A 56,022-nucleotide genomic window follows, 5' to 3' on the forward strand; every position below is an offset into this window, starting at 1 on the left:
CGACCTCACGATCATCCCGGTGCTCAACAAGATCGACCTGCCGGCCGCCCAGCCCGAGCGGTACGCCGAGGAGATCGCGCACATCATCGGCTGCGAGCCCGACGACGTCCTGCGGGTCAGCGGCAAGACCGGCGTCGGCGTCCCCGAGCTGCTCGACCGCATCGTCACCGAGATCCCCGCGCCCACCGGCGTCGACGCCGGCCCGGCCCGCGCGATGATCTTCGACTCGGTCTACGACATCTACCGGGGCGTCATCACCTACGTCCGCGTCGTCGACGGCCGGATCTCCGCCCGCGACAAGATCAAGATGATGTCGACCGGCGCCACGCACGAGCTGCTGGAGATCGGCGTCATCTCCCCGGAGCCCAAGCCGGTGGAGAGCCTCGGCGTCGGCGAGGTCGGCTACTTCATCACCGGGGTGAAGGACGTCCGCCAGTCCCGCGTCGGCGACACCGTGACCCTGCAGCACAAGCCGGCGAGCGAGTCCATCGGCGGCTACCGGGACCCCAAGCCGATGGTCTACTCCGGCCTCTATCCCATCGACGGCAGCGACTACCCGCTGCTGCGCGAGGCGCTGGACAAGCTGCTGCTCAACGACGCCGCGCTGACCTACGAGCCCGAGACCTCGGCGGCGCTCGGCTTCGGCTTCCGGGTCGGCTTCCTCGGCCTGCTGCACCTGGAGATCGTCCGCGAGCGGCTGGAGCGCGAGGCCGGCATCAGCCTCATCTCCACCGCGCCGAACGTCGTCTACCGGGTGGTCATGGAGGACCGCTCGGAGATCACCGTGACCAACCCGAGCGACTGGCCCGAGGGCAAGATCGACACGGTCTACGAGCCGATCGTCAACGCCACGATCATCGCGCCCAGCGACTACACCGGCGCGATCATGGAGCTCTGCCAGGGCCGCCGCGGCCAGCTCGGCGGCATGGACTACCTGAGCGAGTCGCGGGTCGAGCTGCGGTACACGCTGCCCCTCGGCGAGATCATCTTCGACTTCTTCGACGCGCTGAAGTCCAAGACCCGCGGCTACGCCTCCCTCGACTACCAGGAGGCCGGCGAACAGGAGTCCGCGCTGGTCAAGGTGGACATCCTGCTCCAGGGCGAGGCCGTCGACGCGTTCAGCGCGATCGTGCACAAGGACAAGGCCTACAGCTACGGCGTGATGATGGCCGGGAAGCTGCGCGAGCTGATCCCGCGGCAGCAGTTCGAGGTGCCGATCCAGGCCGCCGTCGGCTCCCGGGTGATCGCCCGCGAGACGGTCCGCGCGATCCGCAAGGACGTCCTCGCCAAGTGCTACGGCGGTGACATCACCCGCAAGCGGAAGCTGCTGGAGAAGCAGAAGGAGGGCAAGAAGCGGATGAAGATGGTCGGCCGCGTCGAGGTCCCCCAGGAGGCGTTCGTCGCCGCGCTCTCCACCAACGAGTCGACCGCCTCCAAGAAGTGACCGGCCGGCTCGAGGCCGTCTGCGTGTCCGGCACGGACCTCCCGTCCGTCCCCGACCGCAAGCCCGTCCGCACCGGCATCGACAAGCGGCCGGTGACCGGCCGGGTCGCCGTCCACCCGCTCGGCCTCGACGGCGACGTCCAGGTCAACCGCCGGTACCACGGCGGTGAGGGGCAGGCGCTCTACGCCTACGCCCAGGAGGACGCCGACTGGTGGGCCGCCGAGCTCGACCGCGAGCTGCCGGCCGGCCGCTTCGGCGAGAACCTCCGCACCAGCGGACTGGACCTGACCGGCGCCGTCCTCGGGGAGCGCTGGCGGGTGGGCAGCGTGCTGCTCGAGGTGACCGACTGCCGCATCCCGTGCGCCAACTTCGAGCGGTTCTGGGGCGTGCCCCAGCTGGTCAGGCGCTTCACCCGGCACGGGGCGCCGGGCGCCTACCTGCGGGTGGTCGAGACCGGGGACGTCGGCGCCGGCGACCCGGTCGAGGTCGTCGAGCGGCCCTCCCACGGAGTCACCGTCGGGACGGCGTTCCGCGCCTACACCACCGAGAAGCACCGGCTGCCGGAACTGGCACCGGCGCTACCGGCCCTGCCGGAGCGGACCCGGGCGAAGGTCGCCGCCCGCATCGAGAAGCGCATCGAGACGCGGATCGCCCGCCCGGCCTGACCGGGGACCTCCGGGTCAGCGCCGGCCGTTGCGGCGCCGGATGCTGACGATGCCGGCGACCACCAGCAGTACGGGCAGGATCAGGCCCCACATCAGCCAGCCGTTCATCGATCGCCCCTCCCGGTGGTGGAGCCGTCAGCCTGCGCCGGGTCTCCACCCGCCGCGTCATCCCGGACGGACGAGGGTCGCCGCGTTCAGGAGCGCAGCGCGACCCTGATCTCCCCGGCCAGCCCGGGGCCGTCGATGCCCCGGTCGGCGACCACCCGCATGGCCAGGCCCTGTCCCTCCCGGATGAGGCCGAGGGCGATGTGGCCGTCGGTGATCGTCTTCTGTTTCATCGCCAGGGTCTCGCGCAGCGACAGCTCCAGGACCTTCTTCGCCCGCGGGCTGAACGGCACGTGCCCGCCCCGGCGCCGGTCGGCCGGCTGCTGGTCCAGTGCGCCGGGTCCGAACGCCGCCTCCGCCCGCTCCCGGACGGCGTCGAGGTCGATGCCCAGGCTGCCGAGCGCGTCGGCGTCCAGGTCGCCGGTGAGCTCCTGCACCGCCGCCGTCACCGGCTCGCGGCTGAGCCCGTGCCGCGCCAGGACGGCGGCGGTCGGAGTGTCCTGAGCGAGCAGTGCCAGGAGCAGGTGCTCGGTGCCGACGTGGCTGCTGTGCAGCCGACGGGCCTCGGCCTGCGCCTGGACGACGGTCTCGCGCGCCTCGTGGGTGAACCGCTCGAACATGGATCAGTCCCTCCGTCGGAGCGGCCCGCGACCGCCCGCGTACTTCTTGTGGACGGCCTGCCGGCTCACGCCCAGCGACTGGGCGATCTGCTCCCAGGTCCAGCCCCGGCCCCGGGCGTTGTCGACCTGCAGGGCCTCCAGTCGCTCCACCAGCACGCGCAGCGACCGGACCGCGCGCAGCCCGACCGCGGGGTCGTCGTCGGCCGCCGCTGTCGCGACCGCTGCTGTGTCCGCCATGGCCGTCAACCTAAGTTGCGTCCCCGGCTCTGTCAACTGCCGTTGACACAGACTCTCGGACGCGGATCAGCGGGGCACCCGCGTGGGTGCCCCGCTGATCCGGCCGGGGGAGTGGGCGGTCAGGCCCCGTCGTGCACGTCGAAGTGCGTCACGGTGTCCTCCCGCTCGACGAGGTACCGGTCGTCATCGGCGTAGAAGACGGCCTTCGCGATGTCGTCCCCGGCGAACCCGCGGACGACGTCGAGGGAGTCCCAGAAGCTGAGCGTGACGATCTCCGTCCGGCCGTCGTCGAGGTCGCGGGCGAGCATGTGCGCGCCCCGGTTCCCCGGCGTCCGGCGGTACTCCGCCATGCCGGTCGCCTCGACGTAGTCGAGGTAGACGGCGCGGTCCTCGGTGCGGACCCAGCCGCGCCACATGCGAGCGATCACCGCGCCGCCTCCCGCGTCAGAGCGTGAACACGATCTTCCCGTTGGTGCGGCCCTCGAGCATCCGGGCGAAGCCCTCGCGAGCCTCGGTCAGCGGCAGCTCCACGTCGATCTGCGGCCGGATGCCGGTCGTCCGGCACATCGCGATGAGGTCGGCGAGCTCGTCGCGGGTGCCCATCGTCGAGCCGATCACCGACAACTGGGTGAAGAAGACCCGGTTGAGCTCGGCGCCGGGGTTGAACCCGGTGGTCGCGCCCGAGGTGACGATGACCCCGCCGGGCTTCAGCGACTTGACGCTGTGCGACCAGGTCGCCTCACCGACGGTCTCCATCACGCCGTCGACCCGCTCGGGCAGCCGGGCGTTGGACTCGAAGGCCTGGTCCGCGCCGAGGGCGAGCGCCGCGGCCCGCTTCTCCTCACTGCGGCCGGTCACCCAGACCCGGAACCCGGCGGCCTTGCCGAGCACGACGAGCGCCGTCGCGACGCCGCCGCTCGCGCCCTGCACCAGGATCGTCTGCCCCGGGCGGAGCCCCGACCGGACGAAGAGCATCCGGTAGGCGGTGAGCCAGGCGGTCGGCAGGCAGGCGGCCTCGGCGTAGGAGAGCTCGGCCGGCTTGGGCAGCACGTTGCGCTTCGGGACGACGACCCGCTCGGCCATCGTGCCCTGGTGCAGCTCGGAGAAGAGCGTGCGCTTGGGGTCCAGCGTCTCGTCGCCGGTCCATCCGGGCGTGCCGACGACGACGCCGTGGACGACGACCTCGTTGCCGTCCTCGTCCAGCCCCGCCGCGTCGGTGCCGAGGATCATCGGCATCCGCTCCTGCGGCAGGCCGATGCCGCGCAGGCTGAACAGGTCGTGGTGGTTCAGCGAGACGGCCTTGACCTGCACCGTCGTCCAGCCGTCGGCGGGTTCGGGCTCGGGGCGGTCGCCGATCTCCAGGACCGACAGCGGGTCCTCGGGCGACGGGGACGAGACGAAGGCAGCCAGCATGGTCCGGACGCTAGCCGAGCGCAGCGGCGGCCACCTCAGCGGATGACGACGATGTACTCGCCGCGCGGCACGAACTCGCCGATCACCGGTGCACCCGGGACCTCGCCGCCGAGCAGCAGGCCGCCCGAGGTCTGCGCGTCGGCCAGCAGCAGCGCCTCGTCGTCGGTGACCGCGGAGAGGTCGGTGTGCGGGCGCACCCAGTCGAGGTTGCGCCGGGTCCCGCCCGAGACGTGGCCCGCGGCCAGCGCCTCCCGCGCGCCGGCGAGGTAGGGGACGGCGGCGGCGTCGACGACGGCGGTGACCCCGCTGGCGCGGGCCATCTTGTAGAGGTGGCCGAGCAGGCCGAAGCCGGTGACATCGGTGCCGGCGCGGATCCCGGCGGCGACCGCGGCCCGGCCCGCGTCGGCGTTCAGCGCGGTCATGGAGGCGACCGCCTCCTCCGAGACCTCGCCGGTGGCCTTCATCCGGCTGTTGAGCACGCCCACGCCGAGGGGCTTGGTGAGGGACAGCGGGATGCCGGCGACGGCGGCGGAGTTGGTGATCAGCCGGTCGACGTCGACGACCCCGGTGACCGCCATGCCGTACTTGGGTTCCGGGTCGTCGATCGAGTGCCCGCCGCCCACGTGGCAGCCGGCCTCCTGGGCGACCTCGAGCCCGCCGCGCAGCACCTCGGCGGCGAGCTCGGCGGGGAGCACGTCGCGGGGCCAGCCGAGCAGGTTCACCGCGACGACCGGGGTGCCGCCCATGGCGTAGACGTCGGAGAGGGCGTTGACCGCGGCGATCCGGCCGAAGGTGTACGCGTCGTCGACGACGGGGGTGAAGAAGTCGGTGGTGAGCACGATGCCCTGGCCACCGGCGATGCGGACGACCGCGGCGTCGTCACCGTCGTCCAGGCCCACCACGAGCTCGGCGGCGGGAGAGGCCGGTCCGGTGGCGGTCAGGCCGGCGACCACCTGCTCCAGCTCACCGGGCGGGATCTTGCAGGCGCAGCCGCCGCCGTGCGCGTACTGGGTGAGCCGGATCCGGGCGGGAGTGCTGGTCACCGCCCGAATGTAGGTGCGTGGCAGGAGCGGCGCTCAGTCCTCCCGGCCGCCCCGCAGCACGGTCAGCCGGGGCGGCTGCTCCTCGACCGATGCCCGCGCCGCCGGGACGCGCGCGGCGGCGCCCCGGCCCAGCGCGCGACCGGCGGGGTGCGTGGTGGAGGGGGCGCCGAAGAGGCCGGGGTCGCGCCGCGGGGCGGTCTCCTCGGTGACCTCCAGCGACTCGATGCGGTCCTCCCGGAACCAGCGCGGGGCCTGCCGCTCGCGGCACCACGCGACCAGGTACCAGTGGTCGCTGCTGCGGGTGAGCAGCTGCGGCTCCACGACCCGGCGGCCGGCCCGGCCCTTGCCGTCGCGGTACCCGAGGACGACGACGCGCCGCTGGGTGACCGCCTGCTCGGCGGAGGCGCGGAGCTCGGCGGAGCGCCCGGCCTCGGCGCTGACCCACAGACTGGTGGCGAGGAGCTGCGCGCGCCGCTGCGGATCCGGCTCCAGGACGGCGAGCACCTTCTCCAGGGCGGCCCGGCCGGCTTCGGCATACGGGCCGTCGGGCTGGGCGGCGAGGGCCACGGCCACGGCCGCGGCCTCCTCGGGGGCCAGCCCGACCGGCGCCAGGGTCGCGGAGTGGCGTGGCTCGGTGCGTCTGCTCACATCGGGGATGCTGGCACCGCCCACCGACAGTTCTCGCGGCGCGACGCGGAGTGGCGGAGCAGTTACATGCGACACGCCGCGCGACACGCCCAAGAATCATTGGCAAGTAGTGTGGTGCCCGGAGGCGTCAGGGTGCCTGGTGGCCCCCGCGGCCTCTAAAGCCGACGTGGCCGAGCAGCTCGGTCAGGCGGGTTCGATTCCCGTCCGCCTCCGCCAGTCGTCTCGCGCCGGGCCGCCCAGCGGCCCGGCGCCTACGCTCCGCAGTCGATGAGCGCCGACCCGCGGCGGCACGTGCCGCGCACCGACACGCTGCTCGCGGACGGGCAGATCGTGCCCGCCGTCGAGCGCCTGGGCCGCGATCTGGTGAAGGACGCGGTACGCAGCGTGCAGGCGCGGATCCGGTCCGGGGAGCTCCCGCCGGCCGATTCCGTCGCCGCCGTGCTCGCCGGCCTGCCCGCCACCGCCGCGAGCCTGCGCCCGGTGCTCAACGCCACCGGCGTGCTGGTGCACACCAACCTCGGCCGCGCGCCGCTCTCGGCGGCAGCGGTCGAGGCGGTCGTCGCGGCGGCCGGCACCACCGACGTCGAGCTCGACCTGGCCACGGGTCGGCGCGGCCTCCGGGGCGAGGCCGCGCTCGCGGCCCTCCGCGCTGCCGTGCCCGCCGCCGAGGCGGCCGTCGTGGTCAACAACTGCGCCGCCGCGCTGGCGCTGGTCGCCACCGCGCTCGGCCAGGGCCGCGAGCTGGTCATCGCCCGCGGCGAGCTGGTCGAGATCGGCGACGGGTTCCGGATCCCCGAGCTGCTGGAGTCCACCGGGGCCCGCCTGCGCGAGGTGGGGACGACGAACCGGGTGACCGTCGACGACTACGTGCGCGCCGTCGGCCCCGACACCGGCGCGGTGCTCAAGGTGCACCCGTCGAACTTCGTCGTCCGCGGCTTCACCCGGGAGGTCCCGGTCGCCGAGCTCGCCGCGGGGCTGGCCGGCACGGGCGTCCCGCTGGTGGCCGACGTCGGCTCCGGACTCCCCGCGCCCGACCCCGCCCTGCCCGTCGAGCCGGACCTGCAGACCACCCTCGCCGACGGCGCCGACCTCGTGCTGGCCAGCGGCGACAAGCTGCTGGGCGGTCCGCAGGCGGGTCTGGTCCTCGGCCGGGCCGAGCTGGTGCAGCGGCTGCGCCGGCATCCCCTCTACCGGGCGCTGCGGGTCGACAAGACGACCCTCGCCGCGCTGGAGGCGACGCTGCGCGGGCCGCTGCCGCCGGTGCGCCGGATGCTCGCCGCAGACGTCGCCGGGCTGCGGGCGCGCGCGGACGCACTGGCCGGGCGGCTGGCCGCCGCCGGCGTCGACGCCGTCGCGGTCGACAGCGCCGCACGGGTCGGTGGGGGAGGAGCCCCCGAGCACCCGCTGCCCAGCGCCTGCGTCTCTCTGCCGGAGGAGTTCGCCGAGCGGCTGCGCGGCGGCTCCCCGCCGGTCGTCGCGTACGTGGACGCCGGACGCACGCTGCTGGACCTGCGCAGCCTCCTGCCCGAGGACGACGACACCCTGGCGACCGCGGTCCTGGGCGCGGCCGCGCGATGACCCGGATGGACGTGATCGCCACCGCGGGGCACGTCGACCACGGCAAGTCGACGCTGGTCCGCGCCCTCACCGGCATGGAGCCCGACCGCTGGGCGGAGGAGCGCCGGCGCGGCCTGACCATCGACCTCGGGTTCGCCTGGACGACGCTGCCCTCCGGCCGGCGGGTGGCCGTGGTCGACGTCCCGGGGCACGAGCGGTTCGTGGGCAACATGCTCGCCGGGGTCGGCTCCGTGCCCGCCGCCCTCGTGGTGGTCGCCGCCGACGACGGCTGGTCGGCCCAGACCGCCGAGCACGTCGCCGTCCTCGACGCGCTCGGCGTGCGGCACGCGCTGCTGGCGGTGACCAAGGCCGACGTCGCCGATCCCGCGCCGGTCCTCGCCGACGTGACCCGGCGGCTGGCCGACACGTCGATGGGCACCGTGCCGGGCGTCGCCGTGAGCGCCGTGACCGGCGCCGGGGTGCCGGAGGTGGCGGCGGCACTGGAGGTGCTGCTGGCGGGGCTGCCGTCGCCCGACCGGACCGCGCCGGTGCGGCTCTGGATCGACCGGGCCTTCCCGATCACCGGCGCCGGCACCGTCGTCACCGGGACCCTCGCCGCGGGAACCGTCGCGGCGGGGGACCGGCTGCTGCTGGGCGACCGTGAGGTCGCGGTGCGCGGGGTCCACTCGCTCGGCGAGCCGGTGGACCGCGCCGGGGCGACGGCCCGGGTCGCGCTCAACCTGCGCGGGATCGCGGTCGAGGAGCTCGCCCGCGGCGACGCGCTGCTCACCCCCGGGGCGTTCCGCGCCACCGACGTCGTCGACGTCTCCCTCGCGGCCGAGCCGGACGACCGGCTCCCGGCCGAGCTGGTCGTGCACGTCGGCTCCGCCGCGGTGGCCGCACGGGTACGGCCGCTGGAGGGGACGGCGGTGCGGCTGCGGCTGTCGGCGGCGCTGCCCCTGCGCGTCGGGGACCGCCTGCTGCTGCGGGACCCGGGCGCCCGCCGGGTGCTCGGTGCCGACGTCCGCGACGTGGCGCCGCCCGAGCTCCGGCGGCGAGGGGCGGCCCGGCAGCGGGCCGCCGAGCTGGCCGCCCAGCCGGCCGGTCCCGCGGGCGCCGCAGCCGACCTGGCCCGCCGCCGGGTCGTGCGCGCCGCCGAGTTCGCCGCGATGGGCTGGCCGGTCCCGCCCGGCGCGGACGCCGTCGGCCCGTGGCTGCTGGCGCCGGGGGTGCTGGACGAACTCGCCGCCGCCCTGCCCGGGGTCGTCGCCGGATACCGCTCGGCGCACCCGCTGGAGTCCGGGCCTCCCGTCGCCGTGGCCCGGCGGGAGCTGGCGATGCCCGACGACGAGCTGGTCCGCGCCGCCGTCCGCCCGCCGCTGTCCCTGCGGGAGGGCCGGGTCGCCGCGGCCTCGGCCGGTCTCCCGCCGGCGGTGCAGCGGGCGGTCGACGCGATCCGCGCCCGGCTGGACGGCGACCCGTTCGCCGCGCCGGACGCCGAGGAGCTGGCCGCCGCCGGACTCGGGGCACGTGAGCTCGCCGCCGCGGTGCGGGCCGGTCAGCTGGTGCGGATCGCCGAGGGGGTCGTGCTGGCCCCCGGTGCGGAGGACGCGGCCCGCGACCGGCTCTCCCGCATCCCGGCGCCGTTCACGCTCAGCCAGGCCCGCACGGCCTGGGGGACCAGCCGTCGCGTCGCCGTCCCGCTCATGGAGTGGCTGGACGCCCGCGGGGTGACCGAGCGGCTGCCCGACAACACCCGCCGGCTGAGGTAGTCGTTGGCGCGCTCGTGCTCTGCCCGCGCCCCGTGGGCAGAGCACGAGCGCGCACGGACGGCTACGCGCCGCCGGCCTCGCGCAGCATCCGGGCGCGGTCCTCGCTCTCGTCGGTCTCCGGGAGCGTCGAGGTGTCCAGCGACTCCACGGTGTCGGTCAGCGGAACCGGGTCGGGCAGCGCGCGGAACCGGGCGCGGGGATCCTCGGGTGCGGTCATGCCCGGACGCCGAGGCCCGCCCCGCGGACCTCGACGACGTCCAGCCGCTCCACGGTCGGCTCGCCCGGCGGCCGCTGCCCACCGAAGGCCGCGTCGACGGCCGGGTGGATGCGCTGGTCGAACGCCCGGGTGCAGTCCTCCTCGGACTCCCAGACGTCGATGTAGCGCAGCCCGCCCTCGGGCCGGCGGACGCACAGGTGCATGAGCAGTCCGGTCATGGGCTCGTCGCCGATGCCCGCGGTGATCCGGCCGTACATCTCGGTGTCGATGGGGACGTCCTGCACGTAGGCGTAGGTCATGGCGACCCTCCCGATTCGGTCCGAACTTACTTCGGACGAATACCGGTACCGTGGCCCTCGTGGCCGACGACGTCAAGGGACCTCCGGCGCGGCGCCGGTACACCTCGCCGGTGCGCGCGGAGCAGGCGGCGCGGACCCGCCGCGCCGTCCTCCAGGCTGCCCGGGAGCTCTTCGCCGACCGGGGCTACGCGGCGACACCGATCAGCGCCGTGGCCGACCGGGCGGGGGTGGCCGTCGACACCGTGTACTCCTCGGTGGGGCGCAAGCCGGAGCTGCTGCGCCAGCTGCTCGAGACCGCCATCTCGGGCACCGACGAGGCCGTGCCGGCGCCGGAGCGGGACTACGTGCAGCGCGTCCGGGCGGCGACCTCGGGCCGGGAGAAGCTCGAGCTCTACGCCGCCGCGGTCGCCGCGATCGGGATGCGCATGGCCCCGGTGCACCGCGCCCTCGCCGAAGCGGCGCTCACCGACGACGACTGCGCGCAGCTGCGCGCCGAGATCAGCGCCCGCCGCGCCGCGAACATGCGGCTGCTCGCCGCGGACCTGCGGGCGACCGGCGACCTGCGGCCGGACCTGACCGACGACGACGTGGCGGACGTGGTGTGGAGCATGAACTCCGCCGAGTACCGCGCACTCCTCGTGACCGAGCGCGGCTGGTCGGCCGAGCGCTACGCGGCCTGGCTCGCCGACGCGTGGGTGCGACTGCTGCTGGCCTGACCGGTCAGGGCACCCAGCGGGCCGGGCGCTTCTCCCGGAAGGCCGCGATGCCCTCCTGGCCCTCCTCGCTCGCGAACCAGCGGGCCGACAGCTCCTGCAGCTCGTCGAACGAGCCGCGCGGCCCGCCGGACCGCAGCAGCCGCTTGGTCTCCGCGAGCGCCGCCGGGGCGCCCGCCGCCAGCGCGTCGACCTGCGCCCGGACCGTCGCGTCGACGGCGTCGTCGGCGACGGCGAGGTCGACCAGCCCCGCGGTGGCCGCGAGCTCCGGGCCGAACACCTCCCCGGTCAGCGCGAGCCGGTGCAGCAGGTGCCGCGCCATCCGCGGGGCCAGCACCGCGGAGATCACGGCCGGCACCAGCCCGACGCGGACCTCGCTGACCGCGAACGTCGCCGAGGCGCCCCCGACGACGACGTCGCACACCGCCATCAGCCCGATGCCGCCCGCGCGCGCCGGTCCGCGGACCGCGGCGATCACCGGCTTCGGGGAGCTCCACAACGCGGTGAGCAGCTCCGGGAAGGCGTGCACCCCCTGGTCGCCGGCTCCGGCACCCGCCGCCTCGGAGAGGTCCATGCCCGAGCAGAAGACCCGGCCCGTGTGGTCGAGCACGAGCACCCGGACCGCGTCGTCGGCGACGGCGTCGGCGACCGCCGCACCCAGCTGGGCGAGCATCGCGCGGGAGAGCGCGTTGCGGTTGGCGGGGGAGTCCATGGTCAGCCGGGCCACGCCGCGCTCGACGGTCACCTGCAGCACGCGGTCGGGAGGAGTCACACCCCGATTCTGCCGGTCACCGCCCCGGGGCGCGGCACACTGGGAGCAGATGGACACCGCCCTGCCCCTGCTGCCCGCTCCGCCGGCCGCCCCGTTCGTGCTGCCCGCGTCGGCGCGCGAGGGCCTGGCGACCACCCCGTTCGGGCTGTACGTGCACGTGCCGTTCTGCGCCACCCGCTGCGGATACTGCGACTTCAACACCTACACCTCCGACGAGCTCGGCCCCGGCGCGAACCGGTCCGAGTACGCCGGCACGGTCGTCGCCGAGCTGCGCCGGGCCGCCGAGGTGCTGGGGCCCGACCGGCCGGAGGTCTCCACCGTCTTCGTCGGCGGCGGCACCCCGACGCTGCTGCCCGCCGCGGACCTCGTCGCCGTCCTCGACGCCGTCCGCGAGCTGTTCCCGGTGGCCGGCGACGTCGAGGTGACCACCGAGGCCAACCCCGAGTCGGTGACGCCGGAGTCGCTGGCGCGGCTGCGCGCGGGCGGCTTCACCCGGATCAGCCTCGGCATGCAGTCGGCCGCCGAGCACGTGCTCGCCGTCCTCGACCGCCGGCACACCCCCGGCCGGGCTGCCGAGGCCGCGTCCGAGGCGAAGGCCGCCGGCTTCGAGCACGTCAACCTCGACCTGATCTACGGCACGCCGGGGGAGACCGACGCCGACTGGGCCGCGTCCCTGGACGTCGTCCTCTCCGCGCCCGTCGACCACGTCAGCGCCTACGCGCTGATCGTGGAGGAGGGCACCCGGCTGGCCCGCCGGATCGCCCGCGGAGAGCTGCCGATGACCGACGACGACGTCCTCGCCGACCGCTACGAGCAGGCGGACGCAGCGCTGCGGCGGGCCGGGATGGAGTGGTACGAGGTCTCCAACTGGTCCACCGACCGGGCCGCCCGCTGCCGGCACAACGAGCTGTACTGGGCGAACGCCAACTGGTGGGGCATCGGCCCGGGCGCGCACAGCCACGTCGGCGGGCTGCGCTGGTGGAACGTCAAGCACCCGGCCGCGCACGCGGCCCGGATCGCGGCGGGGGAGAGCCCGGCCGCGGGCTCCGAGCTGCTCGACGCCGACGACCGGGCGCTGGAGACCGTCATGCTCGGCCTCCGCCTGCGCGACGGCCTGCCCCTGGAGCGGCTCTCCGCGGCCGGCCGGCTGCGGGCCGCCGACGCCGTCGTCCGCGGCCTGCTGGAGCCGGCGGCGCACGAGGCGGGCCGCGCCGTCCTCACCGATCGCGGCCGCCTGCTGGCCGACGCGCTGGTCCGGGAGCTCACGGACTGAACCCCGTTCTGGACGGCGGCGCTCCGGCGTAGTTGGCTGGGTCACAGGACGGCACGGCCGTCCCGGCGGGGGGAGCTGCCCCCGCTCCCAGCAGCAGGGAGAACCACACCATGGCAGGACGGGTCGAGGGCAAGGTCGCGTTCATCACCGGAGCCGCGCACGGTCAGGGGCGCAGCCACGCGCTCCGGCTCGCCGAGGAGGGCGCGGACATCATCGCCGTCGACCTCTGCGAGGACATCGAGACGATCGGCTACCCGATGGGGACCGAGGCCGAGCTCGACCAGACGGTCAAGTCCATCGAGGCGCTCGACCGGCGCGCGGTCAAGATCAAGGCCGACGTGCGCGACCCCAACCAGCTGCAGGCCGCGTACGCGACCGGGATCGCCGAGCTCGGCAAGGTCGACGTGATCATCGCCAACGCGGGCGTCGGTGCCTTCAAGGCCGACCAGGGCCGCCAGGACTACATCGACGTCCTCAACGTCAACCTGGTCGGGGTCCTGAACACCGTCATGGCCGGGCTGCCGCACCTGCCCAAGGGCGGGTCGGTCATCGTCACCGGCTCGTTCGCGGCCCTGATGAAGGGCGGCGTCGGCGGGCCCGGCGGTGGCGGGGCGTACACCTTCGCCAAGCGGACCCTCGTCCCGTTCGTGCAGTCGGTGGCCGCGGCGGTGGCCGGGGAGTTCATCCGCGTCAACGGCGTGCACCCGACGAACTGCAACACCAACCTGCTGCAGAACGACGACATGTACCGCCTCTTCCGGCCGGACCTGGAGAAGCCCACCAAGGAGGACGCCGCCCCGGCGTTCTCGACGCTGCAGGCGATGCCGGTGCCGTGGGTCGAGCCCGAGGACATCAGCGAGGCGGTGCTGTTCCTGGCCTCCGACGCGTCGAAGTACCTCACGGGGCAGTTCCTCAACATCGACGCCGGTGCGCACCTGAAGACCCTGGACTGACGCCGGGCCGGTCTCCCCTGACAGATGTCAGGGGAGACCGGCGACGTCCTGCACTACTGCCGGGATCCCCCCGGCCACCAGGCTCGACGCCGTGACCGAACCCGCTCTCGACGTCTCCGGCCTCACCGTCCGGTACGGCGGCACCACCGCCGTCGACGGACTGGACCTGCGCATCCCGCGCGGCGAGACCGTGGCCCTGCTCGGCCCCAACGGCGCCGGGAAGTCGACCACCGTCAACGCGGTGCTGGGCCTCGTCCCGCACGCCGGACGGGTCCGCGTGCTGGGCCGCCCGGCGGCCGAGGCCGTCCGCGCCGGGGACGTCGGCGCGATGCTCCAGCACGGCGGGCTCCCCGGCGAGGCCCGCGTCGGCGAGGTCCTGGACCTGGTGCGGCGCAGCTTTCCCCGCTCCTGGCCGCTGGACGACCTCGTGGTCACCACGGGCATCGAAGGGCTGCTCCGCCGTCCCGTCGAGGACCTCTCCGGCGGTCAGCGCCAGCGGGTCCTGCTGGCGATCGCCCTGGCCGGGCGGCCGCCGCTGCTCCTGCTCGACGAGCCGACGTCGGCCATGGACGTCGAGGGCCGCCGCGCCTTCTGGACGACGATGCGTGGGCTCGCCGAGGGCGGGACGACCGTCGTCTTCGCCACCCACCACCTCGAGGAGGCCGACGCGGTCGCCGACCGGGTGGTCGTGGTGGCCGGTGGCCGGGTGGTGGCCGACGGGTCCGCCGCGCAGGTCAAGGCGGGCACCAGCGGGAGCACGGTCAGCTTCACCGCCGAGCCCGGCACCTGCCTCGACGGCCTGCCCGGAGTGACCGCCGTCGTCCGGCGCGGCCGGACCGTGGAGCTCAGCACCGCCGAGCCCGAGCAGACGCTGCGGGCGCTGCTGGCCGACGGCCGGCGGCTGCCCGGCCTGCAGGTCCGGGGCGCCAGCCTCGAGGAAGCCGTCCTGACCCTGACCACCGCGAGCCCCATCACTGCCAGCCCGATCGGAGCCGACCGATGAGCGCCCTGTTCCTCTTCCAGCTGCGCCGGGTGGGTCGCAACCGGCAGTTCCTGGTCTTCACCGTGGCCCTGCCGGCCCTGTTCACGCTCTTCTTCGCCCAGGTCTTCGGCCGGTCCGCCGACGACGGCTACCAGGACTACGCCGCCGCGACGATGGTCGCGATGATGGCCTACGGCGCGATGGGCGCAGCCCTGGGCGCGACCATCCGCATCTCCTTCGACCGCGCCTCGGGCTGGCTGCGCCAGCTGCGGGTCACCCCGGTGCCGACGCGCACCGTCGTGGTCGTCGAGATCCTCGTCGGGGTGCTGCTGACGCTGCCGTCCCTGGTGGTCGTCGCCCTGGTGGGCGGGCTGGTCAACGGGGTGCGGCTGCCGGTCGGCACCTGGCTGGCCCTGGTCGCCGTCCTCTGGGCCGGCGCGGCCGTCTTCGTCGCGCTCGGCCTGCTGCTGGGGCTGGCGCTGGAGCAGAAGGCGGCCGGGAGCGCGATCGGCATCGTGGGCACGGTGCTCGCGCTGCTGGGCGGGCTCTGGGTGCCGGTCGAGGTCTTCCCGGCCGGGCTGCGGGCCGTGGCGCACGGCCTGCCGTCGTACTGGTACGCCGAGCTCGGCCGGGACGTCGCCGCCGGGCAGCCGCCGGCGCCGGTCGCGGTCCTCGCGCTGATCGGCTTCGCCGCCCTCGCCGGTGCGCTCGCCGCCGCCGTGGCGCGGCGCCGGCCGATGTACGCGGTCGCGGGCTGAGCGCGGCTACGGTCGCCGACCATGGGAGCGCCCAGGAACTGGTACCGGATGGGCTGGGCGGCGCCGTGGCTGCTGTTCCAGTTCTTCCCCCTCGCCGACCTGGTGACCAGCGACCACGCCGCGTGGGTGCAGGTGGTGGCCCTCGCCGGCCTCGTCGTCTTCACCGCGGCATACCTCGTCGTCATGGGGGCCTTCTTCGGCCGCCGGGCGCAGGCGCGGCGGTACCTCGTCGTCGTCGCGGTGCTCGGCGTCGCGCTCGCCGGGTGGCTCGGGCCGTCCTGGGCGGGGCTGCTCATCTACGTGTCGGCGGCGTCGGCGATCGCACTGCCGCAGCGCTGGGTGTGGCCCGCGGTCCTCGGCTGCGCCGGTGCGTGCGCGGCGGTCGTCGCCGCCGACGGCCAGCTCGGCCAGCTGTTCATCCTGCCGGTCATGTGCCTGCTCACCGGCTTCGCGCTCAGCGGCACCCGGGTGCTGGTGTCGGTGAACGCCGAGCTGTCGGAGGCCCGCGAGGAGCTGGCCCGCAACGCCGTCGCCGAGGAGCGGCTGCGCTTCGCCCGCGACCTGCACGACCTGCTCGGCCACAGCCTGTCGCTGATCGCGCTCAAGAGCGAGCTGGCCGGCCGGCTCGTCGACCGTGACCCGGCCCGCGCCCGGTCCGAGCTGGCCGACGTCGAGGCCACGGCGCGGCGGGCACTGGCCGAGGTCCGGGACGCGGTCAGCGGCTACCGCCAGGTCAGCTTCGCGGGCGCACTGGCCGAGGCCCGCCCGGCGCTCTCGGCCGCCGGCATCACCCTCACGGCGCCCCGCGACAGCCCGCAGCTGCCCGGCGCGGTGGACGCCGTGCTCGGCTGGGTGGTGCGCGAGGCGACCACCAACGTGCTGCGGCACAGCGGCGCCCGGAGCGTCACCGTGGCCCTCGGCACCGACGGCGACGGCGCCGCGCTGACGATCACCGACGACGGCCGCGGTGCGGCCGGCCCGGTGGGAGCCGGGCTGTCCGGGCTGGCGGAGCGCGTCGCCGCCCTGGGGGGCCGGCTGGAGACCGGCCCCGGGGACGGCGGACGGGGTTTCCGGCTGTGCGCCCGCGTGCCGGTCCGGGCGTCGGTGGCGGCGCCGTGATCCGGGTGCTGATCGCCGAGGACCAGTCCATGGTGCGCGGCGCGCTCCGGGCGCTGCTGGAGCTGGAGGACGACATCGAGGTCGTCGCCGAGGTCGGCCGGGGGGACGAGGTGGTGGCCGCGGCGCTGGAGCACGCGCCCGACGTCGCCCTGCTCGACATCGAGATGCCCGGCTGCGACGGACTCGAGGCGGCGCGGGCGCTGGCCGCGGCGGTGCCGGCCACCCGCGCCGTCGTCCTGACCACGTTCGGCCGCCCGGGGTTCCTCCGCCGCGCCATGGAGGTCGGCGCCGCCGGCTTCCTCGTCAAGGACGCCCCCGTGGCCGAGCTGGCCCGGTCCATCCGCGCGGTCGTGGCGGGGGAGCGGGTCATCGACCGGGACCTGGCCGCCGCTGCCCTGGCGATCGGTCCCACGCCGCTGTCGGGCCGGGAGGCCGACGTGCTCCGCGAGGCCGCGGGCGGCGCGACCGTCGCCGAGATCGCCCGCCGGCTGTTCCTCTCCGAGGGGACGGTGCGCAACTACCTGTCCTCGGCGATCGGCAAGACCGGCGCCCGCACCCGGGTCGAGGCCGCGCGGGTGGCCGAGGAGCGCGGCTGGCTCTAGCGGGCGGGCTCGGCGGGCATCAGCGCGTCCAGGTCGAGCACCCGCACGTGGATGACCGTGCGCTGCTGCAGAGCCGCCCGGAGTGCCCGGTGCAGGCCGTCCTCGAGGTACATCTCGCCGTGCCAGAGGACGGCGTGCGGGAAGAGGTCGCCGTAGAAGGTCGAGTCGTCGGCGAGCAGGGCGTCCAGGGCCAGCTCGCGCTTGGTCGTGACCAGGGTGTCCAGCCGGATCTGGCGCGGCGGGATCATCGCCCAGTCCTTGGTCGACATGTTGTGCTCGGGATAGGGGCGGCCCTCGCGCACCGCTTTGAAGATCAGGGAACCGACCTCCGTCCGACCGCCCGAGCCTGCCTCGACCGTCGGCCAGCCTATCGGCCGGTGCGGCCCGCCGCCGTCGCCGGTCCGGGTGCGGATGCGCGACGGACGCGCTCTGCGCACGTATGCTGGTCTGGCACTCCGTCCGTGCGAGTGCCAGCCCTCCCGGCGGTGCGACGGAGCGATCCGGCGAGGGCGCAGGGTCCCCTCGCGCGGCACGTCGACCGGTACGGGGAGGTGTCACCGTGGCGCACGACGAACGGCGCCTGCAGGTCCTGCGGGCCATCGTCCAGGACTACGTCTCCACCAACGACCCGGTGGGCAGCAAGGCACTCGCCGACCGGCACGACCTCGGCGTCTCGCCGGCCACGATCCGCAACGACATGGCCGTGCTCGAGGAGCAGGGCTACATCGCCCAGCCGCACACCAGCGCCGGGCGGGTGCCCACCGACAAGGGCTACCGGCTGTTCGTCGACCGGCTGTCGGCGGTCAAGCCGCTGTCGGGCGCCGAGCGCAAGGCCATCGAGAAGTTCCTCGACGGCGCGGTCGACCTGCACGACGTCCTCGGGCGCAGCGTCCGGCTGCTGGCGCAGCTGACCCGCCAGGTCGCCGTCATCCAGTACCCGACGCTGTCGCGCAGCGCCGTCCGGCACCTGGAGGTCGTGCAGGTGGCCGGCTCCCGCCTGCTGCTGGTGCTGATCACCGACACGGGCCGGGTCGAGCAGCGGGTCGTCGAGTGCTCCGTCGACGTCGACGCCGAGTCGGTGGCGGAGCTGCGCACGCTGCTCAACTCCGCCTTCACCGGCGCGAAGCTCGCCGAGGCCGCCGGACTCGTGCCCGAGCTGGTGGACACCGCGCCACCGCACCTTCGGACCCTCGTGGCCGGCGTCAGCGCCGCGCTCATCGAGACGCTGGTCGAGCCGGGGGAGGACCGCCTCGTCGTCGGGGGGACGGCGAACCTGGCCCGCACCGCCCTGGACCTGCCCGGCACCGTGCGCCCCATCCTCGAGGCCCTCGAGGAGCAGGTCGTGGTGCTGAAGCTGATCAGCGAGGTCGACACCGGCGGCACCGTCGTCGTCCGGATCGGCGAGGAGAACGCCCACGAGGCGCTGACGGGTGCCTCCGTCGTGTCCGTGGGGTACGGCGCTCCCGACCGGGCCCTCGGCGGCCTGGGCATCGTCGGCCCGACCCGCATGGACTACCCAACGAACATGGCCGCGGTGCGAGCCGTGGCCCGCTACGTCGGCCAGTTGCTGGCCGAGAGCTGAGGCTGAGACCCCTCCATGGCAACCGACTACTACGGCGTCCTGGGCCTGGCCCGCGGTGCGTCCGACAGTGACATCAAGAAGGCCTACCGCCGGCTGGCGCGCGACCTGCACCCGGACGTCAACCCCGACCCCGGGGCCAAGGAGCGCTTCCAGGAGGTCAGCAAGGCCTACCAGGCGCTGACCGACCCGGAGAAGCGCCGCATCGTCGACCTCGGCGGTGACCCCTTCGACGCCGGTGGCGGCGGGGGCGGCAGCCCCTTCGGCAACGCCGGCTTCGGCGGGCTCGGCGACATCATGGACGCCTTCTTCGGCGGCGGGATGGGCGGCGCGCGCGGTCCGCGCAGCCGCACCCGGGCCGGCGCCGACGCGCTGATCCGCCTCGACCTGGACCTCGACGAGACGGTCTTCGGGACGACGAAGGAGATCACCGTCGACACGGCGGTCCTCTGCGACACCTGTGCCGGCGCGGGCACCGCTCCGGGCACGCACCCCACGACCTGCACGACGTGCGCCGGTCGCGGCGAGGTGCAGAGCGTGCAGCGGTCGTTCCTCGGCCAGGTCGTCTCCAGCCGGGTCTGCCCGACCTGCGAGGGCACCGGCCAGGTGATCCCCGAGCCGTGCGCGACCTGCGGCGGCGACGGGCGGGTGCGCTCGCGCCGCACGATCACCGTCAAGGTCCCGGCCGGCGTCGAGGACGGCATGCGGATCCGGCTGACCGGCCACGGCGAGGTCGGCCCGGGCGGCGGCCCGGCCGGTGACCTCTACGTCGAGATCAACGAGCGCCCGCACCCGGTCTTCACCCGCGACGGGGAGGACCTGCACTGCCGGGTCACGCTGCCGATGACCGCCGCGGCGCTGGGCACGACGCTCTCGCTCACCACGCTGGACGGCGAGGAGGACGTCGACATCCGCCCCGGCACGCAGTCGGGGACCGTGATGACCCTCCGCGGGCGCGGCGCCCCCCGGCTCCGGGCCACCGGCCGCGGGAACCTCATGGTCCACGTCGAGGTCGAGACCCCGACGCGCCTGGACGCCGAGCAGGAGAAGCTGCTCCGCGAGCTGGCGACGCTGCGCGGTGAGGACCGTCCCGGCGCTGCCCCGGAAGGGCAGGGTGGGTTGTTCTCCCGTCTGCGCGACGTGCTGAAGTGAGGGGATGAGCACCACCGAGGCAGCGAAGGAATGAGCATCACCGAGGCATCAAAGGAATGAGCGAGGCCCGTTCGCCGGAGCTCGACGGAGCGCCGCTGTTCCTGCTCGACGAGCTACCACCCGGGGACGACCTGCTGGTCGCCGGCCCGGAGGGGCGGCACGCGGTGGACGTGCTGCGGCTGACCCCCGGTGAGTGGGTGCGGGTCGGCGACGGCCGCGGCACGGTCGCGGAGGGCGAGGTCGCCGCCGCCGGTCCGGAGGGGCTGCTGGTCCGCGTGCAGACCCGCCTCGAGGTGCCGCCGTCCGAGCCCCGTCTGGTGCTGGTGCAGGCGTTGCCCAAGGGCGACCGCGGGCCGCTGGCCGTGGAGCTCGCCACGGAGCTGGGCGTGGACCGGATCGTGCCGTGGGCGGCCTCCCGCTGCGTCACCCGGTGGCGCGACGACCGGATCGCCAAGGGCGTGGCCAAGTGGCGCGCGGCGGCGCACGCGGCGAGCAAGCAGTCCCGCCGTCCCCGCGTCCCCGAGATCGCCGAGCTGGCCAGCACCCGCGAGGTCTGCGGCGAGCTGGCCGAGGTCGACCTCGCGGTGGTGCTGCACGAGCAGGCCCGGGCCCGCATCTCCGCCGTCGACGTGCCCACGGAGGGGACGGTCGCGATCGTCGTCGGCCCCGAGGGCGGGCTCACCGACGGCGAGGTCGTCGCGTTCCGGGCCGCCGGCGCCGAGCCGGTCCGGCTGGGCCCGGAGGTGCTGCGCACCTCGACCGCCGGCGCCGCCGCGCTCGCCGCGATCTCCCTGCGCACCCGCTGGCGCTGAGCCCCTAGGGTCGGTCGCCGTGACCGACTGCCTGTTCTGCCGCATGGTCGCCGGCGAGATCCCCGCCGACGTCGTCCACGAGACCGACCGCACGCTGGCCTTCCGAGACATCAACCCGCAGGCCCCGACGCACGTGCTGGTCATCCCCAAGGACCACCACCGCAACCTCGGCGCGCTGGCCGCGGCCGACCCCGACCTGCTCGGCGCCGTGGTGCGCGCCGCGGCCGACGTGGCCCGGCAGGAGGGACTCGTCGCCGACGGCGGCGTGGAGCCGGGCTACCGGGTGGTCACCAACACCGGTCCGCAGGCGGGCCAGTCGGTCGACCACCTCCACCTGCACGTCCTCGGCGGCCGCGGCCTCGGCTGGCCGCCCGGCTGACCGGGCTGTCAGGGTGAGCGGGTGACAGAGAGCCCCGTCCGCGTGGAGCGGGACGGCGACGTCGCCGTCGTCGTCCTGGACGCCCCGCCGCTGAACCTGTTCGACGAGACCGTCTTCGCCGGCTTCGAGCGGGCGGTGGCCGAGCTGGTCGCGCTCACCGAGCCCGGCCGCCCCGACCGCGCCCGCGCCGTCCTGGTCGAGGCCCGCGGCAGGGTCGTGTCCGGCGGCGTCGACGTGCACGCCTTCCAGGCGATCGCCGAGGGCCCGGACCCGGCCGGTCAGGGGACGGCGCTGTGGGCCCGCCTGCTCCGGATGGCCCAGACGCTCGAGGACCTCCCGGTGCCGACCGTGTTCGCCGCCCACGGCCTGACCCTCACCGCCGCCTTCGAGCTCGCGCTGGCCTGCGACATCCTGCTGGCCGCCGAGCGGGCCTCGTTCGGGCTGGTCGAGATCGTCGTCGGGCTGACCCCGTCGATGGGCGGACCACAGCGGCTGGCCGAGCGGGCCGGCCCGGCGCGCGCGAAGCAGCTCATCTACACCGGCGAGCGCTACCCGGCCGCCGAGCTGGAGCGGTGGAACGTGGTGAACCGGGTGCTGCCCGACGACGGGTTCGCCGACGCGGCCCGGGAGTACGCGCACCGGCTGGCGGCCGGGCCGACCGTCGCGCACGCGGCGACCAAGCGCCTGGTCGGGACGGCGGTGCGGGACGGCGTCCGCGCGGCCGACGCGATCACCCCGCAGGTGTCCGGGCCGCTCTTCGGCACCGACGACCTGCGCGGCGCCGTCGCGTCCTTCCTCGCCGACGGCCCGGGCAGGGCCACCTACGAGGGCCGCTGACCCGTTCGGGCGAGCCGGGTTCCGCCAGCTCTCCGACGGGTACCCTCGGCAGGGTCCGTACCGCCTGAGCAGGAAGGCAGGGTCGAGGGTTCTTGCCCGACTCCTCCCCGAACGTCCCCGTGCCGGGAGCCCCCACGTCGCGTGAGGCCTCGGCCTCAGCTGCGGCGGTGGACAGCGCCCCGGCCGGCACGTCGGCACTGGCGGGCGATCCGCCCGCACCCGTCCGCACCACCATCACCGTCCCCGAGAGCGTCTCCATGGTGGGCCTGCTCGGCTCCGGCGACGAGCTGCTCCGCCTGGTCGAGGCCGAGGTCGAGGCCGACGTCCACGTCCGCGGCAACGAGATCTCGGTGACCGGTCAGCCGGCCGACAACGCCTTCGCCGTCGCGGTCTTCGACGAGCTCATCGCGCTGCTCGGCACCGGCCAGGTCCTGCGGCCGGACTCGGTGCGCCGGGTCATCGGCATGCTCCGCAGCGGTGGCTCCGAGCGCCCGGCCGAGGTGCTGAGCCTGGACATCATCAGCCGCCGCGGCCGGACCATCCGGCCCAAGACGCTGAACCAGAAGCGCTACGTCGACGCGATCGACGTGCACACCATCGTCTTCGGCATCGGCCCGGCCGGTACCGGCAAGACCTACCTGGCGATGGCCAAGGCCGTGCAGGCGCTGCAGACCAAGCAGGTCAACCGGATCATCCTGACCCGTCCGGCGGTCGAGGCCGGCGAGCGGCTGGGCTACCTGCCCGGATCGCTGTCGGAGAAGATCGACCCCTACCTGCGGCCGCTGTACGACGCGCTGCACGACATGGTCGACCCGGAGTCAATTCCGCGATTGATGGCAGCAGGAACAATTGAAGTTGCGCCATTGGCATACATGAGGGGCAGGACCCTTAATGATGCGTTTGTCATTCTCGATGAGGCGCAGAATACGACTGCGGAACAGATGAAGATGTTCCTCACCCGGCTCGGCTTCGGCTCGAAGATCGTGGTCACCGGCGACGTCACCCAGGTCGACCTCCCCGGTGGCGCGCAGAGCGGCCTGCGGGTGGTCCGGGAGATCCTCGACGGCATCGACGACGTGCACTTCGCCAACCTGACCAGCTCCGACGTCGTCCGGCACCGGCTGGTCGGCAACATCGTGGACGCCTACGAGCGCTGGGACAACGCCCAGCAGCAGGCCGCCGGGGGGCCGGCGCAGGCGCGCGGACCCCGTCCGCGCCGGCAGGGGAGCTGACCGCGGTGCCCGTCGAGGTGGCCAACGAGTCCGAGATCGCCGTCGACGAGGCGGAGCTGGCCGGCATCTGCCGATTCGTGCTCGCCGAGATGGGCGTGAACGCGATGGCCGAGCTGTCGGTGCTCTGCGTCGACCCCGAGTACATGGCGACCCTGCACGAGCGGTGGATGGGCGAGAAGGGCCCCACCGACGTGCTGGCGTTCCCCATGGACGAGCTCGACACCTCCCGCCCCGACGACCCCGACCCCGGGCCGGCGCTGCTCGGCGACGTCGTCCTGTGCCCGTCGGTCGCCGTCCGCCAGGCCCGTGCGGCGGGGCACACGATGGACGACGAGCTGGTCCTGCTGGCCACCCACGGGGTGCTGCACATCCTCGGGTACGACCACATGGAGCCCGACGAGGAGAAGGAGATGTTCGCCCTGCAGGCGAAGCTCCTCGAGTCGTGGCGCTCCGCCCCTCGCCAGCCGGTCACCGGGGAGCCCGCCGAGCAGGAGCCCCGACCGCGGTGAGGCCGCGATGACATCGGGCCAGATCACGATGGTGGTCGTCGCGGTGCTGCTCGTCCCGCTCGCCGGCCTGTTCGGCGCGATGGACGCCGCACTGCAGCGGGTCTCCGCCGCCCGGGTGCAGGAGATGCGCCGCGAGGGTGCCAAGCGGGCCGGGGCGCTGGAGGAGGTCCTCGAGGAGCGCGCGCGGCACGTGTCGCTGCTGCTCCTGCTGCGGATCATCTGCGAGATGGTGGCGGCGGTCCTGCTGACCGTCGTCCTCTACGAGGTGTGGGGCAGCGGCTGGCAGGCCGTGGTCACCGCCGCCGCGATCATGACCGTCGTCAGCTACGTGCTGATCGGGGTCGGGCCCCGCACGCTGGGCCGCCAGCACGCCTACGGCGTCGCGCTGGCCACCGCCGGCGTCGTGAAGCTGCTGGGCCGGGTGCTCGGGCCGGTCGCCACGCTGCTGATCCTGGTCGGCAACGCGATCACCCCGGGCCGCGGTTTCCGCGACGGCCCGTTCTCCTCCGAGGTCGAGCTCCGCGAGCTGGTCGACATGGCCGAGGAGCGCGGCGTCGTGGAGTCCGGCGAGCGGAACATGATCCACTCGGTGTTCGAGCTGGGCGACACGATCGCCCGCGAGGTCATGGTGCCGCGTACCGAGGTCGTCTACCTCGAGCGCGGAAAGACCGTCCGCCAGGCGCTGGCGCTCGCGCTGCGCAGCGGCTTCAGCCGCATCCCGGTCATCGGCGAGAACGTGGACGACGTCGTGGGGGTCGTCTACCTCAAGGACCTGGTCCGCCGCTCGCAGAACCTCGGCGAGGGCCGCGGGCCGCGGGTCGAGGAGCTGATGCGGCCGCCGACGTTCGTCCCGGAGTCCAAGCCGGTCGACGAGCTGCTGCGCGACATGCAGGCGCAGCGCATCCACATCGCGATCGTCGTCGACGAGTACGGCGGCTTCGCCGGGCTCGTGACCATCGAGGACATCCTCGAGGAGATCGTCGGCGAGATCGCCGACGAGCACGACGCCTTCCAGCGCCCGCCGGTCGAGGAGCTGCCCGACGGGTCGATGCGGGTGACCGCGCGGCTGCCGGTGGAGGACCTCGCCGAGCTGTTCGACGTGCACCTGCCCGCCGACGAGGGCGTGGAGACCGTCGGTGGGCTGCTCGCCCGCGAGCTCGGCATGGTCCCGATAGAGGGGTCGGCCACCGAGGTCGGGGGGCTGCGGCTGGTCGCCGAGAGCACCGGCGGACGGCGCAACCGGATCGACACCCTGCTGGTCTGCCGGGTCCCCGAACCGGGTGCCGACGACGCGGTGGAGCCTGCCCGGCCCTCGGGGGCCACCCGCGCCGAGGAACCCGCCGCCGTGGTGGAAGGCTGACGCCCCGTGCCTGATCTGCAGCCCGAGGACGCCAAGCTCGTCACCCTCGCCCGCTCGGCGTTCGGCCGGACCGGCGGCCCCGAGGGTGCGGCCGTCCGCGACACCGACGGCCGCACCTACTTGGCCGCCACCGTCGACCTGCCCTCGCTCAAGCTGTCGGCCCTGCAGGCCGCCGTGGCCGCGGCGGTGTCGAGCGGGGTGACCGGTCTGGAGGCCGGGGCGGTCGTCTCCGCGGCCGAGGCCGTCGAGGCCGACGGGCTCGCCGCCGTCCACGACCTCACGCCGTCGGCCCCGGTGTTCCTCGCCGGACCCGACGGAACCGTGCGCAGCCAGGCCTGACGAACAACACCCGCGCACGGGTCCAGTGCTGGTCGGCAGGTTCTCTCCCGGCACGCTCGTGCTCTGCCCAGGATGCTGGGCAGAGCACGAGCGTCCGAGAGGTCGACCACGCGGCGCCGGCGACCGAGGCCCTGTCGGCCCCGGGTGGGAGACTGAGCGCGTGACCACGCCGGAGAAACCGCACCGCAGCGGGTTCGCCGCGCTCGTCGGCCGCCCCAACGCCGGCAAGACCACGCTGACCAACGCGCTGGTCGGCGAGAAGGTCGGCATCGTCAGCAACCGGCCGCAGACCACCCGGCACGCCATCCGCGGCGTCGTGCACCGGCCGGACGGGCAACTGGTCCTCGTCGACACCCCTGGTCTGCACAAGCCCAAGAGCCTGCTCGGCCAGCGGCTCAACGACGTCGTCCGCGACACGCTCTCCGACGTCGACGTGATCGTGTTCTGCATCCCCGCCGACCAGCCCGTCGGCTCCGGCGACGCCTACATCGCCCGGCAGCTGAAGGCCGTGTCCACGCCGGTCGTCCTGGTCGTCACCAAGACCGACGCCGCCAGCAAGAAGGCCATCACCGCCCAGCTCGTCGCGGCCAGCCAGCTCGTCGAGGCCCGGGAGGTGGTGCCGGTGAGCGCCGTGGCCGGCGACCAGGTGGAGCTGCTGGCCGACCTGCTCATCGGGATGCTCCCGGAGGGGCCGCCGCTGTACCCGGAGGAGCAGACCACCGACGACGACGTGGAGCGGCAGATCGCCGAGCTGGTGCGCGAGGCGGCGCTGGAGAAGGTCCGCCAGGAGGTGCCGCACTCCCTCGCGGTCAGCGTCGAGGAGATCATCCGCAAGCCCGACCCGCGGGACGCCGACGCCGTCTTCACCGAGATCCACGCGCTCCTGCACGTCGAGCGGCCGAGCCAGAAGCCGATGCTGCTGGGCAAGGGCGGGCAGACGATCAAGGCCATCGGCAGCGAGGCGCGGGTGGGCCTGGAGACGCTGCTCGGCGGCCGGGTGCACCTCGACCTGCACGTGACCGTGCTGGGGGAGTGGCAGGACGACCCCAAGAAGCTGAACCGGCTGGGCTATTGAGCACCGTTCCGCAGTCGCTGTACCGCGACGAGGGCGTCGTCCTGCGCACCCAGAAGCTGGGCGAGGCCGACCGGATCGTCACGGTCCTCACCCGCCGGCACGGCAAGGTCCGCGCGGTGGCCAAGGGCGTGCGCCGGACCAAGAGCAAGTTCGGCGCGCGGCTCGAGCCGTTCAGCCACGTGGACCTGCAGCTCTACACCGGCCGCAACCTCGACGTCGTCAGCCAGGCGGAGTCGATCCGCGCGTACGGCCAGGCGATCGCCGCCGACTACCCGGCCTACACCGCCGGCACCGCCGTCCTGGAGACCGCCGACCGGCTCACCGCGGAGGAGAAGGAGCCGTCCCTGCGGATGTTCCTGCTCGTCATCGGCGCGCTGCGGTCGCTGGCCGAGCGCACCCACCCCGCGCCGCTGGTGCTCGACGCGTTCCTGCTCCGCGCGATGTCGGTGGCCGGTTGGGAGCCGGCGCTGACCGCCTGCGCCCGCTGCGGCGAGGACGGTCCGCACCGGCACTTCTCCGTGCCCGCCGGCGGTTCGGTCTGCCGGGACTGCCGCCCGACCGGCTCGGCCATGCCGAGCCGGGTGACGATCGAGCTGCTCGAGGCGCTGCTGTCGGGGGACTGGGCGCGGGCCGAGGCCAGCGAGGCCGCTCCGCGCAAGGAGGGCAGCGGCCTGGTCGCCGCCCTGCTGCAGTGGCACCTGGAGCGCGGCCTGCGGTCGCTGGCCCTGGTGGAGCGCTCGTGAGGCGGCCACCGACGCGGCGGGTGGTCAGGGCGCCGAATCCGCATCCCTCCGGCGTCCGCCCGCCCGACATCCCCGCGGACAAGGTCCCCGGCCACGTCGCGATCGTGATGGACGGCAACGGGCGGTGGGCCAAGCAGCGCGGCCTGCCCCGCACCGCCGGGCACGAGGCCGGCGAGGCCTCCCTGTTCGACTGCGTCGAGGGTGCCATCGAGCTCGGCATCACGGCGATCAGCGCCTACGCGTTCTCCACCGAGAACTGGCGGCGCAGCCCCGAGGAGGTGCGCTTCCTCATGGGCTTCAACCGCGACGTCATCCGCCGTCGCCGCGACGAGATGCACGAGCTCGGCGTCCGGGTCCGCTGGGCCGGCCGCCGCCCGCGGCTGTGGCGCAGCGTCATCACGGAGCTCGAGGTCGCCGAGGAGCTCACGAAGGACAACGACGTCCTGACCCTGACCATGTGCGTCAACTACGGCGGCCGGGCCGAGATCGCCGACGCCGCCGCCGCGATCGCCCGTGACGTCGCCGCCGGCCGGCTCGACCCGGGCAAGGTCACCGAGGCCACCGTCGCCCGGTACCTCGACGAGCCCGACATGCCCGACGTCGACCTCTTCGTGCGCAGCTCGGGGGAGAACCGCACGAGCAACTTCCTGCTCTGGCAGTCGGCCTACGCCGAGTTCGTCTTCCTCGACACCCTGTGGCCGGACTTCGACCGCCGGCACCTGTGGGCCGCCTGCGAGGAGTACGCCTCCCGGCAGCGCCGCTTCGGCTCGGCCTGACGCGGTCTGCGATCTCCCACGCAGGTGGGAGGGCGGATCCGGTTGACACGGACGGCGGGGTCCCCCGACAGTGGCGGCTCCCCGGACGGACGAGGACGGAACCACCCCCGTGAGCGACATCGCGCAGCAGCAGCATGCCCGCCCGACGCGAGTCGGCGACCTGAACGACCAGCTGGTCGCCACCGACTTCTGGACCGACCAGATGCTGGCCGAGGCCGGCATCCCGATCATCGACGTCCCCTTCGTCACCTTCGGTGGCGGCATCGGGTCGTTCGTGACGGCGGACTACCTACGGATCTGCGGCGTCCCCACGAGCGCGATACGTGTCCTCACGCCGCTCAAGACGCCGTGGGAGAGCTACGAGTACCTGACGACGGTCTCGCAGGTGCCCCGCACCGAGCGGCTGCGGTCGGACTCGGCCTCCACGCCGGACAACATCTGGGGCTTCCCGAGCTACGCCTTCCGCGAGGGGCCCAAGCAGTGGTGGAACGTCTTCCTCGAGCCCATCTTCACGCGGTACTACACGCCGAAGGCCGGCCACGCGTTCACGTCCATGGAACGCGAGATGCACCGGATCCGGTACCAGGAGATGGTCGTGCACGGCCAGGTCCGCATGGTGCGGCGCCGGGTCGGCGGCGGGTACTTCACGATCCTCACCCCGCCGGAGGGCGCGGCCCCCACCCGCCGGATCGCCTACCGCAGCCAGTGGGTGCACGTCGCCGTCGGCTACCCGGGCCTGAAGTTCCTGCCCGACCTGCAGAAGTACCGGCAGGAGCACAACGACTTCGCCAAGGTGGTCAACGCCTACGAGCCGCACGAGCACCTGTACGAGCGGGCCCACAAGCGCCCCGTGACCGTCCTCATCCGCGGTGGCGGCATCGTCGCCTCGCGGGTGCTGCAGCGGCTGATCGACGACCGGGACCAGCGCGGTCTGCAGACGCAGATCGTGCACCTGTTCCGCACCTACATCGACAAGCCGCACGGCACGGGTCTCTTCAAGCGCCGCAAGGGCGCCGACGGCTGGGCCTACCAGGGCTTCAACTACCCCAAGTCCGTGTGGGGAGGCCAGCTCAAGCAGCAGGTGCGCACCAGTCACGGCGAGGAGCGGGCCCGGCTCTACAAGGAGATGGGCGGCACCAACACCCCGTTCCGCAACGACTGGCTCGAGCAGCTCGACCGGGGTCGCCGCGAGGGCTGGTACCGCGTGATGATCGGGCAGATCGACAACATGCGGCCGGTCGGTGACCTCGTCGAGGTGGCCGTCAGCAGCGACCAGGGTCCGCAGCTCGGCACCTTCGACTTCGTCCTGGACTGCACCGGCCTGGAGGCCGACATCCGCGAGCACCGGGTGCTCGCGGACCTGCTCGACCACTCGGGAGCCGGCCGCAACCCCGTCGGCCGGCTCGACGTGGGTACCAATTTCGAGCTCCTCGGGACGCAGAACGGCGGCAAGATCTACGCCTCCGGCAGCGCCACCCTCGGCGGTCCGTTCCCCGGGGTGGACACCTTCTTCGGACTGCAGATCGCCGCCCAGGAGATCGCCGACGACCTGATCAAGCAGGGCTTCGCGCGGAAGCTCGGGCCCGGGCGCTCGACCAGCCAGTGGTGGAAGTGGGTCCGCAACAGGCAGATCTGATCGACCGCACTCCGCCCGACCTCCGCGACGACCGAGAGAGAACCCGTGCTCCCCACCCTCAGCGGCCGCATCCAGACCCGGATCTTCCTCCTGGTCGTGGTCGGCGGCCTCTGGCTCCTGATCATCACCCCGATCCTGCCGACCGGTGCCGGCATCGGCGCCTCCTACGCCGCCACGTTCTCCGTCCTGCTCGTCACCACGGTGCTCGGCGTGCTGTGGGAGCTGCTCTACCACCTCATCCAGCAGTTCCGGTGGGAGAAGGACTGGCCCACGCTCTTCGGCTTCCTCACCGGGATCCCCGAGGGTCTGCTGGTCTGGTTCCTGTTCGCCGGCGGGGCCATCCCGTGGAGCGACGGGATCGCCGGCCCCGCGTTCGTCATCGCCTTCACGACCACCTGGCTGCTCGTCTGGCTGGTCGCCAACGGCCCCATGCGCGTGCCCTTCATCCACTGGCGGATCAACGGCGGGAGGCTCGTCTGATGACGTCGCCCGTGGTCCGGACCGTGCCCGCCGCTGCCCCGCCGTCCGTCGGGGTCCCCCCGTTCGACCAGGTCGGGGTCGCCGTCCTGCCCGGTGAGGACCTCGTCGTCCGGCTCCCCGGCGTCGTGCTCGTCGTGGCCGTGGCCGGGACGACCGGGCCGGCCCCCGCAGCGAGCAGCGGACTCGGCGGCTGGGGCGCCGCGCCGGCGGCCGAGGCCGCCGTGCGGCCGGCCGGGGACCGCCGGCTGGGTGAGCTGATCGGCCTGTGCCGCCGGGTGTCCGACGCCGGACGTCGGGCACCGGGACGGCGGCTGCACGAGGAGCTGCGTGCGTGGCTTGCCACGGCGGACGGGGTGCCGTCGTTCGCGGTGGCCTCGGCCACGGAGGAGGGCCTGGCGCTCGCCCTCCTGGGCGACGGCCTCGCCGAGGTCCCGGAGCTCGGCCTGCGGCTCACCAGCGGTCAGGGCGAGGACCCGCTGTCGGACGGTCGGGCGTACCTGGACCGGCTGGTGGACTGGCCCCCCGCGGCGCTGCGGCTGTCCGTCGGTGCGACGGGCGGTCCGGATCCGCACCCGCTGGCCGACCTCGAGGCCGGGGTCGTGCCGGGCGCGGCGGCGCTGCTGTCGCCGGCTCCGGTGCCGGGCACCCCGACGGCGCCGGCCACGCCGGTGACCAGTGGCACCGTCCTCGTCCGGCTGCCGGCCACGCCGACGACGGGCCGCGTGAGCACGCCGCCCGTGCCACCGCCGGTGCACTCCCACGAGGGGGAGCACCGGCACGACCACGACGCGGACTCCGGACACGACCATGGTGCGCCCGCGGCCCCGGAGCCGGCGCCGGTGGTCCCGCCCGCCCCCGTCGAGCTGCCACCGCCGGCCCGGGCGGTGTCGTTCCTGCAGCCGCCCTCGCCGGACGAGGTGGAGCCGCCCCGGCCACCGCTGCCGGTGGTCACCGAGGAGCCGCCGCCCGCGGCCCTGGCCACGGAGGAGGGCGACACCCGCCCCAAGGTGTCCGGGATCCTGTGCAAGAACGGCCACCTCAACGACCCGCGGGTCCTGTTCTGCGCCCAGTGCGGCATCCGCACGACGCAGCAGACCGCGGTGTTCGTCGAGGGCGTGCGGCCACCCCTGGGCCTGCTGGTGTTCGACAACGGCGCGACGGTGAGCCTGGACGCGGACTACCTGCTCGGTCGTGAGCCGGAGACCGACCAGCGGGTGACCGGTGGAGCGCACCGGCCGCTGCTCGTCGTCGACCAGACCGGCGGTGTGAGCCGGCACCACGCGGAGATCCGGCTGGAGGGCTGGGACGTCGTCCTGACCGACATCGGGTCGGCCAACGGCACCCTGTTCGCCCGTCGTGGCGAGCTCGCCTGGACCGCGCTCATCCCCGGCCAGCCGGTGCAGTTGACGCGCGGCATGACCGTGCGCCTGGGGGGCCGGCAGTTCACCTTCGAGTCCCCGCACGGCAGCTAGCGCCGGTACGGCCCCGGCCGGGGCCGTACCGGCGGCCGGTCAGCCCAGCTGCCCGCTCCCGCTGATGCTGGCCAGCGTCTCGTCGAGGTCGCGGTCGCTGTCGGCGGGTCCGGCGTGCACGACGAGGACCGGCGTGAGCTCTGCGGACGCGGGGACCGGCAGACCGGCGGGCGCCACCACGAGCGAGGGCAGGGTGTCCGGCTCGTCGTCCCCCGCGACCGTGACACCGGCCCGGCGCAGCGTCTCGCCCACCCCGGCCGCGCGCCGCTCCGCCCGTCGGCCGTCCCCGGCCTGCAGCTGCAACGGCACCGCACGGCCCAGGGAGGCCTGGGCGGCCAGCCGCAGCGCCGCGCGGCCGTTGGCGTCGCCGTCCTGGACGACCGAGACCGGGCCGTGGGGGCTCAGGCCCGGCTCGCCCAGCTCCCCGCTGACGACGACGACCGTGCCCTGCAGCGTGGCCGGCCACGGCGCCGTGTCGGTCGAGCCCTCGGGCACGCCCCAGCCGCGGCGCACCAGCACGACGTCCGCGGCGGAGCTGGCGGCGAGGTCGGCGACCTCTGCCCACGGGTCGTCGCTGAAGCGGGACGCGACCGAGGCCTTGAGACCGCGGGCCTCGACCTGGGCGGCGAGCTTCCGCAGCTCGTCCGCGGAGGAGGCCATGAGCATGAGGTCGGCCCCCAGTCCGCTGGCCACCTCCGGCTTCGGCCGGGACCGCCGGACGACGCGCGTCACGACCACCTGGGCGGGGGTCTCGCGGCCGACCAGCTCGCAGGCGAGTGCCACGAGCGGTGCGTCCTCGTCCGGGTCCTCGACCAGGACCACCACCGTGTAGGCGTCCACCAGGCCCATGGCCGCCCGCTCGGCCGCCGCGATGTCCCGATCGAGCACGCGGGTCGGGTACACGACGTGCAGCAGCGGCGAGGTCATCAGCGTGGTGACCACCGCCATGATCACCATGAGGGTGAACATCGTGTCGTCGAGGACCTCCTGCTGCCGCCCGATGTTCAGGATGACCAGCTCGGTCAGACCCCTGGTGTTCATCAGGACGCCGAGGGCGGTCGCCTGCCGGCGCGGGACCTTCTGCGCCCGCGCGGCGCCGAACGCGCCGAGGAACTTGCCCGAGATGGCCACCAGCAGGATCAGCGCGAGCTCGCCGAGGCCGGTCAGGTCGATGGCGCCGATGTCCACGCCGAGTCCGGTCACCACGAAGAACACCGGGAGCAGGAGAAGCACGCTGACCTGTTCGAGCCGGTCGATGACCTCGTGGTTGAGCTGGGCCGCGCCCTTCCGCGGCATCACGATGCCGAAGACGAACGCGCCGAAGATGAAGTGGATGCCGATCTCCTCGGTGACCCAGGCGCTGGCGAGGATGCCGATGAGGACCACGGCGAGCATCTCCGGCGTCAGCTGCCCCAGGCGCTCGTACCGGGTCACCAGCACCCTGAGCAGCGGCTTGACGACCAGGAACATCACCAGCGCGAAGACCACCGACCAGAGCAGGATGAGGAAGACGCCGCTGACCGACCCGGCCGCGACCACGGCGACCACGACCGCGAGCAGCGCCCACGCGAAGACGTCGTCCACGGCTGCGCACGCCAGCGCGAGCACCCCGGTGGGGATCCGGTGCATGCCCCGTTCGGCGAGGATGCGCGCCAGCACCGGGAACGCCGTGATGGACATCGCCACACCGAGGAACAGCGCGAACCCGGCGAACGTGACCGGCTCGGTCGTGCCGTCGGCCCGGGTGAACAGATCGTGGTTGGTGTGCAGGTAGGTGGCCAGCAGCAACCCGAGACTGAACGGCAGGACGATCGAGGCCACCGACACCGAGACCGCGATCCTCTCCCGGCCGCGGATGAACGACAGGTCGGCCTCCAGACCGACCAGGAACATGAACAGCACCAGGCCGAGCTGGGCCAGCACGGTGAGGTAGGGCCGGACGTCCGGCGGGAACAGCTTGGTGTCCAGATCGCCGGGCAGCGCCCCCAGCAGCGTCGGGCCGAGCAGGATGCCGGCGATGATCTCGCCCATCACCGCGGGCTGACCGGCCTTGACGGCCAGCCGGCCCATGAGTCGCGCTACCACCATGATGACCGCCAGGTCGATGAAGACGTAGGCGGTGATCTCGGCGATGTCGTGGTCCACAGCGGCTCCGCGAGGTCGCACGGTCCGTGGCTGCCGGATTCCGTGGGGAGGAACGAGGACGGCCGTTGCGGCCCGGCTCCGCCGCAGCAGGCGAGCACCGGGCGCGGATGGTAGCCGTCGGGCCGCCTGCTGTGGTGGTCTCACGCGCGACGGGAACCGGCACCGTTGCCAGGGAGGATCGCCTTCCCGGACGGGCCGGGCCCGGGCACACTGACCCGCTGCCGCACGGGCGGCGCCCCGGCGCGGCCGGGAGCACCACAGCTCCAGGAGGAACTTGCATGGATGCCGTCGGCCTGGCGGGACCCGCGCCCGCCACCATCGCGGACTACCAGGTGATCCGGGTCCTCGGGGAGGGCAACAACGGCCGCTTCTACCTGGCCCGGCCGCCGGCCCGGCTCGGGCTGCCCGACGAGTACGTCGCGGTCAAGGTGTTCACCGGCACCCACAGCGAGCAGGCCTACGAGCGCGGTGTGCGCGAGCTCCGCGCCTTCGCCCAGGTCACCTCGCCGTACCTGGTGCGCGTCTACGACGCCGTCCTGCAGGACAGCTTCCTGTACGCCATGGAGTACTGCCCGCTCGGCTCGCTGGCCGCGCCGGCGCGGCCGCTCAGCCGCGGCGAGGTGCTGCGGGCCGTCGCGCACGCCGCGCACGCGATGCACGCGCTGCACGAGGCGGGGCTCACCCACGGGGACGTCAAGCCCGCCAACATCCTGCTGACCGACGGCGGCGGCAAGCTCTCCGACCTGGGTCTCGCCCGCTTCCTCACGCCGGGCGTCACCCTCACCGGGATGGCCAGTGCGGCGTCGGTGGAGTTCCTGGACCCGGCGCTGCTGCGCGGCGACCGGCCCTCGCGCGCCACGGAGGTGTTCGCACTCGGTGCCACGCTGCACCGCGCGCTGACCGGCAACGGGCTCTACGGCGAGCTGCCCGACAGCGAACCGCTGCTGGCCATCCGCCGGGTGATGAGCGCCGAGCCGGCCCTGGCCCCCGGCCTCACGAACGAGGAGGCCGCGCTGGTCAGCGACTGCCTGGCGCCCGTCGGGCAGCGGCCGGCCACGGCCGAGGCGGTCGCGCACCGGCTGGACGCGATGGCCGCCGCGGCGCTCGCCGAGCCGGGCGTCACGGCAGGATGAAGTCGCTCAGCTCCTGCTGGACCCACCAGTCGTAGAGGACCTGGAGGCCGACCCGGCCGCCGTCCATCACGGTGACCAGGCCCTCGACGGAGCCGGCGTCCCGGGTCCAGACGAGGATCCCGTCGTTGTCCTCGGTGACGAAGCAGCCGATCCGGCCGGCCGGCTCGTCGTCGATCTCGTAGGTGCCGTAGCCGTCCACGGCCGGGCACTCGCCACCCGCCGGGAACGGGGGGACGCCGTTGCGCTCCATGTCGGCCAGGAAGACCGCGTCGAGCGTCGCGGCGTCGGGGTACAGGTAGAAGACCGAGTCCTCGGGGGACTTCTCCGAGCGGCCGGCCCCGCAGCCGAGGGCGGCGATCGCCCCGTCGTCGGGGAGGACCCCCTGGTCGCAGTCCACGTTGATCCAGTCGTCGGGGATGATCGCCCGCAACTGGGCCTGCGCGGGGTCGTCGGTCTGGTCTGCCGCCAAGGGGGCGGTGGTCGGCGCCGACGTCGTGGTGGTCCCGGCCGCGGGCGCGTCCGGCTCGCCGTCGGAACCGCCGGTGAGCACGAGCACCAGGACGACCGCCAGGACGGCGAGCACGGCGACGGCACCCAGCAGGACCGGCAGCCGTCCGGTGCGCGACGGGCCCTCCGCCTGGTCGCCGTCGGCCGGGGCGGGTGCGGCGGCGGCCGGCAGCGCGGCCGCCGCCGCGGCGGCGAGCTCACCGCACGACGGGTATCCACCCTCCAGCCCGCGCAGCACGACCGGGTCGAGCTCGGCCGGGAGCCCGGGACGGACCGCCGAGGGAGGCGTGGGGTCCCCGGCCACCGGGGACCGGCCGGTCAGGGACTCGAACAGCACGCGGGCCAGCGCCGCGACGTCGGGTCGGTCGCCGCCCGCCGTCGTCGCTCCCGGAGCGGGTTCGGCGAGGCGGACGTCGTCCCCGCTGAGCAGCACGTCCGACGGCGTGATCTCGCGGACGGCGCCCCGGCCGGCCTCGGCGTCGAGGAGGGGGGCGAGCCGGCCGACGGTCGCGACGGCCCGGGCCGGCTCCAGCGGTCCCTGCGCGGCCAGGAGGGCGGCGAGGTCGGGGCCGCTCTGTTCGCCGTCCACGTGCTGACGTTCCTCCTGGCGTGGCTCGGGCATGGTCGACCCCAGGTTCGCACTGCCGCCGTCACCCGTCCCGCACGCCACGCGGCGGGCCTCGCCGCGCGCTGTCCGGCAGGCCGGACTCAGTTCTCCACGAAGTCGCTGTTCGACTGCTCGGTCCACCACTCCATGAGGGTCACGAGGCCCTCCTGCCCGCCTCCGGAGATGCCGATCAGCCCCTCGGCGCCGACGTTGTCCTGCGTCCAGACGATGATCGCGTTCTGCTCGTCGTCGATGTAGCACGCGAGCCGCCCGGCCCGCTCCTCCTCGATCGTGTAGTAGCCGTACCCCTGCGCGTCCGGGCAGAGCACGCCGTCGGGCAGCGGGGTGATCCCGTTGCGGCCCATGTCGGCGAGGAAGACCTGGTCGAGCGCGTTCTCCTCTTCGTAGAGGTAGAAGCTCCCGGCGGTCGGGCCGGGCTGCTCCAGCGACGGTCCGCAGTCGAGGACGGCGAGAGCGCCGTCGACCGTCGGACCGCCGGTGTCGCAGTCGTCCTCGTCGAAGCCGCCCGGCAGGATCGCCCGCAGGGTCTCCTCCGGGTCGTCCTCCGGCGGCGCCGTGGTCGTGGTCGGCGGGGTCGTCGTGGGAGCGGTCGTGGTCGGGGTCGGCGTGGGGTCGGCGACGTCGTCGTCCCCGCCGCCGCCCACCAGCACGATGACGAGCACGACGGCCAGCACGGCGACCAGGGCCACGGCGCCGAGCACCCACGGGAGGCGGTTGGGCCGTCGGCCGCCGGAGGGGGAGGCACCGCCGAAGCCGCCGCCCCCCGTCGGGCCACCCGGACCGGCCGGGCCGCCGGGGCCGTAGGTGGAGCCGGAGGGCGGGTAGCCGGAGGGCCCGGGGTTGGACGCCTGGCCGTACGCGGCAGCGGCGGCCGGCGGCCCGTACCCACCGGGGCCGGGGGAGGACGGCGGCCCGTATCCGCCCGGGCCGGGGGAGGACGGCGGCCCGTATCCGCCCGGGCCGGGGGAGGACGACGGTCCGTACCCGCCGGTGCCGGGAGACGGGGGCGGTCCGTAGGCGCCGGTGCCGGGGGAGGACGGCGGCCCGTATCCGCCCGTACCCGGGGAGGACGGCGGCCCGTACCCGCGCGGGCCGGGGTCGGAGAAGCCCACGGTCTGCGGTCGCACCGGGGTCACGGTCGTCGGCGGAGCCGCGGGGATGACAACGGGCGCGCCGCCGGACTCCCGCAGCGCCGCCCGTGCCGCGGCGGCCAGCTCCCCGCAGCTGGAGTAGCGCTGCTCGGGGTCCTTGGACAGGCCCTTCGCCACCACCGCGTCGAGCTGCCGCGGGAGCCCGGGGCGCAGCGTCGAGGGCGCCGCCGCCTCGGTGTTGAGGTGGGCGTACATCAGGGTGGCCAGCCCGTCACCGGTGAAGGGCCGGCGTGCGGTGAGGGACTCGAAGAGCACGCAGGCCAGCGCGTAGACGTCGACCCGCTTGTCGATCGGCTTCTCGAGGAAGCGCTCCGGCGCCATGTAGTCGAAGGACCCCAGGGCGGCGCCGGTCTGGGTGAGCGAGGGGCCGGCGGCGTCCGTGGTGGACCGGGCGATGCCGAAGTCGACCAGGTACACGAACTCGTCGTCGGCGTCGCCGGTGACCAGGATGTTGGACGGCTTGACGTCGCGGTGCACCAGCCCGTCGCCGTGCGCGGAGTCCAGCGCGCGGGCGGTCTGGCTGACGATGGAGACGGCGCGGGCCGGGGCCATCGCGCCCTCCTCGGCCAGGACGGCGGCGACGTCCCGGCCGGGCACGAGGCGCATGTCGAGGAACAGCCGGCCGTCGATCTCGCCGTACCGGTGGATCGGGACGATGTGGGGCTCGTTGAGGCGGGCCGCCAGGTGCGCCTCGCGACGGAACCGCTCGCGGTAACCCGCGTCGGAGGCCAGCCCCTCGGAGAGGACCTTCAGTGCGACGACGCGTTGGTGGTCGGTGTCGAAGGCCCGGTAGACCTCGCCCATCCCGCCACGGCCGAGCAGGGCCTCGATCCGGTACGGGCCGAACTGCTCCAGATCCACGTGCTGAGGTCCCCTCCGTGTGCCGCTGCCCGATCGGTCGAGGCGCGCCGGGCCGTCCGTCCGGCGCCGGGATGCGGTCGTCGGCGGAGTGTAAGGACGCACCGGGACCCCGACCAGGCACCCGGCCGCGACGATGGGCCCAGACTGACCGTTCCGGCCCCCGCTCGTGCGGTGCGGCGGGTGTTCGTGACGCAGCTGTGACACCGTCCGTGTGAGAAGCGGTAGGCGAGGTGTCGCGCGCGTGGCTACCTTGCTGCTCGCGCCGGGCCGCCCGTCCGGCCCGGTCGGATGAGAGAAGACGATGAGCCAACCCCCAGGTCCGTACGGCAGCCAGTACGGCGCGCCCGGGCAGCCCGCGCAGCCCGGTCAGTACGGGCAGCCCGGTCAGTACGGGCAGCCCGGTCAGTACGGGCAGCCCGGTCAGTACGGCCAGCCGGGCCAGTACGGCCAGCCGGGCCAGTACGGCGCGCCCGGCGGTGGGTTCGGCCCGGGTGGGTACGGCGGCCCGCCGAAGAAGAAGAGCCTGCTGCCCTGGCTGATCACCCTCGCGGTGGTGGTGGTCGCCGGCGTCGGCGTCCTGCTCTTCGTCCTGCTGTCCGACGACGACTCGGACGACAGCTCGACCGCCTCGCCTCCCAGCGCGACGGCGTCGGCCGCTGCTGACGACATGTCCGGGCAGGACGTCGACACCGACGTGGACCTCCCCACCGGCGCCCAGGTGCCGATGGACGAGCCGGACGACACCTCCGGGGACGAGCAGATCGCCGGCTCGACCGACGTCGCGGAGACCTTCCTGGAGGCCCTCGTCGAGGGCGACGGCGACTACGCGCTCGAGCTGTCCGCCACGGACCTCCGGACGGTGGTGGAGCAGCAGGCCGCCGAGAACGGCGTCGCCCCCGGCGAGTTCTTCGTGGCGGTGTTCTACGAGCGGGCACTGGGCAACGAGGAGATCGCCAACGCCGAACTGGTCAGCATCGAGTACGACGAGGCCAGCGGCCTGGAGGCCATCACGGTCGCGGTGTCGACGGCGAGCACCGAGTCGACCGTCGTCGTCTACGTCGACGAGGACCTGCTGGTCGCGGACCTCTCGCTGCCCTGACCGCCGGTCGCGGGCGGCCGGCCGGGGTGCTCAGCCGGCGGCGCGGTCGCCCGCGGCGCGGCAGGTCGCGCAGGTGCCGAAGATCTCCAGCGTGTGGCTGACGTCGGCGAAGCCGTGCTCGCCGGCCACCCGGTCGGCCCAGCGCTCGACCGCCGGGCCGGCGACCTCCACGGTGCGTCCGCACGTCCGGCACACCAGGTGGTGGTGGTGCTGGGTGCTGCACCGGCGGTAGCGCAGCTCGCCGGAGTCGGTGCGCAGGGTGTCCAGCTCGCCGTCGTCGGCCAGCGACTGCACGGCGCGGTACACCGTCGACAGCCCGACGCCGTCGCCGGCCGTCCGGAGCCGGGCGTGCACCTCCTGGGCGCTGACGAACCCCTCGAGGTCGGCGAACGCGGCGCGGACCGCCTCGCGCTGCCGGGTGCTGCGGGCCATGCCTCCATGGTGACAGGCCCGCCCGCCGGCCCGGTCTGCGACGATGCCGCCGGCCCCGCCCGGCGGCCGCGAGGGGGTGGCAGGTGTTCGTCGTGACCCGACTGCGGGTGCCCGCCGGCACCGAGGACTTCCCCGGGGCGGTGGCCGCCCTGCTGTCGGCCCTCGGCGCCCGGCCCGGCTTCCGCGACGGGTACGCCGGGGAGGCCGCCGAGGAGCCGGGGCTGTGGGCGCTGGTCAGCATGTGGGACGGCGTGGGCGCCTACCGACGGGCGCTGTCCGCGGCCGAGGTCAAGATCGCCGGTGCGCCGGTGTGGGTGCACGCCGTCGACGAACCGGGTGTCTACGCCGCCGACTGAGGGCCCGAGCACCTACGGTCGGGCCGTGGCCAGCCGCACCCGCACCGCCCGGTACGCCCGCCGCCGGAAGCGCCGCATGGACGCCGTCGAGCACGACCTCTCCCCGTTCCAGTGGGCCGCGCTGCAGCACGAGTGGGGCGGCTGCGCGTACTGCGGCGCCGCCGGGACAGCCCTGCAGCGGGACTGCGTCCTGCCGATCTCCCGTGGTGGGCGGTACACGGTCGACAACGTCGTGCCGGCGTGCGCGTCGTGCAACGCCAGCAAGTGCAACGACGAGGTGACGGGCTGGCTCCGGCGCAAGCGGCTGGACGAGCGGGCGTTCCTCGTCCGGCAGGCCGAGATCCGGATGGCCCTGACGGCTGTGCCGACCGCGGCGCCGTCCGTCGCGCTTCCCGACTGACGGGGCCGCCGGGCGAGCCGACTACCGTGGGCGGGTCAACCGCCGACCGCCAGCCGGATGGAGCCTGAGAGCCCGTGGCCGAGAGCCCGACCAAGCACGACCCCGCCCGCCTCGACAAGGTGGTCAACCTCTGCAAGCGCCGGGGGTTCGTCTTCCCCTCCGGTGAGATCTACGGCGGCACCCGCTCCGCCTGGGACTACGGGCCCCTGGGCGTCGAGCTCAAGGAGAACATCAAGAAGCAGTGGTGGCGGACCGTCGTCCAGAGCCGTGACGACATCGTCGGCCTGGACTCGTCGGTGATCCTGCCGCGCCAGACCTGGGTCGCCTCCGGGCACGTCGGCGTCTTCACCGACCCGCTGACCGAGTGCCAGCACTGCCACAAGCGCTTCCGGGCTGACCACCTCGAGGAGGAGTTCCAGGAGCGCAAGGGCCGGGCTCCGGAGAACGGCCTGGCCGACATCACCTGCCCGAACTGCGGCACGAAGGGCGCGTGGACCGAGCCGCGCGACTTCAACATGATGCTGAAGACCTACCTGGGCCCGGTCGAGGACGAGTCGGGGCTGCACTACCTGCGCCCGGAGACCGCGCAGGGCATCTTCGTGAACTTCGCGAACGTGATGGGCGCCGCGCGCAAGAAGCCGCCGTTCGGCATCGGCCAGATCGGCAAGTCGTTCCGCAACGAGATCACCCCGGGCAACTTCATCTTCCGGACCCGCGAGTTCGAGCAGATGGAGATGGAGTTCTTCGTCGAGCCCGGCACCGACGAGACCTGGCACCAGTACTGGATCGACCAGCGCACCGACTGGTACACCGACCTCGGCATCTCCCGGGACAACCTGCGGCACTTCGAGCACCCGAAGGAGAAGCTGAGCCACTACTCGAAGCGCACCGTCGACATCGAGTACCGGTTCGGCTTCCAGGGGTCGGAGTGGGGCGAGCTCGAGGGCATCGCCAACCGCACCGACTTCGACCTGAAGACCCACACCGAGCACTCGGGCACCGACCTGTCGTACTTCGACCAGGGCAGCAACACCCGATGGACGCCGTACGTGATCGAGCCGGCCGCCGGCCTCACCCGCTCGCTGATGGCGTTCCTCGTCGAGGCCTACAGCGAGGACGAGGCGCCCAACGCCAAGGGCGGCGTCGACACCCGCACGGTCCTCAAGCTCGACCCGCGGCTGGCGCCGGTCAAGGCCGCCGTCCTCCCGCTGTCGCGCAACGCCGACCTCTCGCCGAAGGCGCGGGACCTGGCCACCGCGCTGCGGCGGAACTGGAACGTCGACTTCGACGACGCCGGGGCCATCGGCCGCCGGTACCGCCGGCAGGACGAGGTCGGGACGCCGTTCTGCATCACCGTCGACTTCGACACCCTCGAGGACCAGGCGGTGACCATCCGCGAGCGGGACTCGATGAGCCAGGAGCGGGTGGCCCTCGACCAGGTGCCGGCCTACCTCGGCGCCCGCCTCCCCGGCTGCTGAGCGCGGAGGAGATCCGTGGGCGTCACGCCCACGGATCTCCTCCGGCACCCGTGACGGGTGTCATGGGCAGGTCGTGATGCGCGGCCGAGGAGCGGGCGGCCCCGGCGCCCGACGCTGAGGGCATGACGCAGACCACCCCCCGCGAGGCGACGGCGGCGACCCGCGCCCCCGCCGTCGCGCTGCGCGGACTGACCAAGCGCTTCGGCACGGTCACCGCCGTCGACGGCCTGGACCTGACCATCCAGCCCGGTGAGATCGTCGCCGTCCTCGGCCCCAACGGCGCCGGCAAGACCTCGACCATCGACATGATGCTGGGGCTGTCGCGGCCCGACGCCGGCACCGTCGAGGTGTTCGGGACCTCTCCTCGCAGCGCCGTGGCCCACGGGCTGGTCACCGCGGTCATGCAGAGCGGCGGCCTTCTGAAGGACCTCACGGTCGCCGAGACCGTCGAGTTGACCGCGGCGCTGTTCGCGCACACCCGACCGGTCGCCGAGGTGCTCGAGCGGGCCGGCCTGACCGAGAAGGCCGGCCGGCGGGTGGCCCAGTGCTCCGGCGGTGAGCAGCAGCGGCTCCGGTTCGCGATGGCCCTGCTGCCCGAGCCCGAGCTGATCGTCCTCGATGAGCCCACGACCGGCATGGACGTCGAGGGCCGGCGCGAGTTCTGGAACGCCATCCGCGCCGACGCCGAGCGCGGTCGCACCGTCGTCTTCGCCACCCACTACCTCGACGAGGCCGACGCCTACGCCGACCGGATCGTGCTGGTCAGCGGAGGGCGGGTGGTCGCCGACGGCACCGCGGCCGAGATCAAGGCCCGGACGGCGGGCCGGCTGGTCACCGCCACCTGGGCGGGCATCAGCACGCCGGAGGCGGTCGCGTTGCGCGCCCTCCGCGGCGTGGAGGACGTCGAGCTGCGCGGCGACACGGTGCTGGTGCGCGCCGCCGACTCCGATGCCGTCGCCCGCCACCTGCTCACCACCACCCCGGCCCGTGACCTGCAGATCACCTCGCGCGGCCTGGAGGACGCCTTCCTCGCCCTCACCACCCCCGGAGCCCCGTCATGACCGCCGCAGTCCCCTCCGCCGCGCTCGCCGACCGCCGCGTCCCACCCCTGGGCGGCTTCTCGCTGACCTTCCTGCGGCTGGAGGTGCGCCGGCTGCTGCGGAACCGCCGGACGATGGTCTTCACCCTGGTCATGCCGCCGGCGTTCTACCTGCTGTTCGGCGGGCTGAGCGAGGCCTACAGGACCGACAGCGCCGGCCGCGGCAACGTGTCGGCCTACCTGGTGATCAGCTTCGCGGTCTACGGCTCGATGCTCGCCAACACCAGCGCGGGCGCCTCGGTGGCCGTGGAGCGGGCGCTGGGCTGGTCGCGGCAGCTGCGGCTGACCCCGCTCAACCCGGTCGCCTACATGGTCACGAAGGTGCTCACCGCGATGGTGGTGGGCGCGCTCTCGGTGGCCATCGTCAACGTCGTCGGGCTGGTCACCGGCGCTGCGCACATGCCCGGCTGGGTGTGGGTGGTCAGCGCGCTCGTCGCCTGGCTCGGCGCGATCGTCTTCGCCGCGTTCGGGCTGTTCATCGGGTACCTGGTGCCGTCGGAGAACGTGATGCAGCTGCTCGGCCCGGTGCTGGCGCTGCTGGCCCTGATGGGCGGGATCTTCGTCCCGCTCGACCAGCTGAACCACACCCTGCAGGACGTCGCGAAGTTCACCCCCGCCTACGGGGTCGGGGTGCTGGCCCGCGCCGCGCTGCTGGACACCGGCGTCGACGTCGCCGCCATCGCGAACGTCGTCGTCTGGACGGCGCTGTTCGCCGCCGGCGCGGTGTGGCGGTTCCGCCGCGACACCGCCCGCGTCTGAGGGCGGGGGAGTCACACTGCTCGCCGTGACCGCTGCAGCTCCTCGGGCGGCGCCGTCGTCCCCGCTGCCCCCTCGCTGGGTCGGTGGGGACGACGCGCGACCGCTCGGCACCTCGCGGATCGGCTGGCTGTGGGCCGCCGTCTGGCTGGTCTACCTGGCCGTTCCCGTCCGCACCGCCTGGCGGCACCGCGACACGTTCGCCGGGGTCGTGGCCGTCGTCGCGCTGGTCGTCTTCGCCGTCGGGTTCGCCGCCTACTTCGCCTGGATGCGGGCGCACCGCATCCGCAGCGGGGAGCTGCACCCCGGACCGGTCTGGGCGATGCTCGCCGTGATGGTGCTGCTGCTGGTCGTGGCGGCGCCGGGTGCGGGGGAGGACGTCGTCGCGGGCGCGGTCTACGTCGGGGTGACCGCCGCGATGACGCTGCCCGGCCGGCAGGTCGTCGCCGTGGCCGCGGCGCTGGCCGCCGCGGCGGCGCTGCTGCCGCGGGTCGTGCCGGGGTGGGAGTCGCTCGACGGCTTCGTGCCGCAGCTGCTGCTGGCGGTGTTCGCGGCGTACGGCGTCGGGCAGGTGCTGCGCCGCAACATCGAGTTGGCGCAGGCCCGGCAGCAGCTGGTCCAGCTCGCCGTCACCGAGGAGCGCGAGCGCGTCGCCCGCGACGTGCACGACATCCTCGGCCACTCGCTGACGGTGATCACGGTGAAGACGGAGCTGGCCGGGCGGCTGCTCGAGGCCACCGGCGCCGGTGACAGCCGCGCCCGTGCCGAGCTCGCCGACGCCGAGCGGCTGGCCCGGGAGGCGCTGGCCGACGTGCGCGCCACCGTCTCGGGCATGCGGAACCTGTCGCTGCCCGGGGAGCTGGCCGCGGCCCGGTCCGCGCTGGACGCCGCGGGCATCGCCGGGGAGCTGCCGAGCGCGGTGGACGACGTGCCGTCCCGGTACCGGGAGCTGTTCGCCTTCGCGCTGCGGGAGGGGGTCACCAACGTCGTCCGTCACTCCGGTGCCGGGCGCTGCGTGGTCAGCCTCGCCGCCGACCGCCTCGAGGTCCGCGACGACGGGCGCGGCCCCGGGGGCGGGTCCGGCGGCAGCGGCCTGGCCGGCCTGCGCGAGCGCGCCGCGGCGGTGGGCGCGCGGGTCGAGACCGGTCGCGCGCCGGAGGGTGGCTTCCTGCTGCGGGTGGTCCGCGCGTGATCCGGCTGCTGCTCGCCGACGACCAGGCGCTGGTCCGCGGCGCCCTGGCCGCGCTGCTCGACCTCGAGCCCGACCTGGAGGTGGTCGCCGAGGTCGGCCGGGGGGACGAGGTGGTCTCCGCGGCCGTCGACCACGGGGTCGACGTCGCCCTGCTCGACGTCGAGATGCCCGGGATGGACGGCATCGCCGCCACCGCGGCCGTGCGCGCGGCGCTGCCCTCGTGCCGCGTGCTGATCGTGACGACCTTCGGCCGGCCCGGGTACCTGCGCCGGGCGGTCGAGGCCGGCGCGAGCGGGTTCGTCGTCAAGGACACCCCCGCCCGCCAGCTCGCCGAGGCGGTCCGGCGGGTGCACGCCGGACTGCGGGTGCTCGACCCGGCGCTGGCCGAGGAGTCGCTGGTCTCCGGCGCCAGCCCGCTGACCGCCCGCGAGGCCGACGTGCTCCGGGCGGCCCGCGGCGGCGGCACGGTCGCCGACCTCGCCGCCGTCCTGCACCTGTCGGAGGGGACGGTGCGCAACCACCTGTCCGCCGCCATCGGCAAGACCGGCGCCCGCAACCGCGCCGAGGCGGGAAGGGTGGCCGACGACCGCGGCTGGCTGTAGCTACATCGCCGTCCGCGGGTCCAGGGTCCGGCCGGCGTCCTTGGCCATCGCGTCCTGGTGGAACGCCGCGACCAGCACGCCGTCCTCGGTGAACACCGAGCCCTGCCCGTAGACCCGGCCGGTGGCGGCCTTCGTCGCCTCGTGCGTGATGAGCAGCGGCCGGCTGACGTCGAAGCGCTCCAGGAAGTGCACGGTGTGCCCGATGACGCCGGTCGACAGCGACACGTGCGCCTGGCCGAAGTCGACGGTGTCGGCGTGCGGCCGCATCGCCAGCCCGATGAGGTAGCCGCAGGTTGCCCACACCAGCACGGCCTGGTTGGCCGCCGGGGACTCCACCGGCCGCTGGAACCGGTGCCACGCCATCTCGACCGGCACGTCGCCGTTCGTCTGCTCGCCCGGGACGGCGCGCAGCTCCGCGCCCGGGAAGGCCTGCGCCCCGGAGCTCGGGGAGAGGTCGGCGAAACCGGGGGCGTCGGGCATGGCCGGGCCGTGCCGCATGAGGTCGGCGTCGACGACGTTCATGAGCACCGTCGCCCGTGACAGGAGCTTGCCGTTCTGCCGGGCGGTGACGGTGTCGCTGGCCCAGGTGCGCCCGGCCTGCAGCGACTCGACGTCCACCTCGATCGGGGAGAGATAGGAGCCGGCGCGGGCGAAGACGGCGTGCACCGAGCGGATGTCCTTGCCCTCGGCGTTCCGGTCCGAGGCCATCATCATCTGGCCGAGCAGCTGGCCGCTGAAGACGACGTCGCGGCCCTCGGCGGACTCGGCCGGCTGGAACACGGTGTACCGGCGGTCGCCCGCCTCGGTCAGCTGGAGCAGGTCGGGCAGGTCGCTCACGCGGATCTCCTCGTCGGCCGGCGGTGGAACTGGCCGCGCATGCTGCCAGCCGCGTGTGGCCGGGAGGGGTGACCTGCGTCGCCGCCTACTCTGGGGACCGTGACCGCCACCCTCGAGCCGACGACGACGGCGCTGCCGCCGCTCCGGCTGGGGCCGCTCACCGTCGACCCGGCGGTGGTCCTCGCGCCGATGGCCGGCATCACCAACCCGGCCTTCCGCACCCTGTGCCGGGAGTTCGGCGCCGGCCTCTACGTCTGCGAGATGATCACCACGCGGGCGCTGGTCGAGCGCAACGCCAAGACGCTGCAGATGGTGCAGGCCACGAGGCAGGAGGCGGCCGAGGGCTTCTCGGTCCAGCTCTACGGCGTCGACCCGGCGACGGTCGGCCGCGCGGTCGAGATGCTGGTCGACGAGGAGGTCGCCGGCACCCGCCCGGCGCACATCGACCTGAACTTCGGCTGCCCGGTGCCCAAGGTGACCCGCAAGGGCGGCGGCTCGGCGCTGCCGTGGCGCCGCCGCCTGCTGGCCGACATCGTGCGGTCGGCGGTGGCAGCAGCCCGCGACGTCCCGGTGACCATCAAGACGCGCATCGGCATCGACGCCGAGCACGTCACCTACCTCGACGCCGGCCGGATCGCCCAGGACGAGGGCGCCGCGGCCATCACGCTGCACGGCCGCACCGCCGACCAGCTCTACAGCGGCACCGCCGACTGGGCGCCGATCGCCCGGCTGGTCGAGGCCGTCGACATCCCGGTGCTGGGCAACGGCGACGTCTGGGAGGCCGACGACGCGCTGCGGCTGGTCGCCGAGACCGGCTGCGCGGGCGTGGTCATCGGCCGCGGCTGCCTGGGCCGTCCGTGGCTGTTCGGCGACCTCGCCGCCGCCTTCGCCGGGTCGCCGCGCCGGGCGCTGCCGACCTTCCGGGAGGTCGCCGCGATCATGTTCCGCCACGCCGAGCTGCTGTCGGCCGAGCAGGGCGAGGTGCACGGCTGCACCGACTTCCGCAAGCACGTGGCCTGGTACCTGAAGGGCTTCTCGGTGGGCTCCGACATCCGCCGCGACCTGGCGATGGTCAGCTCGCTGGACGAGCTCGCCGGCCTGCTGGCCCGCATCGAGGACCAGCCGTACCCGACCGCCGTCCTGGGGGGGCCGCGCGGGCGGACCAGCCAGCCGCGGCCGGTCGCGCTGCCCGAGGGGTGGCTGGCCGACCGTGACGACCCGCGACCGCCCGCGGGCGCCGAGCTGCTGGTGGGTGGCGGATGAGCACCACCCCGCCGGAGGGCCCGTTCCTCTACGACGACGAGCCCGAGCCCCTGCACACCGCTCCGCCACGTAACCGCAACGGGCTGCTGCTCGGGATCATGCTCGCCACGATCGTGGTCGGTGTGGCGATGGTGCTGCTCATGCCCGTGGTCAAGGGGACGCCGGGGGAGCGGGCCGATGCCGCCGTCACCGTCTTCTACGCCTCCCTGGGCGACGGCGACCTGGACACCGCCACGCAGATGCTCTGCACGTCCGAGCGCGACCGGCTCGGCGAGCGCGACCCGGCCGAGGACTACGTGCTCGGCAGGGACCCGGAGATCACCGGCTCCGGCGAGGTCGAGGTGGACGGCGACCGGCTCCGCACCGTGACCGTGCGCTGGGACGACGACAGCACCTCGACCATCACCATCCGCGCGGAGGACGGTCCCCGCATCTGCGGGATCGACTGAGGGACGTCGTCCTCCGCGGGTCCTTCTGCCGAGTGGTGCCCGGATGCCTTCTCAGTCCGGGCGGCTGCTGTCACCATGACGCCGCCCGCCGCATGATCGAGGCCCCGGGCCCGCTCGAGAGGGAGACCGTTGTCCCAGCCGCCCCACCCCCCGCAGTCCCCCTCGCCCGTCGGGAGGCCCCAGCCGCCCGCCGCGCCGACCCAGGTGGGCTTCCTGAACCAGGCGCCCCCGGTGGTGCCCCAGCCGCAGAGCGGCCCGTTCGCCGTCGGGTTCCCGAACTACCGGTCACCTGCGCCGTCCCCGCCGAACCGGACCAGCCTGATCGTCGGCACGATCGTCGTCCTCGCCACCGTCGTCTTCGCGGTGGTCGGCTTCCTCATCGTCGGCGGCCGCGGGGCCAACAGCCCCGAGGGTGCGGTCGAGGGGCTGTTCTCGTCCCTGGCCGACGGCGACTCCGGCCGGGCCCACGACCTGCTCTGCGACGAGCTGCAGGCCCAGATCAGCGAGAACGACCTCATGTCGCCATCCGGGCCGCTCGCCGGGGCGCAGCAGCCCTCCATCGAGGTCGGTGACGCGACCGACGTCCCCGGTGCGGGAGGGGACGTGGTCTCGGTGCCCTACACGGTGAACGACGGCCTCGGGAACGTGCAGTCCGGGACGGCGACGGTGGTGGAGGACAAGGGCTGGCGGGTCTGCGGCTTCTCCGGATGACCTGCGAGGGGTCCCCCTCGGCGGGGACCCCGCCGGAGGGTGACGGCGGTCGCCGTCCACACCGCTCCGGGGTCCGCCACGGGGTCGGTGGAGCGTGGTACCCATGACCCGTGCGGGTGCGGATCGGGAGCCTGGTCGTGCGGCTGGTCGGCGCAGCCTTCCTGGCCGTGCTGCTGCTGGTCGCCTCGACCGCCCTGGCCATCTGGTGGACGGCCCGGCAGGACTCCCGGCCGACCTCGGATGCGATCGTGGTCCTCGGCTCCGCCCAGTACAACGGCGTCCCGTCGTCGATCTTCGAGGCCCGGCTGGAGCACGCACTGAGGCTCTACGAGGAGGGCGTGGCACCGGTGATCGTGACCGTCGGGGGCAAGGCCGACGGCGACCAGTTCTCCGAGGCCGAGGCCGGCGCGCAGTACCTCGCCGAGAACGGCGACGTGCCCGGTGAGGCGCTGCTCGCCGTCGAGGAGGGTGGCGACACCCTGGAGAGCATGCGGGCGGTGGGCCGCGTGTTCGACGAGCAGGGCTGGGAGAGCGCCGTCCTCGTGACCGACCCGTGGCACGCGATGCGCGCCGAGCGGATGGCCGAGGACGCGGGCATCGAGGCGGAGAGCTCGCCGACCCGCCAGGGGCCCGCGGTGCAGACGCGGGCCACGCAGTTCCGCTACATCATGCGCGAGACGGCCGCCTACCTCCTGTACCGCGTGACCGGCGAGAGCGTCGCCGGCGCCCCGGGGATCGGCTGAGCGCCGTGCTGGAACTGGGCAAGGCGGGGTCGGCCGGCGTCGAGCGGGGCGTGCTGCCCGTGCTGCGCGACGGCGTGGTCGTGGCGCAGTTGCGGGCCTCGAACTGGAAGGAGGCGGCCACGGCCGTCATCGCTGACCGCGAGTGGGTCCTCGCGAAGCAGAAGCGGGAGCTGACCGCGCGTTGGGCGGCCGACCCCGAGGGCACGGCTCGGCTGTCGGCGCGCCAGCCCTCGGTGTGGCGCAGCGACTGGGAGGCCGACCTCGAGGGCACGCCGGTCCGGGTGATGAGCCTGTCCGCGTGGAAGGGCACCCACCGGTACGCGACCGGGGAGCGGGTGCTGGGCGAGAGCGGCTCGACCGGTGGCTGGTCGCCGCGGCCCACGGTGACCTGCGACGCGGGTGTGCCGCTGGAGCACCAGGTCTTCCTGCTGTGGCTGGAGCTCGTGGTGAGCCGTCGCACGGCAGCCGTCGCGGCGGCGGTCTGATGGCCGGCCGCGGGAAGATCCGCGCCGCCGACATCGCGGCGGTCCGGGAGCGCAGCCGCATCGACGAGGTGATCGGCGAGCACCTGCAGCTCAAGCGCGCCGGCGGCGGCAGCCTCAAGGGCCTGTGCCCGTTCCACGACGAGAAGTCGCCGTCGTTCCACGTCACCCCCTCGAGGGGCCTCTACCACTGCCTGGCGGGCGAGACCGGCGTGCTCACCGAGGACGGCGTGGTGCCGATCCGGGAGCTGAGCGGCCGGACCACTCGTGTGCTGGACGGAAACGGCGGCTGGGTCGAGGCGCCGTTCCGCTCCTACGGCGTCCAGCGCCTGATGAAGCTGACACTCACGCGCAACGGCCGGGTCAAGGAAATCTTTGCAACCGACGAGCACCGCTGGTTCGTCGCCTCAGCTGCGTCGTCACGAGAAGTGCTCACGAAGGCCCTGCGCACGGGTGACCGGCTCGCGTGGTCGCTGCGTCCGGTGGCGCAGCTCGCCACTGTCGGCGGTCTCCCCGCGCAGGCAGAGCCGTCCGAGCGCGAGTGGGTCGTGCAGTCGGTCGAGTGGAGCGACCGCGTCGAGGAGGTGTTCTGCGCCGAGGTCCCCGGCACACACGCCTTCACGCTCGAGGACAACATCGTCACCGGGAACTGCTTCGGGTGCGGGGAAGGCGGCGACGTCATCTCCTTCATCCAGAAGGTCGACCACCTGACCTTCAGCGAGGCGGTCGAGCGGCTGGCCGGGCAGACGGGCATCCAGCTGCACTACGAGGACGACGGCGGCCGTCCCACGGGCGCGCCCGACCGGCGCGACGTCGGCCAGCGGGCCCGGCTCGTCGCGGCCAACGCCGCCGCCGCGGACTTCTACGCCGAACAGCTGCGCACCCCCGACGCCGCGCCCGCCCGGCAGTTCCTCGCCGACCGCGGCTTCGACCGGCAGGTGGCGCTGGACTTCGGCTGCGGGTTCGCCCCCGGCGGCTGGGACGCCCTCACCCGGCACCTGCGGGCCAAGGGCTTCAGCCAGGAGGAACTGGTCACGGCCGGCCTCGCCAAGGAGTCCAGCCGCGGCACGCTGATCGACCGGTTCCACCGGCGGCTGGTCTGGCCGATCCGCGACATCACCGGCGACGTCATCGGCTTCGGCGCCCGCAAGCTGATGGACGACGACCCGGGCCCCAAGTACCTCAACACCCCCGAGACCCCGCTCTACAAGAAGAGCACCGTCCTCTACGGGCTGGAGCGGGCGAAGCGGGACATCGCGCGCCGGCACCAGGCGGTCGTCGTCGAGGGCTACACCGACGTCATGGCCTGCCACCTCGCCGGCGTGACGACGGCGGTGGCCTCCTGCGGCACCGCGTTCGGTGCCGAGCACATCAGCGTGCTGCGGCGGCTGTTGATGGACCAGGACGAGTTCCGCGGCGAGGTCGTCTACACCTTCGACGGGGACGCCGCCGGGCAGGCCGCGGCCATGAAGACGTTCAAGGAGGACCAGCGGTTCGTCGCGCAGACCTTCGTCGCCGTCGAGCCCGACGGGCGTGATCCGTGCGAGCTGCGGCAGGCCCACGGTGACGCCGCCGTCCGCGACCTGGTCGCCCGCCGCACCCCCCTGATCGAGTTCGTGCTGCGCACTCTGCTCGCAGAGCACGACCTGGAGACCGTCGAGGGCCGGATCGCCGCGCTCGACCGGACCGCACCGCTGCTGGCCCAGGTGAAGGACCACGCGCTGCGCCCGGCCTACGCCCGGCGGCTGGCCGCGATGATCGGCGACACCGACGAGTCCGAGGTGATGGCCCGGGTCCGCCGGATCATGGGCGGCGGCGACGAGCCGCAGCGCGGCCGGTCGCGCACCCCGCGGCGCACACCCGACGACCTCGCCCTCGAGGTGGAGCGCGAGGCGCTCAAGGCGGCGCTGCAGGTGCCGGAGCTGGCCGGCCCGTCCTTCGACGCCATCCCCCCGGATGCCTACACCGACCCCGACCACGCGGCGGTGGCGGCAGCGGTCGCCGATGCCGGGGGAGCGGCCGCCGCCACCGTGTCCGGCCCCGCCTGGCTCGACGAGGTGGCCGCGCACTGTCCCCGCGACACCGCCCGCGCCCAGCTGACCGCGCTCGCCGTGGAACCGCTGCGCTCCGTCGGGGAGGCCGACGCCGGCTACGTGCTGGCCGTGCTGGCCCGGCTGGAGGAGATGCACGTCGTCCGGCAGGTCGGCGCGCTCAAGGGCAAGCTGCAGCGGATGAACCCGGTCGAGTCGGGCGACGACTACATGAAGGTCTTCGGTCAGCTGCTCGGCCTGGAGCAGCAGGCCATCTCGCTGCGCAAGCGCGCGATCGGGAGCCTGGACTGATGGCGGTCCAGGAGTGGCTGCGGCGGCGGTTCGCCCGGCCGCCGGAGATCGTCCGGGCCGTCGTGCTCGCCTCGCCCGATCCCGACGAGCGGGTGCTCGCGTGGGGGGAGCTGGTCCGCGGCGGGGGGTGGCTGGTCGCGACGTCCCGCGGCCTGCGTTCGGTGCCTGCGGAGCTCCCGCTGGACGCGGCCGGGGACGTCGGGGTGCTGCCCTGGCACGAGATCGGCTCGGCGCGGTGGACGGCGACCAACGACGGTGGGGGCAGCTTCGCCGTCGTCCGGCTGGCCGAGGTCGAGCCCGGCGTCCAGGCCCGTCAGCCGGCCGAGCGGTACGCGCTCGCCGACGCGGGGGACCTGCCGCCGGTGGTCCGGCGGCGGGTGGACCAGACGGTGGTCGCCAGCAGACGGTCGCCTTTGCCGAGCGGGGGAGCGGTGGTCCTCGTGGCGCGCCGCGTGCCCGGTCAGGCGGCGCGGGAGTGGACCGTCGTGTTCGACGACGACGGCGACCGGGACGACCCCACGTCGCGCGAGGTGGCCCGGCAGAAGCTGGCCGAGGCCGTCGCGGCCGAGCTGCCGGAGTAGCTCAGTGGGGGGCTTCGCTGCCCATGCGGGACTTGACCGAGTTGACCACCAGGTCCGCCTGGGCCTGGGCCATGCCGGCGGCCTCCTGCAGACGCGGGTCCTCCTTGGCCTGCGACCAGGCGCGGCGGATCTGCTCGTAGCGCTCGCGGCCCGCGCGGGCGCCGAGCACGTAGCCGGCGCCGAAGCCGACGAGGAGGGACATCTTCGCCACGGGGGACCTCCGAGGGCTGGGCGGTTGGTGATCACCGTACGACCGGGGGAGCGGTGGCGCGACGGGGGTGCCTCCGTGGGGCCGCCGGGGCAGTGAGGTAATCTCGTCGTGCCGCGCGGGTCGCCCCGCCGATCCCCCGTAGCTCAATTGGCAGAGCATGCGACTGTTAATCGCAGGGTTACTGGTTCGAGTCCAGTCGGGGGAGCAAAACCGCAGGTCAGCTCCGTGAGCCTCGCCTCCGCCTGGCCACAGGCCACGCTTTACCCACACCTTTGCTTCACGCGGACCAGCGGCGCCGGTCTGACGGTCGGCCCGGTCGGCCGCATGGATCCTCATCGAGTCGCCAGCTTCTAAAGATCCGCGAGCGGCAGTCCCGAGCGGTCGTGCTGGGACCCGTCTCCTCGGATCGCTCAGGCGCTGGGCACACGACCCGCGTTGATGAATGCGTCAAGCGCGGACCTCTGGAGGCGGACGTACTTGCCTAACTTGACGTAGGCAATCCGCCGTTCAGCGATCAGTCGCCGGACGAAGCGTTCCCCCGTTGCCAAGTACTTCCCAGCTTGCTCGATCGTCAGCAGCTCATCGTGTGGGCTGGATTCGACAGCGCCCAGTCTGTCGCCGGACTTCGTCACGTGGCAGGCACCTCCTCGTCCGGTCGGTAGCGGGCTGGGCCGACCGCGACGGGGTTGCGCTCATCTCGGCCCGAGACGGGGAGCAGCGCGCCGTGACGGCTGGTGCTCGACGCCGGCTGGCAGCGGCGGGGTCGCACGGGAGTGGTCGCGTAGCTCATGCCGTGAGCGTCTCGTCAGACCCTCCGGCGAATCGCCAGGCATCGCTGACTGGACTTCGGAAGCCAGCAGATTCTCCAGTCCTTCTCCAGTCCTTCTGTCCGAGTGCTCGGTCCTTCCGCGCCAGCCGCGGGCCATCGGTTCGAGTGAGTGACGATTCGCCCAACTGGAGGACTACCGGAGAAGTACTTGTGGATACGCCCTTGAACTGAAGGTGACCGTTGGTAGCTTCCCGCTCCACACACGATCAGCTGGAGGGGTGAATGGGCTTCGAAGTGGGACGACTTCTCCTGTCTGGCAGGAGCTCGGGGAGCGCGCGGCTCGCCGGAGGTTGTCCCGCGATCAGCGACATTCACAGATGGAGAACTCGCCGATGAAGGCGCATCACTCGCTGGCGGCCGTCATCGCGTTGCTCGTCGTGGCGGGCTGCGGTGGCGAAGACGACACCGCCCATTCGGCGCAGGGATCGACTACCGCCTCTCCAACGGCGAGCTCATCAGCGCGGCCGGAGGAGTCGACCCCCGACGAGCTGGCGGCGGCGGCGGCCACCTCTGCTGTCATCGGAATGTTGGGCGTCACTGATGCAGCGAAGGGCGATCCGGCTACCAGGGACTGGGAACCGGAGGTCCGGCGCTTCGCGGGTGATCCCGCTGCGCTGCTCGCCGTCACAGCAGTTCGGGACTACGCCACCCTGGGTCTGCGCCAGGAAGGCGAGACGTTGGTTGATCTCGAGGTGACGTCCGTTGACTTGGTGGCCCCCGACGGTGCCACGGTGCGGATCACCGGCTGCTATGACAGCCAGAGCACCCGCGTGGTCAGGCAGGACACCGGCGAGGTGATCTCTCCCGGCACCCCGCCGCGGTACGTCTGGGACATCACGGTCGTCCGCTACGACGCAGAACCCGGCTCGCCATGGCTGGTGACGCAGCTGACCCCGCTGACGGACCAGCCGTGCTGAGGCCGTGGCAGGTCGCGTTGTTGGCCACAGCGGTTCTGGTCGTTTGCGGGATCCCGTCCAGCGCGCTGGCGACGCCCGTCGGCTGCGCCCGACACGACGCACAGACAGGAATTTGTCTGGTCGAGGCGACCTCACCGAGTCAAGGATCGGACGCGAGCACACCTCCGGCGGGGGCAGGCTCCGGAACAGAGAACGGCTCGGACGGAGGCTCGGTCCAGCAGTCCCCCTGCACATTGACGCTGGCACAGCCTCAACCCGCGCCGACCAGCGCAGTCTGGGACGGGCGGTCTCCGGCCGACGGCGACATCTACGTGCAGATCTGCTCAGATAACGAGGATCTGAAGACGCTACTGACGTTCCTGCCCAACGGTTTGGCGCCACCGGCTCCGCCCGTGGATCCGCGGGTCTTGGCCGAGCAGGCCATCGCCTCCCTGGTCCTGCGTGCACCGGAGATCCGAATGGCTCCGCCGCCCGGCTCGTCCGGCGGGCTGGTTGGCGTTCCGGTGTGGATGTGGACCGAGCGCCGGTCGGACCTTCTCGGGCCGGCCCGGCAGTCGGTGACCGCCGGTGCCGTCACCGTGGCTGCGGTGGCGCAGGTGAGCCGGATCGCGTGGGACATGGGGGACGGCACGACAGTCCTCTGCGGCGCCGGAACGCCCTACACGCCGGGGACGCAGGGGGCCTCGCCGGACTGCGGGCACGTCTACGCGCATGCGTCGGACCGACACGTTCCCGGCGGATTGTGGCCGGTGACGGCGACCAGCACGTGGACCATCACCTGGACCGGCGGCGGACTATCGGGCACCGAGACCCTCGAGCTGACGTCGACGACGCAGCTCTTCGTGGGAGAACTCCACGTCCTCAACCAGGACGGGAGCGATTGATGACCCGAACGCCCACGGCCCCCACCGGCCCGGCTCCCACGCCTTCTGCCCTGAATGGGCTGGCAGCGGCGCCTGCCCTGACGCCGCCGCGTCATCGTCGACGCCCAGCTCTTCTCGCGCTGGCCGTGGTCTTGGTGGTTCTGGGTGCGTTGGGCGCGGCGTCGCTGGCGACGTCGATCGGCCAGACCTCCGCGGTCATCGCCATGGCACGGGAGGTGCCGTGGGGGCAGACGATCACCGCGGCGGACCTGGTCGAGGCGCAGATCTCGACCGATCCCGCGCTGCGGCCCATCCCCTACGGCGAGCGCGACCAAGTGATCGGTCTGGTGGCGACAAGCACCCTGCGGCCGGGATCGCTACT

62 protein-coding genes and 2 tRNA genes (2 of these 64 running past the window's edge) are annotated in these 56,022 nt (G+C 73.9%); 47 read left to right on the forward strand and 17 right to left on the reverse strand.

What is annotated here, in order from left to right; all coding sequences use genetic code 11:
• Positions 1-1,444, forward strand: partial view of a translation elongation factor 4 gene (gene lepA, locus N555_RS0100835; protein ID WP_029429611.1) — the 3' portion only. The gene continues 401 nt to the left of window position 1, outside the view; only the last 1,444 of its 1,845 coding nucleotides appear in the window; its start codon lies off the left edge, out of view; its stop codon occupies positions 1,442-1,444.
• 23 nt (positions 1,445-1,467) lie between these two features.
• On the forward strand, positions 1,468-2,109 hold the full coding sequence (locus tag N555_RS0100840; protein ID WP_231502550.1) for an MOSC domain-containing protein: 642 nt from the start codon (positions 1,468-1,470) through the stop codon (positions 2,107-2,109).
• A gap of 194 nt (positions 2,110-2,303) precedes the next feature.
• On the opposite strand, the gene N555_RS0100850 is transcribed toward N555_RS0100840, so the two are convergent.
• The 6 genes from N555_RS0100850 to N555_RS0100875 form a co-directional block, all read right to left on the reverse strand.
• The gene (locus N555_RS0100850; protein WP_029429613.1) at positions 2,304-2,834 is read right to left on the reverse strand and encodes a Clp protease N-terminal domain-containing protein; all 531 of its coding nucleotides are present in this window, start codon (positions 2,832-2,834) and stop codon (positions 2,304-2,306) included.
• A 3-nt stretch (positions 2,835-2,837) separates the two neighbouring features.
• Positions 2,838-3,071, reverse strand: a complete 234-nt coding sequence (locus N555_RS0100855) for a hypothetical protein (RefSeq protein WP_029429614.1) — start codon at positions 3,069-3,071, stop codon at positions 2,838-2,840.
• 119 nt (positions 3,072-3,190) lie between these two features.
• Positions 3,191-3,499, reverse strand: coding sequence for a hypothetical protein (locus N555_RS0100860; RefSeq protein WP_029429615.1), 309 nt, complete (start codon positions 3,497-3,499; stop codon positions 3,191-3,193).
• Between the two features lie 16 nt (positions 3,500-3,515).
• Positions 3,516-4,484, reverse strand: coding sequence for a zinc-binding dehydrogenase (locus N555_RS0100865; protein ID WP_029429616.1), 969 nt, complete (start codon positions 4,482-4,484; stop codon positions 3,516-3,518).
• Between the two features lie 35 nt (positions 4,485-4,519).
• On the reverse strand, positions 4,520-5,527 hold the full coding sequence (gene selD / locus N555_RS0100870) for a selenide, water dikinase SelD (protein ID WP_029429617.1): 1,008 nt from the start codon (positions 5,525-5,527) through the stop codon (positions 4,520-4,522).
• 33 nt (positions 5,528-5,560) lie between these two features.
• Positions 5,561-6,175: a helix-turn-helix transcriptional regulator gene (locus N555_RS0100875; protein ID WP_156036018.1), complete on the reverse strand. Its 615-nt coding sequence runs from the start codon at positions 6,173-6,175 to the stop codon at positions 5,561-5,563.
• 120 nt (positions 6,176-6,295) lie between these two features.
• Here N555_RS0100875 and N555_RS27665 point away from each other — a divergent pair.
• The 3 genes from N555_RS27665 to selB all read left to right on the forward strand — a co-directional run bounded on the left by N555_RS27665 (position 6,296) and on the right by selB (position 9,504).
• Positions 6,296-6,391, forward strand: a tRNA-OTHER gene (locus N555_RS27665).
• A gap of 51 nt (positions 6,392-6,442) precedes the next feature.
• On the forward strand, positions 6,443-7,753 hold the full coding sequence (gene selA, locus N555_RS0100880; RefSeq protein WP_029429619.1) for an L-seryl-tRNA(Sec) selenium transferase: 1,311 nt from the start codon (positions 6,443-6,445) through the stop codon (positions 7,751-7,753).
• Positions 7,750-9,504 (forward strand): selenocysteine-specific translation elongation factor, encoded by a 1,755-nt coding sequence (gene selB, locus N555_RS0100885; protein WP_231502551.1) that lies wholly within the window; start codon positions 7,750-7,752, stop codon positions 9,502-9,504. The genes selA and selB overlap by 4 nt, the downstream gene beginning before the upstream one ends.
• A gap of 61 nt (positions 9,505-9,565) precedes the next feature.
• Here selB and N555_RS28120 read toward each other — a convergent pair whose 3' ends face one another.
• Both N555_RS28120 and N555_RS0100895 read right to left on the reverse strand, forming a co-directional pair.
• A complete protein-coding gene (locus N555_RS28120; protein ID WP_197028861.1) occupies positions 9,566-9,721 on the reverse strand; it encodes a hypothetical protein in 156 nt (51 codons plus the stop codon).
• Positions 9,718-10,020 carry a hypothetical protein gene (locus N555_RS0100895; RefSeq protein WP_029429621.1) on the reverse strand — a complete coding sequence of 101 codons (303 nt, stop codon included), beginning with the start codon at positions 10,018-10,020 and terminating at the stop codon, positions 9,718-9,720. Before N555_RS0100895 ends, N555_RS28120 begins: the two co-directional genes overlap by 4 nt.
• A 59-nt stretch (positions 10,021-10,079) precedes the next feature.
• Here N555_RS0100895 and N555_RS0100900 point away from each other — a divergent pair, with 59 nt between their 5' ends.
• Positions 10,080-10,736: a TetR/AcrR family transcriptional regulator gene (locus N555_RS0100900; RefSeq protein WP_029429622.1), complete on the forward strand. Its 657-nt coding sequence runs from the start codon at positions 10,080-10,082 to the stop codon at positions 10,734-10,736.
• A 4-nt stretch (positions 10,737-10,740) separates the two neighbouring features.
• On the opposite strand, the gene N555_RS0100905 is transcribed toward N555_RS0100900, so the two are convergent.
• Positions 10,741-11,505, reverse strand: coding sequence for an enoyl-CoA hydratase-related protein (locus N555_RS0100905; RefSeq protein WP_029429623.1), 765 nt, complete (start codon positions 11,503-11,505; stop codon positions 10,741-10,743).
• 49 nt (positions 11,506-11,554) lie between these two features.
• On the opposite strand from N555_RS0100905, the gene hemW reads away from it, so the two are divergent.
• The 6 genes from hemW to N555_RS0100935 all read left to right on the forward strand — a co-directional run bounded on the left by hemW (position 11,555) and on the right by N555_RS0100935 (position 17,192).
• A complete protein-coding gene (gene hemW / locus N555_RS0100910; protein ID WP_029429624.1) occupies positions 11,555-12,778 on the forward strand; it encodes a radical SAM family heme chaperone HemW in 1,224 nt (407 codons plus the stop codon).
• A 110-nt stretch (positions 12,779-12,888) separates the two neighbouring features.
• Positions 12,889-13,731 (forward strand): mycofactocin-coupled SDR family oxidoreductase, encoded by an 843-nt coding sequence (locus tag N555_RS0100915; RefSeq protein WP_029429625.1) that lies wholly within the window; start codon positions 12,889-12,891, stop codon positions 13,729-13,731.
• Positions 13,732-13,822: 91 nt separating this feature from the next.
• Positions 13,823-14,734 carry an ABC transporter ATP-binding protein gene (locus N555_RS0100920; RefSeq protein WP_029429626.1) on the forward strand — a complete coding sequence of 304 codons (912 nt, stop codon included), beginning with the start codon at positions 13,823-13,825 and terminating at the stop codon, positions 14,732-14,734.
• Positions 14,731-15,471: an ABC transporter permease gene (locus N555_RS0100925; protein ID WP_029429627.1), complete on the forward strand. Its 741-nt coding sequence runs from the start codon at positions 14,731-14,733 to the stop codon at positions 15,469-15,471. The genes N555_RS0100920 and N555_RS0100925 overlap by 4 nt, the downstream gene beginning before the upstream one ends.
• Positions 15,472-15,492: 21 nt before the next feature.
• Positions 15,493-16,590 (forward strand): sensor histidine kinase, encoded by a 1,098-nt coding sequence (locus N555_RS0100930; RefSeq protein WP_029429628.1) that lies wholly within the window; start codon positions 15,493-15,495, stop codon positions 16,588-16,590.
• Complete coding sequence (locus N555_RS0100935) at positions 16,587-17,192, forward strand: response regulator transcription factor (protein ID WP_029429629.1); 606 nt, start codon at positions 16,587-16,589, stop codon at positions 17,190-17,192. Before N555_RS0100930 ends, N555_RS0100935 begins: the two co-directional genes overlap by 4 nt.
• Here N555_RS0100935 and N555_RS0100940 read toward each other — a convergent pair.
• Positions 17,189-17,509 (reverse strand): type II toxin-antitoxin system VapB family antitoxin, encoded by a 321-nt coding sequence (locus tag N555_RS0100940; protein ID WP_029429630.1) that lies wholly within the window; start codon positions 17,507-17,509, stop codon positions 17,189-17,191. The genes N555_RS0100935 and N555_RS0100940 overlap by 4 nt on opposite strands.
• Before the next feature lie 242 nt (positions 17,510-17,751).
• Here N555_RS0100940 and hrcA point away from each other — a divergent pair, with 242 nt between their 5' ends.
• The 15 genes from hrcA to N555_RS26470 all read left to right on the forward strand — a co-directional run bounded on the left by hrcA (position 17,752) and on the right by N555_RS26470 (position 31,573).
• Positions 17,752-18,774 carry a heat-inducible transcriptional repressor HrcA gene (gene hrcA / locus N555_RS0100945; protein ID WP_029429631.1) on the forward strand — a complete coding sequence of 341 codons (1,023 nt, stop codon included), beginning with the start codon at positions 17,752-17,754 and terminating at the stop codon, positions 18,772-18,774.
• A 15-nt stretch (positions 18,775-18,789) separates the two neighbouring features.
• On the forward strand, positions 18,790-19,923 hold the full coding sequence (gene dnaJ / locus N555_RS0100950) for a molecular chaperone DnaJ (protein WP_029429632.1): 1,134 nt from the start codon (positions 18,790-18,792) through the stop codon (positions 19,921-19,923).
• Between the two features lie 56 nt (positions 19,924-19,979).
• The gene (locus tag N555_RS0100955) at positions 19,980-20,735 is read left to right on the forward strand and encodes a 16S rRNA (uracil(1498)-N(3))-methyltransferase (RefSeq protein WP_029429633.1); all 756 of its coding nucleotides are present in this window, start codon (positions 19,980-19,982) and stop codon (positions 20,733-20,735) included.
• Between the two features lie 19 nt (positions 20,736-20,754).
• A complete protein-coding gene (locus N555_RS0100960; RefSeq protein WP_029429634.1) occupies positions 20,755-21,114 on the forward strand; it encodes a histidine triad nucleotide-binding protein in 360 nt (119 codons plus the stop codon).
• 21 nt (positions 21,115-21,135) lie between these two features.
• The gene (locus N555_RS0100965) at positions 21,136-21,951 is read left to right on the forward strand and encodes an enoyl-CoA hydratase/isomerase family protein (protein ID WP_029429635.1); all 816 of its coding nucleotides are present in this window, start codon (positions 21,136-21,138) and stop codon (positions 21,949-21,951) included.
• Positions 21,952-22,070: 119 nt separating this feature from the next.
• Positions 22,071-23,183 (forward strand): PhoH family protein, encoded by a 1,113-nt coding sequence (locus N555_RS0100970; protein WP_369794001.1) that lies wholly within the window; start codon positions 22,071-22,073, stop codon positions 23,181-23,183.
• A gap of 5 nt (positions 23,184-23,188) precedes the next feature.
• Positions 23,189-23,692, forward strand: coding sequence for an rRNA maturation RNase YbeY (ybeY, locus tag N555_RS0100975; RefSeq protein ID WP_029429637.1), 504 nt, complete (start codon positions 23,189-23,191; stop codon positions 23,690-23,692).
• 7 nt (positions 23,693-23,699) lie between these two features.
• Positions 23,700-25,052 carry a hemolysin family protein gene (locus N555_RS0100980; RefSeq protein ID WP_034508125.1) on the forward strand — a complete coding sequence of 451 codons (1,353 nt, stop codon included), beginning with the start codon at positions 23,700-23,702 and terminating at the stop codon, positions 25,050-25,052.
• A 6-nt stretch (positions 25,053-25,058) separates the two neighbouring features.
• Positions 25,059-25,391 carry a hypothetical protein gene (locus N555_RS0100985; protein ID WP_029429639.1) on the forward strand — a complete coding sequence of 111 codons (333 nt, stop codon included), beginning with the start codon at positions 25,059-25,061 and terminating at the stop codon, positions 25,389-25,391.
• 160 nt (positions 25,392-25,551) lie between these two features.
• Positions 25,552-26,466 carry a GTPase Era gene (gene era, locus N555_RS0100990; RefSeq protein WP_029429640.1) on the forward strand — a complete coding sequence of 305 codons (915 nt, stop codon included), beginning with the start codon at positions 25,552-25,554 and terminating at the stop codon, positions 26,464-26,466.
• Entirely contained in the window at positions 26,463-27,209 is a 747-nt protein-coding gene (gene recO, locus N555_RS0100995) for a DNA repair protein RecO (RefSeq protein ID WP_029429641.1), read from the forward strand. The genes era and recO overlap by 4 nt, the downstream gene beginning before the upstream one ends.
• Positions 27,206-27,985: an isoprenyl transferase gene (locus N555_RS0101000; protein ID WP_197028862.1), complete on the forward strand. Its 780-nt coding sequence runs from the start codon at positions 27,206-27,208 to the stop codon at positions 27,983-27,985. Before recO ends, N555_RS0101000 begins: the two co-directional genes overlap by 4 nt.
• 109 nt (positions 27,986-28,094) lie before the next feature.
• Positions 28,095-29,621 (forward strand): hypothetical protein, encoded by a 1,527-nt coding sequence (locus N555_RS0101005; RefSeq protein ID WP_051683512.1) that lies wholly within the window; start codon positions 28,095-28,097, stop codon positions 29,619-29,621.
• A 45-nt stretch (positions 29,622-29,666) separates the two neighbouring features.
• Positions 29,667-30,101: a hypothetical protein gene (locus N555_RS0101010; RefSeq protein ID WP_029429644.1), complete on the forward strand. Its 435-nt coding sequence runs from the start codon at positions 29,667-29,669 to the stop codon at positions 30,099-30,101.
• Positions 30,101-31,573: an FHA domain-containing protein gene (locus N555_RS26470; RefSeq protein ID WP_051683513.1), complete on the forward strand. Its 1,473-nt coding sequence runs from the start codon at positions 30,101-30,103 to the stop codon at positions 31,571-31,573. Before N555_RS0101010 ends, N555_RS26470 begins: the two co-directional genes overlap by 1 nt.
• Before the next feature lie 39 nt (positions 31,574-31,612).
• Here N555_RS26470 and N555_RS0101020 read toward each other — a convergent pair whose 3' ends face one another.
• Positions 31,613-33,718, reverse strand: a complete 2,106-nt coding sequence (locus N555_RS0101020) for a cation:proton antiporter domain-containing protein (RefSeq protein WP_197028863.1) — start codon at positions 33,716-33,718, stop codon at positions 31,613-31,615.
• 278 nt (positions 33,719-33,996) lie between these two features.
• Between N555_RS0101020 and N555_RS0101025 the strand changes: the two genes are divergently transcribed.
• Positions 33,997-34,851: a protein kinase domain-containing protein gene (locus N555_RS0101025; RefSeq protein ID WP_034508128.1), complete on the forward strand. Its 855-nt coding sequence runs from the start codon at positions 33,997-33,999 to the stop codon at positions 34,849-34,851.
• Here the strand turns inward: N555_RS0101025 and N555_RS0101030 are convergent.
• Both N555_RS0101030 and N555_RS28125 read right to left on the reverse strand, forming a co-directional pair.
• Positions 34,838-35,947 carry a protein kinase family protein gene (locus N555_RS0101030; RefSeq protein WP_029429648.1) on the reverse strand — a complete coding sequence of 370 codons (1,110 nt, stop codon included), beginning with the start codon at positions 35,945-35,947 and terminating at the stop codon, positions 34,838-34,840. The two genes, N555_RS0101025 and N555_RS0101030, sit on opposite strands and share 14 nt — an antisense overlap.
• Before the next feature lie 119 nt (positions 35,948-36,066).
• Complete coding sequence (locus N555_RS28125; RefSeq protein ID WP_051683514.1) at positions 36,067-37,998, reverse strand: serine/threonine-protein kinase; 1,932 nt, start codon at positions 37,996-37,998, stop codon at positions 36,067-36,069.
• A gap of 301 nt (positions 37,999-38,299) precedes the next feature.
• On the opposite strand from N555_RS28125, the gene N555_RS26475 reads away from it, so the two are divergent.
• Complete coding sequence (locus tag N555_RS26475) at positions 38,300-39,097, forward strand: collagen-like triple helix repeat-containing protein (RefSeq protein ID WP_029429650.1); 798 nt, start codon at positions 38,300-38,302, stop codon at positions 39,095-39,097.
• Positions 39,098-39,127: 30 nt separating this feature from the next.
• Here the strand turns inward: N555_RS26475 and N555_RS0101050 are convergent, their stop codons facing one another.
• Positions 39,128-39,529, reverse strand: coding sequence for a Fur family transcriptional regulator (locus N555_RS0101050; RefSeq protein WP_029429651.1), 402 nt, complete (start codon positions 39,527-39,529; stop codon positions 39,128-39,130).
• A 92-nt stretch (positions 39,530-39,621) separates the two neighbouring features.
• Between N555_RS0101050 and N555_RS0101055 the strand changes: the two genes are divergently transcribed.
• The 7 genes from N555_RS0101055 (at position 39,622) to N555_RS0101085 (ending at position 45,412) form a co-directional block, all read left to right on the forward strand.
• Positions 39,622-39,885, forward strand: coding sequence for an antibiotic biosynthesis monooxygenase (locus N555_RS0101055; RefSeq protein WP_231502553.1), 264 nt, complete (start codon positions 39,622-39,624; stop codon positions 39,883-39,885).
• Between the two features lie 25 nt (positions 39,886-39,910).
• Complete coding sequence (locus tag N555_RS0101060; RefSeq protein WP_034508131.1) at positions 39,911-40,285, forward strand: HNH endonuclease; 375 nt, start codon at positions 39,911-39,913, stop codon at positions 40,283-40,285.
• Positions 40,286-40,359: 74 nt separating this feature from the next.
• Positions 40,360-41,763, forward strand: a complete 1,404-nt coding sequence (locus N555_RS0101065; protein WP_029429654.1) for a glycine--tRNA ligase — start codon at positions 40,360-40,362, stop codon at positions 41,761-41,763.
• Between the two features lie 122 nt (positions 41,764-41,885).
• The gene (locus N555_RS0101070) at positions 41,886-42,824 is read left to right on the forward strand and encodes an ABC transporter ATP-binding protein (RefSeq protein ID WP_029429655.1); all 939 of its coding nucleotides are present in this window, start codon (positions 41,886-41,888) and stop codon (positions 42,822-42,824) included.
• Positions 42,821-43,621 carry an ABC transporter permease gene (locus tag N555_RS0101075; protein WP_029429656.1) on the forward strand — a complete coding sequence of 267 codons (801 nt, stop codon included), beginning with the start codon at positions 42,821-42,823 and terminating at the stop codon, positions 43,619-43,621. The genes N555_RS0101070 and N555_RS0101075 overlap by 4 nt, the downstream gene beginning before the upstream one ends.
• A gap of 25 nt (positions 43,622-43,646) precedes the next feature.
• Positions 43,647-44,810: a sensor histidine kinase gene (locus tag N555_RS0101080; RefSeq protein WP_051683515.1), complete on the forward strand. Its 1,164-nt coding sequence runs from the start codon at positions 43,647-43,649 to the stop codon at positions 44,808-44,810.
• Positions 44,807-45,412, forward strand: coding sequence for a response regulator transcription factor (locus tag N555_RS0101085; protein ID WP_029429658.1), 606 nt, complete (start codon positions 44,807-44,809; stop codon positions 45,410-45,412). Before N555_RS0101080 ends, N555_RS0101085 begins: the two co-directional genes overlap by 4 nt.
• Here the strand turns inward: N555_RS0101085 and N555_RS0101090 are convergent, their stop codons facing one another.
• Positions 45,413-46,249, reverse strand: coding sequence for an acyl-CoA thioesterase (locus N555_RS0101090; protein ID WP_029429659.1), 837 nt, complete (start codon positions 46,247-46,249; stop codon positions 45,413-45,415).
• A 99-nt stretch (positions 46,250-46,348) separates the two neighbouring features.
• On the opposite strand from N555_RS0101090, the gene dusB reads away from it, so the two are divergent.
• The 7 genes from dusB (at position 46,349) to N555_RS0101125 (ending at position 52,820) form a co-directional block, all read left to right on the forward strand.
• Complete coding sequence (gene dusB / locus N555_RS0101095; RefSeq protein ID WP_029429660.1) at positions 46,349-47,512, forward strand: tRNA dihydrouridine synthase DusB; 1,164 nt, start codon at positions 46,349-46,351, stop codon at positions 47,510-47,512.
• Positions 47,509-47,961: an Rv0361 family membrane protein gene (locus tag N555_RS0101100; RefSeq protein WP_029429661.1), complete on the forward strand. Its 453-nt coding sequence runs from the start codon at positions 47,509-47,511 to the stop codon at positions 47,959-47,961. Before dusB ends, N555_RS0101100 begins: the two co-directional genes overlap by 4 nt.
• Before the next feature lie 234 nt (positions 47,962-48,195).
• Positions 48,196-48,672 (forward strand): nuclear transport factor 2 family protein, encoded by a 477-nt coding sequence (locus N555_RS0101105; RefSeq protein WP_156036021.1) that lies wholly within the window; start codon positions 48,196-48,198, stop codon positions 48,670-48,672.
• A gap of 110 nt (positions 48,673-48,782) precedes the next feature.
• Positions 48,783-49,415, forward strand: a complete 633-nt coding sequence (locus N555_RS0101110) for a YdcF family protein (protein ID WP_081865881.1) — start codon at positions 48,783-48,785, stop codon at positions 49,413-49,415.
• Between the two features lie 5 nt (positions 49,416-49,420).
• Complete coding sequence (locus tag N555_RS0101115) at positions 49,421-49,900, forward strand: hypothetical protein (protein ID WP_029429664.1); 480 nt, start codon at positions 49,421-49,423, stop codon at positions 49,898-49,900.
• The gene (gene dnaG / locus N555_RS0101120; protein WP_051683516.1) at positions 49,900-52,239 is read left to right on the forward strand and encodes a DNA primase; all 2,340 of its coding nucleotides are present in this window, start codon (positions 49,900-49,902) and stop codon (positions 52,237-52,239) included. The genes N555_RS0101115 and dnaG overlap by 1 nt, the downstream gene beginning before the upstream one ends.
• Positions 52,239-52,820, forward strand: a complete 582-nt coding sequence (locus N555_RS0101125) for a hypothetical protein (protein WP_029429666.1) — start codon at positions 52,239-52,241, stop codon at positions 52,818-52,820. The genes dnaG and N555_RS0101125 overlap by 1 nt, the downstream gene beginning before the upstream one ends.
• A gap of 1 nt (position 52,821) precedes the next feature.
• Here the strand turns inward: N555_RS0101125 and N555_RS0101130 are convergent, their stop codons facing one another.
• Entirely contained in the window at positions 52,822-53,031 is a 210-nt protein-coding gene (locus N555_RS0101130; protein ID WP_029429667.1) for a hypothetical protein, read from the reverse strand.
• Between the two features lie 132 nt (positions 53,032-53,163).
• Between N555_RS0101130 and N555_RS0101135 the strand changes: the two genes are divergently transcribed.
• Positions 53,164-53,236 (forward strand) — tRNA-Asn (locus N555_RS0101135).
• A 205-nt stretch (positions 53,237-53,441) separates the two neighbouring features.
• On the opposite strand, the gene N555_RS0101140 is transcribed toward N555_RS0101135, so the two are convergent.
• Positions 53,442-53,663: an excisionase family DNA-binding protein gene (locus N555_RS0101140; RefSeq protein WP_231502554.1), complete on the reverse strand. Its 222-nt coding sequence runs from the start codon at positions 53,661-53,663 to the stop codon at positions 53,442-53,444.
• A gap of 514 nt (positions 53,664-54,177) precedes the next feature.
• Between N555_RS0101140 and N555_RS0101145 the strand changes: the two genes are divergently transcribed.
• From N555_RS0101145 to N555_RS0101155, 3 genes are all read left to right on the forward strand, one after another.
• Complete coding sequence (locus tag N555_RS0101145; RefSeq protein WP_231502555.1) at positions 54,178-54,777, forward strand: hypothetical protein; 600 nt, start codon at positions 54,178-54,180, stop codon at positions 54,775-54,777.
• Positions 54,778-55,010: 233 nt separating this feature from the next.
• Positions 55,011-55,661 (forward strand): ATP/GTP-binding protein, encoded by a 651-nt coding sequence (locus N555_RS26480; RefSeq protein WP_231502556.1) that lies wholly within the window; start codon positions 55,011-55,013, stop codon positions 55,659-55,661.
• Positions 55,662-55,786: 125 nt separating this feature from the next.
• Positions 55,787-56,022, forward strand: the start of a protein-coding gene (locus tag N555_RS0101155; protein WP_231502557.1) for an SAF domain-containing protein. Its footprint extends 319 nt past the window's final position; the window shows 236 of its 555 coding nt (coding positions 1-236); it begins with the start codon at positions 55,787-55,789; its stop codon lies beyond the right edge, outside the window.

The organism is Blastococcus sp. URHD0036 (genome assembly GCF_000701365.1).
GTDB lineage: Bacteria > Actinomycetota > Actinomycetes > Mycobacteriales > Geodermatophilaceae > Trujillonella.

Bases quoted from the DNA above. Each gene is read 5' to 3' on its own strand.
- N555_RS0100850 (WP_029429613.1), bottom strand. From the start codon at position 2,834: ATGTTCGAGCGGTTCACCCACGAGGCGCGCGAGACCGTCGTCCAGGCG.
- N555_RS0100855 (WP_029429614.1), bottom strand. From the start codon at position 3,071: ATGGCGGACACAGCAGCGGTCGCGACAGCGGCGGCCGACGACGACCCC.
- N555_RS0100865 (WP_029429616.1), bottom strand. From the start codon at position 4,484: ATGCTGGCTGCCTTCGTCTCGTCCCCGTCGCCCGAGGACCCGCTGTCG.
- selA (WP_029429619.1), top strand. From the start codon at position 6,443: ATGAGCGCCGACCCGCGGCGGCACGTGCCGCGCACCGACACGCTGCTC.
- selB (WP_231502551.1), top strand. From the start codon at position 7,750: ATGACCCGGATGGACGTGATCGCCACCGCGGGGCACGTCGACCACGGC.
- N555_RS28120 (WP_197028861.1), bottom strand. From the start codon at position 9,721: ATGACCGCACCCGAGGATCCCCGCGCCCGGTTCCGCGCGCTGCCCGAC.
- N555_RS0100895 (WP_029429621.1), bottom strand. From the start codon at position 10,020: ATGACCTACGCCTACGTGCAGGACGTCCCCATCGACACCGAGATGTAC.
- hemW (WP_029429624.1), top strand. From the start codon at position 11,555: ATGGACACCGCCCTGCCCCTGCTGCCCGCTCCGCCGGCCGCCCCGTTC.
- N555_RS0100915 (WP_029429625.1), top strand. From the start codon at position 12,889: ATGGCAGGACGGGTCGAGGGCAAGGTCGCGTTCATCACCGGAGCCGCG.
- N555_RS0100925 (WP_029429627.1), top strand. From the start codon at position 14,731: ATGAGCGCCCTGTTCCTCTTCCAGCTGCGCCGGGTGGGTCGCAACCGG.
- N555_RS0100930 (WP_029429628.1), top strand. From the start codon at position 15,493: ATGGGAGCGCCCAGGAACTGGTACCGGATGGGCTGGGCGGCGCCGTGG.
- dnaJ (WP_029429632.1), top strand. From the start codon at position 18,790: ATGGCAACCGACTACTACGGCGTCCTGGGCCTGGCCCGCGGTGCGTCC.
- N555_RS0100955 (WP_029429633.1), top strand. From the start codon at position 19,980: ATGAGCGAGGCCCGTTCGCCGGAGCTCGACGGAGCGCCGCTGTTCCTG.
- N555_RS0100980 (WP_034508125.1), top strand. From the start codon at position 23,700: ATGACATCGGGCCAGATCACGATGGTGGTCGTCGCGGTGCTGCTCGTC.
- N555_RS26470 (WP_051683513.1), top strand. From the start codon at position 30,101: ATGACGTCGCCCGTGGTCCGGACCGTGCCCGCCGCTGCCCCGCCGTCC.
- N555_RS0101025 (WP_034508128.1), top strand. From the start codon at position 33,997: ATGGATGCCGTCGGCCTGGCGGGACCCGCGCCCGCCACCATCGCGGAC.
- N555_RS26475 (WP_029429650.1), top strand. From the start codon at position 38,300: ATGAGCCAACCCCCAGGTCCGTACGGCAGCCAGTACGGCGCGCCCGGG.
- N555_RS0101050 (WP_029429651.1), bottom strand. From the start codon at position 39,529: ATGGCCCGCAGCACCCGGCAGCGCGAGGCGGTCCGCGCCGCGTTCGCC.
- N555_RS0101070 (WP_029429655.1), top strand. From the start codon at position 41,886: ATGACGCAGACCACCCCCCGCGAGGCGACGGCGGCGACCCGCGCCCCC.
- N555_RS0101075 (WP_029429656.1), top strand. From the start codon at position 42,821: ATGACCGCCGCAGTCCCCTCCGCCGCGCTCGCCGACCGCCGCGTCCCA.
- N555_RS0101100 (WP_029429661.1), top strand. From the start codon at position 47,509: ATGAGCACCACCCCGCCGGAGGGCCCGTTCCTCTACGACGACGAGCCC.
- dnaG (WP_051683516.1), top strand. From the start codon at position 49,900: ATGGCCGGCCGCGGGAAGATCCGCGCCGCCGACATCGCGGCGGTCCGG.
- N555_RS0101125 (WP_029429666.1), top strand. From the start codon at position 52,239: ATGGCGGTCCAGGAGTGGCTGCGGCGGCGGTTCGCCCGGCCGCCGGAG.
- N555_RS0101145 (WP_231502555.1), top strand. From the start codon at position 54,178: ATGGAGAACTCGCCGATGAAGGCGCATCACTCGCTGGCGGCCGTCATC.